The 57,542-nt window shown below is 53.8% G+C and carries 53 protein-coding genes and 1 tRNA gene (2 of these 54 cut by a window edge); 20 read left to right on the plus strand and 34 right to left on the minus strand.

Features of this window, described 5'->3' with window-relative positions; all coding sequences use genetic code 11:
• The 4 genes from BM040_RS09640 to BM040_RS09655 all read right to left on the minus strand — a co-directional run.
• Positions 1-186, minus strand: partial view of a hypothetical protein gene (locus BM040_RS09640; RefSeq protein WP_092100569.1) — the 5' end (the start) only. The gene continues 1,383 nt to the left of window position 1, outside the view; the window shows 186 of its 1,569 coding nt (coding positions 1-186); its start codon is at positions 184-186; its stop codon lies beyond the left edge, outside the window.
• A gap of 701 nt (positions 187-887) precedes the next feature.
• Positions 888-1,976 carry an amidohydrolase family protein gene (locus BM040_RS09645; protein WP_175491030.1) on the minus strand — a complete coding sequence of 363 codons (1,089 nt, stop codon included), beginning with the start codon at positions 1,974-1,976 and terminating at the stop codon, positions 888-890.
• A 69-nt stretch (positions 1,977-2,045) separates the two neighbouring features.
• A complete protein-coding gene (locus BM040_RS09650; RefSeq protein ID WP_092100570.1) occupies positions 2,046-2,612 on the minus strand; it encodes a GNAT family N-acetyltransferase in 567 nt (188 codons plus the stop codon).
• 3 nt (positions 2,613-2,615) lie between these two features.
• Positions 2,616-3,155 carry a 3-hydroxyanthranilate 3,4-dioxygenase gene (locus BM040_RS09655; RefSeq protein WP_092100571.1) on the minus strand — a complete coding sequence of 180 codons (540 nt, stop codon included), beginning with the start codon at positions 3,153-3,155 and terminating at the stop codon, positions 2,616-2,618.
• 112 nt (positions 3,156-3,267) lie between these two features.
• Between BM040_RS09655 and BM040_RS09660 the strand changes: the two genes are divergently transcribed.
• The 5 genes from BM040_RS09660 (at position 3,268) to BM040_RS09680 (ending at position 8,509) form a co-directional block, all read left to right on the plus strand.
• Positions 3,268-4,056 carry an SDR family oxidoreductase gene (locus tag BM040_RS09660; RefSeq protein ID WP_092100573.1) on the plus strand — a complete coding sequence of 263 codons (789 nt, stop codon included), beginning with the start codon at positions 3,268-3,270 and terminating at the stop codon, positions 4,054-4,056.
• Between the two features lie 127 nt (positions 4,057-4,183).
• Positions 4,184-5,596, plus strand: a complete 1,413-nt coding sequence (locus BM040_RS09665; protein WP_245756173.1) for an aldehyde dehydrogenase — start codon at positions 4,184-4,186, stop codon at positions 5,594-5,596.
• 2 nt (positions 5,597-5,598) lie between these two features.
• Complete coding sequence (locus tag BM040_RS09670) at positions 5,599-6,141, plus strand: YcxB family protein (RefSeq protein ID WP_092100577.1); 543 nt, start codon at positions 5,599-5,601, stop codon at positions 6,139-6,141.
• Positions 6,142-6,321: 180 nt separating this feature from the next.
• Positions 6,322-7,593, plus strand: coding sequence for a chloride channel protein (locus BM040_RS09675; RefSeq protein WP_092100579.1), 1,272 nt, complete (start codon positions 6,322-6,324; stop codon positions 7,591-7,593).
• A gap of 106 nt (positions 7,594-7,699) precedes the next feature.
• Positions 7,700-8,509: a RelA/SpoT domain-containing protein gene (locus tag BM040_RS09680; RefSeq protein ID WP_175491031.1), complete on the plus strand. Its 810-nt coding sequence runs from the start codon at positions 7,700-7,702 to the stop codon at positions 8,507-8,509.
• Positions 8,510-8,513: 4 nt separating this feature from the next.
• Here the strand turns inward: BM040_RS09680 and BM040_RS09685 are convergent, their stop codons facing one another.
• The 4 genes from BM040_RS09685 to BM040_RS09700 all read right to left on the minus strand — a co-directional run bounded on the left by BM040_RS09685 (position 8,514) and on the right by BM040_RS09700 (position 15,316).
• Positions 8,514-9,308 (minus strand): YybH family protein, encoded by a 795-nt coding sequence (locus tag BM040_RS09685; RefSeq protein ID WP_092100583.1) that lies wholly within the window; start codon positions 9,306-9,308, stop codon positions 8,514-8,516.
• Between the two features lie 174 nt (positions 9,309-9,482).
• Entirely contained in the window at positions 9,483-11,717 is a 2,235-nt protein-coding gene (locus tag BM040_RS09690; RefSeq protein WP_092100585.1) for a S9 family peptidase, read from the minus strand.
• A gap of 756 nt (positions 11,718-12,473) precedes the next feature.
• A complete protein-coding gene (locus tag BM040_RS09695) occupies positions 12,474-14,015 on the minus strand; it encodes an OmpP1/FadL family transporter (RefSeq protein ID WP_092100587.1) in 1,542 nt (513 codons plus the stop codon).
• A 26-nt stretch (positions 14,016-14,041) separates the two neighbouring features.
• Positions 14,042-15,316, minus strand: a complete 1,275-nt coding sequence (locus tag BM040_RS09700; RefSeq protein ID WP_092100589.1) for a hypothetical protein — start codon at positions 15,314-15,316, stop codon at positions 14,042-14,044.
• A 194-nt stretch (positions 15,317-15,510) separates the two neighbouring features.
• On the opposite strand from BM040_RS09700, the gene proS reads away from it, so the two are divergent.
• The 3 genes from proS (at position 15,511) to floA (ending at position 18,654) form a co-directional block, all read left to right on the plus strand.
• A complete protein-coding gene (gene proS / locus BM040_RS09705; protein WP_092100592.1) occupies positions 15,511-16,989 on the plus strand; it encodes a proline--tRNA ligase in 1,479 nt (492 codons plus the stop codon).
• Positions 16,990-17,164: 175 nt separating this feature from the next.
• Entirely contained in the window at positions 17,165-17,638 is a 474-nt protein-coding gene (locus BM040_RS09710) for an NfeD family protein (RefSeq protein WP_092101451.1), read from the plus strand.
• A 14-nt stretch (positions 17,639-17,652) separates the two neighbouring features.
• Complete coding sequence (floA, locus tag BM040_RS09715; RefSeq protein WP_092100608.1) at positions 17,653-18,654, plus strand: flotillin-like protein FloA; 1,002 nt, start codon at positions 17,653-17,655, stop codon at positions 18,652-18,654.
• Between the two features lie 92 nt (positions 18,655-18,746).
• Here floA and BM040_RS09720 read toward each other — a convergent pair whose 3' ends face one another.
• From BM040_RS09720 to BM040_RS09730, 3 genes are all read right to left on the minus strand, one after another.
• Entirely contained in the window at positions 18,747-19,181 is a 435-nt protein-coding gene (locus tag BM040_RS09720; protein WP_092100609.1) for a lipocalin family protein, read from the minus strand.
• 253 nt (positions 19,182-19,434) lie between these two features.
• Complete coding sequence (locus BM040_RS09725; RefSeq protein ID WP_092100611.1) at positions 19,435-19,836, minus strand: hypothetical protein; 402 nt, start codon at positions 19,834-19,836, stop codon at positions 19,435-19,437.
• Positions 19,837-19,931: 95 nt separating this feature from the next.
• Positions 19,932-20,774 (minus strand): hypothetical protein, encoded by an 843-nt coding sequence (locus BM040_RS09730; protein WP_092100613.1) that lies wholly within the window; start codon positions 20,772-20,774, stop codon positions 19,932-19,934.
• Positions 20,775-20,891: 117 nt separating this feature from the next.
• On the opposite strand from BM040_RS09730, the gene BM040_RS09735 reads away from it, so the two are divergent.
• Positions 20,892-21,878 (plus strand): isopenicillin N synthase family dioxygenase, encoded by a 987-nt coding sequence (locus BM040_RS09735; protein WP_092100615.1) that lies wholly within the window; start codon positions 20,892-20,894, stop codon positions 21,876-21,878.
• Between the two features lie 81 nt (positions 21,879-21,959).
• Complete coding sequence (chrA, locus tag BM040_RS09740; protein ID WP_092100617.1) at positions 21,960-23,129, plus strand: chromate efflux transporter; 1,170 nt, start codon at positions 21,960-21,962, stop codon at positions 23,127-23,129.
• 58 nt (positions 23,130-23,187) lie between these two features.
• Here chrA and rfbA read toward each other — a convergent pair whose 3' ends face one another.
• The 6 genes from rfbA to prmC form a co-directional block, all read right to left on the minus strand.
• Positions 23,188-24,057 carry a glucose-1-phosphate thymidylyltransferase RfbA gene (rfbA, locus tag BM040_RS09745; RefSeq protein ID WP_092100619.1) on the minus strand — a complete coding sequence of 290 codons (870 nt, stop codon included), beginning with the start codon at positions 24,055-24,057 and terminating at the stop codon, positions 23,188-23,190.
• 24 nt (positions 24,058-24,081) lie between these two features.
• Positions 24,082-25,104, minus strand: a complete 1,023-nt coding sequence (locus BM040_RS09750; RefSeq protein ID WP_092100621.1) for an SDR family oxidoreductase — start codon at positions 25,102-25,104, stop codon at positions 24,082-24,084.
• Between the two features lie 20 nt (positions 25,105-25,124).
• Positions 25,125-26,174, minus strand: coding sequence for a dTDP-glucose 4,6-dehydratase (rfbB, locus tag BM040_RS09755; RefSeq protein ID WP_092100624.1), 1,050 nt, complete (start codon positions 26,172-26,174; stop codon positions 25,125-25,127).
• A 2-nt stretch (positions 26,175-26,176) separates the two neighbouring features.
• Positions 26,177-27,211, minus strand: coding sequence for a UDP-glucose 4-epimerase GalE (gene galE, locus BM040_RS09760; protein WP_092100626.1), 1,035 nt, complete (start codon positions 27,209-27,211; stop codon positions 26,177-26,179).
• A gap of 3 nt (positions 27,212-27,214) precedes the next feature.
• Positions 27,215-28,504 carry a nucleotide sugar dehydrogenase gene (locus BM040_RS09765; RefSeq protein ID WP_092100628.1) on the minus strand — a complete coding sequence of 430 codons (1,290 nt, stop codon included), beginning with the start codon at positions 28,502-28,504 and terminating at the stop codon, positions 27,215-27,217.
• Positions 28,505-28,703: 199 nt separating this feature from the next.
• Positions 28,704-29,558 carry a peptide chain release factor N(5)-glutamine methyltransferase gene (gene prmC, locus BM040_RS09770; protein ID WP_092100630.1) on the minus strand — a complete coding sequence of 285 codons (855 nt, stop codon included), beginning with the start codon at positions 29,556-29,558 and terminating at the stop codon, positions 28,704-28,706.
• Positions 29,559-29,795: 237 nt separating this feature from the next.
• Between prmC and ribD the strand changes: the two genes are divergently transcribed.
• Both ribD and BM040_RS09780 read left to right on the plus strand, forming a co-directional pair.
• Complete coding sequence (gene ribD / locus BM040_RS09775; RefSeq protein WP_092100632.1) at positions 29,796-30,827, plus strand: bifunctional diaminohydroxyphosphoribosylaminopyrimidine deaminase/5-amino-6-(5-phosphoribosylamino)uracil reductase RibD; 1,032 nt, start codon at positions 29,796-29,798, stop codon at positions 30,825-30,827.
• Positions 30,828-30,884: 57 nt separating this feature from the next.
• The gene (locus BM040_RS09780) at positions 30,885-31,367 is read left to right on the plus strand and encodes a GAF domain-containing protein (protein ID WP_092100634.1); all 483 of its coding nucleotides are present in this window, start codon (positions 30,885-30,887) and stop codon (positions 31,365-31,367) included.
• Between the two features lie 214 nt (positions 31,368-31,581).
• On the opposite strand, the gene BM040_RS09785 is transcribed toward BM040_RS09780, so the two are convergent.
• The 4 genes from BM040_RS09785 to BM040_RS09800 all read right to left on the minus strand — a co-directional run bounded on the left by BM040_RS09785 (position 31,582) and on the right by BM040_RS09800 (position 35,610).
• Complete coding sequence (locus BM040_RS09785; protein WP_092100636.1) at positions 31,582-32,265, minus strand: phosphatidylserine decarboxylase family protein; 684 nt, start codon at positions 32,263-32,265, stop codon at positions 31,582-31,584.
• Between the two features lie 119 nt (positions 32,266-32,384).
• Positions 32,385-33,662, minus strand: coding sequence for a Glu/Leu/Phe/Val family dehydrogenase (locus tag BM040_RS09790; protein ID WP_092101453.1), 1,278 nt, complete (start codon positions 33,660-33,662; stop codon positions 32,385-32,387).
• A 105-nt stretch (positions 33,663-33,767) separates the two neighbouring features.
• Positions 33,768-34,595, minus strand: coding sequence for a phosphatidate cytidylyltransferase (locus BM040_RS09795; protein ID WP_092100638.1), 828 nt, complete (start codon positions 34,593-34,595; stop codon positions 33,768-33,770).
• Positions 34,596-34,644: 49 nt separating this feature from the next.
• Positions 34,645-35,610 carry a CPBP family intramembrane glutamic endopeptidase gene (locus BM040_RS09800; protein WP_092100640.1) on the minus strand — a complete coding sequence of 322 codons (966 nt, stop codon included), beginning with the start codon at positions 35,608-35,610 and terminating at the stop codon, positions 34,645-34,647.
• A 53-nt stretch (positions 35,611-35,663) separates the two neighbouring features.
• On the opposite strand from BM040_RS09800, the gene dusB reads away from it, so the two are divergent.
• Positions 35,664-36,653 carry a tRNA dihydrouridine synthase DusB gene (gene dusB / locus BM040_RS09805; protein ID WP_092100642.1) on the plus strand — a complete coding sequence of 330 codons (990 nt, stop codon included), beginning with the start codon at positions 35,664-35,666 and terminating at the stop codon, positions 36,651-36,653.
• Positions 36,654-37,046: 393 nt separating this feature from the next.
• Here the strand turns inward: dusB and BM040_RS21705 are convergent, their stop codons facing one another.
• Positions 37,047-37,202, minus strand: coding sequence for a hypothetical protein (locus tag BM040_RS21705; protein WP_175491032.1), 156 nt, complete (start codon positions 37,200-37,202; stop codon positions 37,047-37,049).
• A 110-nt stretch (positions 37,203-37,312) separates the two neighbouring features.
• Here BM040_RS21705 and BM040_RS09810 point away from each other — a divergent pair, with 110 nt between their 5' ends.
• Together BM040_RS09810 and BM040_RS09815 are read left to right on the plus strand one after the other, a co-directional pair.
• The gene (locus BM040_RS09810; protein WP_245756174.1) at positions 37,313-38,161 is read left to right on the plus strand and encodes a DMT family transporter; all 849 of its coding nucleotides are present in this window, start codon (positions 37,313-37,315) and stop codon (positions 38,159-38,161) included.
• Between the two features lie 160 nt (positions 38,162-38,321).
• Entirely contained in the window at positions 38,322-40,298 is a 1,977-nt protein-coding gene (locus BM040_RS09815; protein ID WP_245756175.1) for a Na+/H+ antiporter NhaC family protein, read from the plus strand.
• 86 nt (positions 40,299-40,384) lie between these two features.
• Here the strand turns inward: BM040_RS09815 and BM040_RS09820 are convergent, their stop codons facing one another.
• Together BM040_RS09820 and BM040_RS09825 are read right to left on the minus strand one after the other, a co-directional pair.
• Positions 40,385-41,320 carry a GNAT family N-acetyltransferase gene (locus BM040_RS09820; protein WP_092100646.1) on the minus strand — a complete coding sequence of 312 codons (936 nt, stop codon included), beginning with the start codon at positions 41,318-41,320 and terminating at the stop codon, positions 40,385-40,387.
• A 67-nt stretch (positions 41,321-41,387) separates the two neighbouring features.
• Complete coding sequence (locus BM040_RS09825) at positions 41,388-42,569, minus strand: sensor histidine kinase (RefSeq protein WP_092100648.1); 1,182 nt, start codon at positions 42,567-42,569, stop codon at positions 41,388-41,390.
• A 115-nt stretch (positions 42,570-42,684) separates the two neighbouring features.
• On the opposite strand from BM040_RS09825, the gene hemA reads away from it, so the two are divergent.
• The gene (gene hemA, locus BM040_RS09830) at positions 42,685-43,968 is read left to right on the plus strand and encodes a glutamyl-tRNA reductase (protein ID WP_092100650.1); all 1,284 of its coding nucleotides are present in this window, start codon (positions 42,685-42,687) and stop codon (positions 43,966-43,968) included.
• 132 nt (positions 43,969-44,100) lie between these two features.
• Here hemA and BM040_RS09835 read toward each other — a convergent pair whose 3' ends face one another.
• A complete protein-coding gene (locus BM040_RS09835) occupies positions 44,101-44,409 on the minus strand; it encodes an ArsR/SmtB family transcription factor (RefSeq protein WP_025608763.1) in 309 nt (102 codons plus the stop codon).
• A 121-nt stretch (positions 44,410-44,530) separates the two neighbouring features.
• Here BM040_RS09835 and BM040_RS09840 point away from each other — a divergent pair, with 121 nt between their 5' ends.
• The 3 genes from BM040_RS09840 to BM040_RS09850 are packed head-to-tail and all read left to right on the plus strand — an operon-like array spanning position 44,531 to position 48,082.
• On the plus strand, positions 44,531-45,604 hold the full coding sequence (locus BM040_RS09840; protein WP_092100652.1) for an anhydro-N-acetylmuramic acid kinase: 1,074 nt from the start codon (positions 44,531-44,533) through the stop codon (positions 45,602-45,604).
• A gap of 59 nt (positions 45,605-45,663) precedes the next feature.
• Positions 45,664-46,896: a Glu/Leu/Phe/Val dehydrogenase dimerization domain-containing protein gene (locus BM040_RS09845; protein WP_092100654.1), complete on the plus strand. Its 1,233-nt coding sequence runs from the start codon at positions 45,664-45,666 to the stop codon at positions 46,894-46,896.
• A 19-nt stretch (positions 46,897-46,915) separates the two neighbouring features.
• The gene (locus tag BM040_RS09850; protein WP_092100656.1) at positions 46,916-48,082 is read left to right on the plus strand and encodes a mechanosensitive ion channel family protein; all 1,167 of its coding nucleotides are present in this window, start codon (positions 46,916-46,918) and stop codon (positions 48,080-48,082) included.
• A 339-nt stretch (positions 48,083-48,421) separates the two neighbouring features.
• Here the strand turns inward: BM040_RS09850 and BM040_RS09855 are convergent, their stop codons facing one another.
• Complete coding sequence (locus tag BM040_RS09855; RefSeq protein WP_245756177.1) at positions 48,422-50,905, minus strand: AsmA-like C-terminal region-containing protein; 2,484 nt, start codon at positions 50,903-50,905, stop codon at positions 48,422-48,424.
• A 212-nt stretch (positions 50,906-51,117) separates the two neighbouring features.
• Between BM040_RS09855 and BM040_RS09860 the strand changes: the two genes are divergently transcribed.
• Positions 51,118-51,192 (plus strand) — tRNA-Val (locus tag BM040_RS09860).
• 177 nt (positions 51,193-51,369) lie between these two features.
• On the opposite strand, the gene coaE is transcribed toward BM040_RS09860, so the two are convergent.
• From coaE to BM040_RS09900, 8 genes are all read right to left on the minus strand, one after another.
• On the minus strand, positions 51,370-51,966 hold the full coding sequence (gene coaE, locus BM040_RS09865) for a dephospho-CoA kinase (protein ID WP_092100660.1): 597 nt from the start codon (positions 51,964-51,966) through the stop codon (positions 51,370-51,372).
• Complete coding sequence (locus BM040_RS09870) at positions 51,966-52,901, minus strand: hypothetical protein (RefSeq protein ID WP_092100662.1); 936 nt, start codon at positions 52,899-52,901, stop codon at positions 51,966-51,968. Before BM040_RS09870 ends, coaE begins: the two co-directional genes overlap by 1 nt.
• Positions 52,902-52,942: 41 nt before the next feature.
• Positions 52,943-53,251: a preprotein translocase subunit YajC gene (yajC, locus tag BM040_RS09875; RefSeq protein WP_092100664.1), complete on the minus strand. Its 309-nt coding sequence runs from the start codon at positions 53,249-53,251 to the stop codon at positions 52,943-52,945.
• A 33-nt stretch (positions 53,252-53,284) separates the two neighbouring features.
• Positions 53,285-53,836 (minus strand): DUF1573 domain-containing protein, encoded by a 552-nt coding sequence (locus BM040_RS09880; RefSeq protein WP_092100665.1) that lies wholly within the window; start codon positions 53,834-53,836, stop codon positions 53,285-53,287.
• Between the two features lie 20 nt (positions 53,837-53,856).
• Positions 53,857-54,855 carry an isocitrate/isopropylmalate dehydrogenase family protein gene (locus BM040_RS09885; protein WP_092100666.1) on the minus strand — a complete coding sequence of 333 codons (999 nt, stop codon included), beginning with the start codon at positions 54,853-54,855 and terminating at the stop codon, positions 53,857-53,859.
• Position 54,856: 1 nt separating this feature from the next.
• Positions 54,857-55,162: a YtxH domain-containing protein gene (locus BM040_RS09890; protein ID WP_092100669.1), complete on the minus strand. Its 306-nt coding sequence runs from the start codon at positions 55,160-55,162 to the stop codon at positions 54,857-54,859.
• An 86-nt stretch (positions 55,163-55,248) separates the two neighbouring features.
• Positions 55,249-56,421 (minus strand): transcription antitermination factor NusB, encoded by a 1,173-nt coding sequence (gene nusB / locus BM040_RS09895; RefSeq protein ID WP_092100671.1) that lies wholly within the window; start codon positions 56,419-56,421, stop codon positions 55,249-55,251.
• 187 nt (positions 56,422-56,608) lie between these two features.
• Positions 56,609-57,542: the 3' portion of a Glu/Leu/Phe/Val family dehydrogenase gene (locus BM040_RS09900; protein WP_092100673.1), read on the minus strand. Its footprint extends 167 nt past the window's final position; only the last 934 of its 1,101 coding nucleotides appear in the window; its start codon lies off the right edge, out of view; it ends in the stop codon at positions 56,609-56,611.

Consider the following 57,542-nt stretch of genomic DNA (forward strand, 5'->3'; position numbering starts at 1 on the left):
GATCATGGCAAAGTTCAGGTTGCCGCCTTGGTAGAAGTATACTACCACATTGCCCTCATCGTCTGCCACAGAAACCAAGTCCTCGGCACGGTTCATGGGCAGTTCTATATGGGCAAACTCTTTCTGGGCATGCGTCGCCGTGGCAAACGCACCGATAAAGAGTAAGCTAAACAGTAATTTACGCATAGTAAAAGGTTGAATTTTATACTTTTAGAACGAGCAAATATTTAGCCAAAGTATAAAATAAAACAGGCAAAGCCATAGGTTTTGCAGGATAAACCCAGGCTTCTTCTAAAAGGCGAAAGGAAGTTTGTTTTTGCTGCTTCTGGCTTTAAAAGCCTGTACTTTATACTTTAGTTATACTTTGGTTTATACCTCCATAGCCATTGCTTCCTTCCACTTGAACCAAGCAGTCTTTGCTAGCCACTGTTCATCCTCCAGCCCTACAAACCTATAGTTTCATCTCCGGCTTTGGCTCTCTCAAGCCCGAGAGGCCTCGCCTTCGGGCATCGCGCGGTGTGTCTGAAGCTGCTCCTCGCTCCGCTGCGGGCTGCCCTGGCGGGCACCGCAACATCCACAAGGCGCTCAACCCAAAGGCTGGGATAGGCTCGATAGCCACTGCCCCTGCTGTCATCTCGACCTTCGGGAGAGATCTCTATAGAATTCCCGATAGATCTCTCGCGCAGCTCGAGATGACAGATTGAGTAGCAAGTATAAATTCCCCTCCTCAGAGGGGCTGGGGTGGGTTACTCTTTGTAGGGACAGGTCGCGACCTGTCCGTGCGAGAACTGATGCTATAAAACTTGTACTTCAGCTAAAGTAACTACAGAGCTCCCCTCCTTGGCTAAGGAGGGGTTAGGGGTGGTTGGACCCGGGACTGAAAAGGCCTATACTTTCTCCCCCTTCGGCAGGCTCAGGCCGGAGCTGCGCTTCACAAACTGTTCCCGCTTCAGGTTCAGCCACTCCAGAGCCGTGCCGCTGAGCATGCGCTCTTTGGTAGCCAGGTCATAGGGCATGGACTCGATAAGTTTGCCGGGCTCTAACTCGCCCAGCGGGAAGGGGTAATCGGTGCCCAGGGCTATTTTATCAGCACCCACCAGGTTTACCAGGTATTCCAAAGCCTGTGGGTCGTGCACCAGCGAGTCGAAATAAAACTTGCCCAGGTACTCTCGCGGGTTTACGTTGTTATCGATGGCGCAGAGATCCGGGCGCACTTCGAAGCCGTGGGCGATGCGCCCGATGGTGGCCGGGAAAGTGCCGCCGCCGTGCGCAAAGGCAACGCGCAGCCTGGGCAGGCGCTCCAACACGCCCCCGAAAATCATCGAACAGATAGCCACCGTAGTTTCGGCTGGCATGCCCACCAGCCAGGGCATCCAGTACTTGCCGGTGCGGTCTTTGCCCAGCATATCCCAGGGGTGCACAAAAACGGCAGCACCCAACTCCTGAGCTGCCTCAAAAACGGGGAACAGTTTGGCCTCATCCAGGTTGCAGCCGTTCACATTCGTGCCAATCTGGATACCAGCCATACCCAACTCCTTCATGCACCGTTCCAGCTCCTTTATCGCCAGATCCGTGTCCTGCATGGGGATGGTGCCCAAGCCTACAAAGCGGTCGGGGTAATCAGTTACTATGCCGGCGATATGGTCGTTGAGGAGTTGCGAGAGATCGTAGGTGTGCTCGGGCTTGGCCCAGTAGTTAAACATCACCGGCACCGTGCTCAGCACCTGCACCCCTACCCTGTGCTGGCTGCACTCGTGCATGCGTACCTTCGGGTCCCAGCAGTTATCCTGTATCTCGCGGAAGAACTTGTCGTCCATCATCATGCGGGCGCAGCAGGGTTTGTGGTGCTCCAGCCGGATAAAGCCCCCATACCCGTACCGTTCCCGCAGGTTTGGCCACGTGGCAGGCAGGATATGCGTGTGGATGTCAATCTTCAGCAAATTATCCGCAGTAAGTATAGGCGTGTTTTCTTGCATGGTAAAATTGAGCGAAAAGGCAGCAATCCGTTGTACGAGAGGATGAGGCAATCCAACAAGATAAGCAATTTATACTTGCCGCGCCTCTGTTTTTGCCGGTGACGACAGGTCTGTTTCCAGCAGGCTGTAGTAGAGCAGGTCGATGAAGCGGTGGTGCTTCAACTCGCATTCCCGCAGCTTTCCCTCGTAAGCAAAGCCCAGTTTCTGCAGCACCCGTTCCGACGGCGCATTGCCTCCCTCCACTATCGCCTCGATGCGGTGCAGGCCGAGTTGTTCAAAGCCATACTTCAGTATAGCCCCTGCCGCCTCCGGAATATAGCCGTTGCCCCAATGCTCCGGCAGTAGCCAGAAACCCAGCTCCCCCTTCCGATGCTCCTGCGAGACACTGCTTAGGCCGCAGGCGCCCATTAGTTCCGAGTCGCCATTTCTGGAGAAGGCCCACCAGGCACCGCTGCCCTCCTGCAACAAGTTCTGGTAAAACTGCATCTGCTCCTGCACCGCTTCCGGAGTATCGTAATGCACCGCATAATATGCCGTTACCCGTTTATCCGACAGCCCCCGAAGTATAAAGGCTGCATCAGTAGGCTCTATCAGGCGCAGCTGAAGCCGGGTGGTGTAGAGCGACGGCGGGCGCATGCCTTACTTGGCAGCCTCAGCTGGTTTGGCCGGCGGCTCCATCACCGTGCCGCAGTTCTTGCAGGTGCGGTGTTCCAGGCTGTCCCAAAAGCGGCTCATGATAACCGGTAGCTGCCCCACAATGTCGGTCACGTCGGCATACTCCTCGTAGAGCTTTTCGCCGCAGTTTTCGCAGAACCACAAAAAGCCGTCCTTCTCGCCTGGCTTGCGGTAGCGCTCCATCACCAGGCCCACCGTGTTGGCCGGGCGCTGTGGCGAGTGCGGCACGCGTGGCGGCAGCAGGAATATCTCGCCTTCCTTTATCGGGATATCCACCGGTTTGCCGTCCTCAATAATCTTGAGCACGATATCGCCCTCGAGCTGGTAGAAAAACTCTTCGCCCTCGTCGTAATGGTAGTCCTTGCGGGCGTTGGGCCCGCCCACCACCATCACAATAAAATCGTCGTTGCCCTTAAACACCTGCTGGTTACCCACGGGCGGCTTTAAGAGGTGGCGGTGTTCCTCTATCCACTGCTTAAAATTGAAAGGTCTTGCTATAGCCATAGTTTTAATCTTGGAGTTGGTTGTTTGAAAGTACGCAATTTACGACAAACATGGTAACCTGCCGGGGAAGTATAGCCAAGCTTCTTTTTACATTTTTCCGTACATTTATCCTATGGATTTAAACCTGACGAACAAACGTGCCTTGGTATGCGGCAGCACACAGGGCATTGGCAAAGCAATAGCCATCGAACTGGCACAACTGGGAGCAAGCGTGACGCTGGTAGCCCGCAACGAGGAGAAACTGCAGGCAGTGCTGCAGGAACTGGATACGCAGCAGGACCAACTGCACGACTACATCACCGCCGACTTCACCGACCCCTACGACCTGAACATCCGCGTACAGGCTTACCTGAACGACCAGCCAGAGGTGCACATCCTGGTAAATAACACCGGCGGCCCGGCAGGCGGACCGATAACAGAGGCCGTCTCGGATGAGTTTACGGCTGCTTTTAACCAGCACCTGATTGCCAACCACCTGCTGGCCAAGGCTGTGATACCCGGCATGAAGCGGGCAAAGTATGGCCGCATCATCAACGTGATCAGCACCTCGGTAAAGCAGCCGCTGCATGGTTTGGGTGTGTCGAACACTATCCGCGGAGCAGTGGCGAGCTGGGCCAAGACTATGGCTAACGAACTGGGGCAATTCGGTATTACGGTAAACAACGTGCTGCCCGGTTCCACCAAAACAGCCCGAATTGAGGCTATTATGGAGAGCAAGGCTCAAAAAACAGGTAAAAGCAAGGAAGAGATACAGCAAGAGATGGAGGCGGAGATTCCGGCCCGCCGTTTTGCCGAGCCTGAAGAAGTGGCCGCTGCCGCCGCGTTTCTGGCTACACCTGCCGCCGCTTACATCAACGGCATTAGCGTGCCGGTGGATGGTGGCCGGACGGGGTGTCTGTAATTGTTGATTGTTACTTGCTGATTGCTTTTCAAGCTATACTTTCAACGAGGCCTACATTCCCCATTCCTGATTAGTCATTATTAATTACCCACCAGTGCAGCAGCTTCAGAACTACATAAACGGCCAGTTGGTAGCACCTCTTGCGGGGCAGTACATCGACAACTACAACCCGGCGACAGGCAAAGTATACTCGCTTATTCCGGACTCGGATGAGCAGGACGTGGAGCAGGCGGTGCAGGCTGCGCTGGCGGCTTTCCCGGCTTGGTCCAAAACGCCGGCTGAGAAGCGCGGGCAACTCCTGATGCGCATTGCCGATCTAATCGACCAAAACCTGGACCGCCTGGCCGAGGCGGAATCGGTAGACAACGGCAAACCGCTGAAACTGGCCAAATCGGTGGATATCCCGCGGGCCAGCAGCAACATGCGCTTTTACGGTACGGCCATTCAGCATTTTGCTTCGGAGGCGCATTACATGGAAGGCACCGACGCCATCAACTACACCGTGCGCCATCCGCATGGCGTAGCCGGCTGCATCTCGCCCTGGAACCTGCCTTTATACTTGTTTACCTGGAAAATCGCGCCTGCCCTGGCTGCGGGTAACTGTGTCGTAGCCAAGCCATCTGAAGTTACGCCCATGACGGCCTACCTGCTTTCCGAAATCTGCATGGAAGCGGGCTTGCCGGCCGGGGTGCTGAACATCGTGCACGGCTACGGGCATAAAGTCGGATCGGCTATCACGGCCCACCCGAAAGTACCGGTTATCTCCTTTACAGGCGGCACCAAAACCGGCCGCACCATTGCCGCCACGGCAGCACCCATGTTCAAGAAGCTGTCGCTGGAGCTGGGTGGCAAGAACCCCAACATCATCTTCGCCGACTGTGACTTTAACAACGCGCTCCATACTTCCATCCACTCCTCCTTTGCCAACCAGGGGCAAATCTGCCTCTGCGGCTCCCGCATTTTTATCGAGCGGCCGCTGTACGAGCGGTTCCGGGATGCTTTTGTGGAGAAAGTAAAAGCCATGACTGTGGGCGACCCCATGGAAGAAGGTACCAAACTGGGCGCGGTGGTATCGGAGCAGCACATGCAGAAGGTGCTTTCTTACATCGAACTGGCCCATCAGGAAGGCGGAGTTATACTTACCGGCGGGCACCAGGTGCAGGTAACGGGCCGCTGCGCCGGTGGCTGGTTCATCGCACCCACCATCATCGAGGGGCTCCCCTACAACTGCCGCACCAACACCGAAGAAATCTTTGGCCCTGTGGTCACACTCACGCCTTTCGACAGCGAAGAAGAAGTTATCCAGTATGCCAACTGTACCGACTACGGCCTCTCCGCCACCATCTGGACGCAAAACCTGCAACGAGCACACCGCGTGGCGCACCAGGTGCATTCGGGCATCATCTGGATTAACACTTGGCTCCTGCGCGACCTGCGCACCCCGTTTGGCGGCATGAAAAACTCTGGCGTGGGCCGTGAGGGCGGCTTTGAGGCCCTGCGCTTCTTCACTGAGCCGCAGAATATTTGCGTGAAACTATAAGCATGGAGCCTGTACCCATCCATACTACATTCGAGGAAACCTACCGGCAGCTCCTGTTCATAGATGATTTGATTGTTTCCGCGACAAGGAGAAGAAACCTGAAAAGAGCCGTTATATTTTTGGTGTTAACGCTGGTCTCTGTCCTGCTCTTCTTTTTTACCGAGCATAGTTTTGGCGCGTTGGGATTTATTACGCTCCCACTCTGGTGGTCTGGTTTTGGGCTGTATCTGCTTTACCTAAGGTGGAAGACGTACAAAAGAAGAACGGGCGCCCTCCGACAGCTAGCCGAAAACAGTCTGCAAGAAAACTCATCCGGTTTAAAACTCAGCTTTACAGCGGAAAATATCAGTGTAACACGCGAAGAAGAGACGACCACCGTGAAGTGGAGTGATTTTAAAGCCTATTTAGAAGAAGAACAGACCATCTACTTATTCCAGGATCATCCATACTTGGCCTGGTCGTTTTCGGCAAAAGAAATAGGCGCTCCCGCGCTGATCGAGCTTAAAGAAATAGCCAGGCAAAAGTTGCCCTTTCTCAAGCTGTAGCAATCCACTTAGCACCCATAATGGTGGCATCCCCTCATGCTGCATGTTGCGCTGGCGCTTAAGCTGGCGGTATGGCCATTAGCTCAAGAAGGTTTGATCAACTGGCCCCACTTCTTCATCGTCTCATACTTATCCCGCACCTCCTTTACCCCCTCCTGCATTTATCCGTACTTTTGCAGAATGGACTTTAAGAGACGACGCCTGGCTGTTACGCTTCGTAACCAGCTAAACTATCCTTTGCAGTTTAACCCCTTTGTTTTCAGCAGGATTTTCCTGTTGTGGGTAGCCATTGGCATTATAGGAGGTGTCATAGCCGGGGTGTACTGGACGGTGCTGGAAAGTCTGCTTCATTTCCTGGCTCCTGTTCAGGGGCTTTGGGTGATACCCTTGATGGCTACGGCCGGCCTGCTGGCAGGCATCATTATCCATAAGCTTGGCGACCCTGGCGAGATGGACCTGATTGTAAACAACATCCGGCTCAAGGGCGGCCACCTGGAGCCAAAGAACAACCCGTCCATGATTCTGTCGTCGTGGTTGTGCATTGCCAGTGGCGGCAGCGCCGGGCCTGAGGCGCCGCTGGTGCAGGTGGTGGGCTCTACCGGCACCTGGATAGCGAAAAAGCTGAAGATACGTGGGGAGGATCTGCGCTCCTTAACCATAGCCGGTATGGCCGCAGCGTTTACAGCATTGTTTGGCGCTCCGCTGGGCGGTACGCTGTTTGCCCTCGAGATTTTGCACCACAAGCACGTAGTAGAATATTATCAGGCGCTTATCCCGGCCTTTGTAGCCAGTTGCTCCAGCTACGTTGTTTTTATACTTATCACACACATCGGAATCGGCCCCACCTGGAATTTCCCGGTTTACGCCACCCCCGAGCTGAACGACTTTTTCTACGCCATGCTCTATGCCTTGGCGGGTACAGCGGCAGGCTGGCTGTTCATCTTTATTGTGCGCCAGTGCCGCAGCCTGTTCCAAAGGTTTGGGGTGCCGATTTATACTAAGATGATGGTTGGGGGTTTGCTGATAGGTACTATTGCCTACTTTGTGCCACTCTCCCGCTACTTCAGCCACGACGAGCTGAACATACTTCTGGCAGAAGAATTCTCACTGGAGTTCCTGCTTATACTCCTAGTGGCCAAGATCTTTGCCATTGCCTTTACAGTTACCTCCGGCTGGCGGGGTGGCTTTATCATTCCGCTGTTCTTTGTGGGTGCCACGGTAGGTCTGATTATCAATAGTCTGTTTCCGGGGCAGAACCTGCCGCTTATACTTGTCAGTTGCATGGCAGCTATCAACGCCTGTGTGACGCGCACGCCCATCAGCACCATTATCCTACTTTCCACCTTAACCGGTTTTCACCAGTTCATCCCGATTATGTTCGCCAGCCTGACGGGCTTCTTCCTGGCACCTAAAACGCCTTTGATAAATGCGCAGCTAGGCCTGCAGGAGTAACGTATACTTTGGCGCAGGCCTGCAACATTTCCTGACAAATCGGCTATACTTGGTAAGGAGATGCTCAGTAGCCATGCGCCCAGCCAGCCATAAACCTAAGGCCACCGTGCCTTTTATACTTCACCTGCTGCAGGTAAGCGAGGAGGATCTGTACGCACAAGGCATACAGGCAAAGGAACTGGCACGTATCTACAACGACTACACCAGCCGCCAGCAAGAGCTGGAAGACGTAGGCCTGCTTGTAGCCAACGCTTTAAAAACACACGCCGCCGTGCATACTGTGCGCTACCGGGTAAAAGAGCCGCTGCACCTGCTCAAAAAAATCATCCGGAAGCGGAAAGAATACCCCGACCGCCACCTGACTGCGGACAACTACCTGATGTATATCAACGACCTGGTGGGGGTGCGCCTGCTGCACCTGTACAAAAGCACCTGCCACGAGATCGGAAATTTCATCATGCAAAACTGGGAGCTAAAGCGAAGCCCCTTCGCCTACGTAACCGACAAAAACGCGGAAGAGGCCAGGCAGTTTAATGCCCAAAAGTATAAGGTCATAGCGAACGACCGGGGCTACAGGGCACAGCACTACATCCTGCACGTAAAGCCCAGCCGGCAGCCATACTATGTGGAGGTGCAGGTAAAGACGCTGTTTGAGGAAGGCTGGAGCGAGATAGACCATTGCATCCGTTACCCCGACCGGCAGTCGAACGAATTACTGAACAGGCTGCTTTTCATCCTGAACCGGCTAACCTCTGATGCCGACGCAGTAGCCACGCAAATTCAGGCCTTTGCCACTATGCTGCAAGAGCAAAAAGGCAGCGTGGCAGAGCTGCAGGCCCGCATCGATAAGCTTCCTGTGGATGCGCAGGAGAAACAGCACCTGTATGCCTGTCTGGCCCGGCACCTGAAACAATAGGTTTCTACATTCTTTCGGGTACCAGGTTGTGGGCCACCAGCCGCCACTCCCCCTCCAGCATTTTCCATACTTTGAGGTAGTAGCCCTTTTCGGCTCCTTTGCTGGTGGATTGGCTATAGCTGCCGTAGGTATAGGCCATGTCGGCGGCTGGCGAGAGGTCGTGACCGAGGTTGGTGTAGCGCACATTCGTGGCCGGCTCGATGATGATATCCTTATACTTTACCGGATACTGGCCGTGCCGGTAGATGAGTGTCTCTTCGAAGTATGGCTGCACCGGCTCCACATCCTGAACCAGCAGAGCCTCGGTTGTACCTATGGCAGGCTTATTTTCTACCGCAAGGGCTGGTCTGTATACCTCCTCTTTCAGCAGATTCGGCGCGAAGGAATTGCCCATGTCTATCGCCACTTTCCATTGCCCGTCCGGCTGCTTCTTCCACACCGACAGGTAAAAGCCCGCGCCAGCAACTGCGGTATCTTCAGGGGCAGCTTTAAACGCATAGGGCCCTGTAGTATAGCCCCAATCCAGCGAGCTGGAAATGTCGGCGTAGGCAGGATACCAGGTAAGTAGCGCCTTGCTTTCAGGTGCTTCGGCATGCAGCTTCTTACCGTTTGTGGGAGCCGGGGCAAACACCAATCCATCCTCGGTCAGATGTTCCACAAAGGCCTGGTGAAAACCCTTTTTAACAGACGTGGCAGCAAAGGCGCGCTCGGCGTTGGCCAAATCTTCCAAGGCTTCGTCGCGTGTATTGCTGACTTGTAGCGCGCATAGCAGCAGGGCCAGCAGGAGTGTTAATTTCATAGTTTGGGAGGTTGAAGTGGCAGTAATTAGGCTAAATATAGGTGGTAACGTTTCTCCGGTTTATATCTGTTACTCAATATTCAGGTACTTATACTTAATTTTACTGGCATCCCTAAAGTATAAAAGGCCCACCGTTTCCGGCAGGCCTTTTATACTTAGGTTTATACTTTCTGCTTACTGGTTTGCCACCTCTGTCGGGTTGATCAGCGTGCGCTCCAGGAAGTTAGTCATCATCTTAAAGCGGTGCAGAGAGGTGATGCCACCACCCACGCCGTGGTTACGGTTCGGGTAGTAGAAGCTCTCGAACTGCTTGTTGGCGCTAATCAGGGCATCCTGCATGGCCACCGCGTTCTGGAAGTGCACGTTGTCGTCGCCGGTGCCGTGGATGAGCAGCAGCTCGCCCTGCATCTTATCGGCAAAGAACAGAGGAGAGTTCTCGTCGTAACCCGCTGGGTTTTCCTGTGGTGTTTTCAGGAAGCGCTCGGTGTAGATGGTGTCGTAGTATCTCCAGCTCGTAACAGGTGCTACCGAAATACCAGCCGCGAACACGCCGTTGCCTTTGGTCAGGCCCAGCAGCGTCATGTAGCCGCCGTAGCTGTGGCCCCAGATACCGATGCGGTTTTTGTCCACGTAAGCCTGGTTGCCCAGCCATTTGGCCGCCTCAATCTGGTCCTCAATCTCATACTTGCCCAGGTTGGCGTAGGTCACTTTCTTGAACTCCGCGCCACGGGCACCGGTGCCGCGGTTATCCACGCTCACCACAATCATTCCTTTGTCGGCCAGCACCTGGTACCACAGGTAATTGGTGCCGCCCCAGCTGTTGGTCACGGTCTGCGAGCCCGGGCCACCATACACAAACATCAGCACCGGGTATTTCTTGTTCGGGTCAAAGTCGGTTGGCTTAATCATCCAGCCATTCAGCTGCGTTCCGTCAGAAGTCTTCATCTGGAAAAACTCCTGCTTAGCAATGTCGTACTGCGCCAGCGTGTTCTTCAACTGTGAATTGTCTTCCAGCACCTTAATCAACTTGCCATCTTTGGCCGTGTGCAGGCTAACAGTGGGCACCTCGTTGGCAGCAGAGAAATAATCCAGGAAGTATTTAAAGTCGTTGCTCATGTTCACGCGGTGCGTACCGGCTTGCTGCGTCAGGCGCTGCTTCTTTTTGCCTTTGCTGCTGATGCTGTACAGGTGGCGCTCCAGCGGCGACACCTCGGTAGACATGTAGTACAGGCGGTCGTTTTTCTCGTCGTAGCCCACGTAGCTGCTTACCTCCCAGTTGCCGCTCGTAATCTGGCGCACCAGCTTGCCGCTCATGTTGTAGAGGTAAAGGTGGTTGTAGCCCTTCACTTCCGAGGAGTGGATGAAGTGCTTGCCATCTTTCAGGTAAGTTAAGTCGTCGGTTACGTCGATGTAGGCTTTGTCCGTCTCTTTCAGCACCACATCGGCCTTGCCTGTGGAGGCGTTGGCGTGCAGGATCTCCAGCGTGTTCTGCAGGCGGTTCATGCGCTGGATAGAGAGCAGGTTCGGGTTGTTCGTCCATTTCATGCGCGGGAGGTAGATATCGGTCTCGTTGCCGGTATCCATCTTCACGGTTTTGCCGCTGGCCACATCGTACACCGATACAGTTACGATAGAGTTAGCCTCGCCGGCTTTCGGGTACTTGAACTTATAGTCCTGCGGGTACAGCTCGCCCCACATCTGCATGTTAAACTCCGGTACGTTGGTCTCGTCAAAAGTATAAAAAGCAATCTTCTTACCGTCCGGCGACCAGTGGAAGCCTTGTGCAAACGAGAATTCCTCCTCGTACACCCAATCCGCATAGCCATTGATGATCGAGTTATACTTGCCGTTGGTGGTAATTTGCGTCTCCTGCATGTTGCTCAGGTCCGTCACAAACATGTTGTTGTCGCGGGCAAAGGCAACGCGCTTGGCGTCTGGGGAGAAGGTGGCGTACATTTGCTTGCCGCCGTTACTCAGCTTGGTCAGCTTTTGGGAGGCGATGTCGTAGATGTAGAACTCGGCCTTGGAGGAGCGGCGGTAGATCTGCTCGGTTTCGGTGGAAAACAGCACCTTCTGCTCATCGGAAGAGAACGTGTAGCCATCGTACTGAATTGGCTGGCTGCTGCCCTCCGGCACCAGGTTCTCGCCCTCGATGATGGTGTTTACCGGCTGGCCTGTAGTGACGTCATACTTTACGATGTCCTGTACTTTGTTCTTCTCGTCAGAGACCTGCGAGCTGTAGTAGCGGCCGTCGTTCATCCAATTTACCCCCCACACCGATTTGGCCCGGAACGTTCCTTTCTGGTAGATGTCCTCTAGGGTGATGTCTTTTTTCTGCTGCGCCTGCGCCACAAAGGCGAAGCAAAGCAGTACAGCAGCCAAAAGATTGGTTCTTAACTTACTATGCATGCGAATTGGTTAGTTTAAGTTTAGCTCCCCTAATTTAGGGGATTAATGTGGTTTAGCCATGGTTTGGCGTTAAAACTGTGTTGGGCAAAGTGAATTGGGTAGTATGGGCCATACTTTATACTTGCTGCTATTTCCTATTGCTGGCGCGGGTTTGCAACCTGTGCCTACCTATGGTGTTGGGTTTGTAACCCAACTGGCTTGAAAAGCCATACTTATACTTCGGCTATACTTCGGCTATACTTTCATAGCCGCCGCTTCCCGCAACTGGATACAAGCTATCCTTGCTAGCTTCGGCTCATCCTCTAGTTCCCACAAGCCTAAAGTTTCATTTCCTGCTTTGGTGCCCTCCCAGGCCGGGAGGCCTCGTTTTCCTGCTCGGCGCTGTGTTCCCTCCTGCCCTCGTACCTCGAGCTGCCCTTAACGGGCACCGGATCTCACAAGGCGCCTCCCAGAAAAACTGGGAACAGAATCAATAGCAGCTCCTAATGCAACAGGAACTAAAGTCCCCCTTTGAAGGGGGCTGGGGGATGACAATCGCTTGCTGAGGCAATAAGGGGGAATGAATATGATAGCCGCCGCCCCTACTGTCATCTCGACCTCTGGGAGAGATCTGGTTAGAATTCCGATAGATCTCTCGCGCTGCTCGAGATGACAACAGAAACAAGTATAAATCCCCTCCCCTATTAAACTACACAAAAACAGCAGCGGCAGCACTTTACCGGTACTGCCGCTGCCTTAACTTTATACGTTTATACTTTAGAAGTTCACACCCATTGTCACCACCACAGAGTTCTGCTTCTTGTTAATGTTCATCAGGGGCTCGTTTGTGGTTTTCAGCGAGTATGGCGAGTAAGACGTGCCGCTCACAAAGGGGGCGTAGTCAATGTCCTGCTGCGTGTGCACGTAGGCGGCATCCAGGAAAAAGTTTTTCAGCCTGATGCCGGCACCGGCGGTATAGTGGTGCGCTGCGCCATACTTGTAGTTAATAAAGCCGGCATCGTAGCTGGAGCCATTGTCCGGATCGGCGTTGAAGGCGTAGCCGGCCCGCAGCCTGAACACCTCAAAGCGTCCCTCCGCCCCTATTCTGTAATTGATGGCCGATTCGTTGTTGCTGGCAATACCATCGTTGATGTCGTCGAAGAAGCCGCCTGAGGAGAAGTCATCGTCCTCCCTATACTTGGCTTTGCTGTAGTTCACAAACTCCACATCCGCCGTAATAAAGCCATACTTGCCGAGGAAGTACGCAATGCCACCGTTTGCCCTGAAAGGTGTTACCAGCCGGTAAGAGAACTGGCCAGGCACTTCCGCGGCTGTCTCCACGCCATCGTTAAACGTGGTGGTGATGCGGCGCTGGTAGTCATCGTCAAACGTATAAGCGGTTGGTGTTTGTATGCTCAGGCCCAGACGAAGTGCATCTGTCGGACGGGCAATCAAACCTAATTTCAGGTTTACGCCAGCCCCGGAAGTAGAGAACTCATCCACGTAGTCGAAACTGGTGAACGGCGTGCCGGAGCTGCCTTCGGCCTCTGAGTAAATGCTCTCCTGCGAGAAATCCACCGTCACGATGCCGAGGGAGGCACCAATGTAAAGCTTGTCCTTGTAGCTGGTACCCACGCCAATATCGATTTGGCTCTGGGAGCCCTTGCGGATGATTTCCTCGCGCTGGGTTATACTTCCGATGCGCTCTACCTCAAATATTTCGTCGTCTTCCGTTACATCAAAAAGAAAGCCGCCATAGGCCAGGCCCTCCAAGGTGCTGATGCCGGCATCATACTCCTGGTCGAGGCTGGCGCGGGTGCGGCCATTCTCAAAGGCCAGGTCAGCAAAGTACTCCACCAGGGTTGGGTCGAACTCCCCGGACTGGGTGCGGTAGGAAGTATAGCGCTCGTTGAAGTTGTTGAGCCTCGTGAAGCCTACCCCGAAGGTAACGCCGCGCCAGTCGCTGCCCTCGTTATCGCCTTTTCTGTTAGAGATAACCACGCCCAGTTGCGGGAACACGAAATTGCTGTTGCTGCCGGTGCTGCGCTCGCCAAGTATAGAGGTGTTGGTGTTCACCGACTGTACCCCCGGCGTTACAGTAAACTCGGAGCGGCGGAACATGCCTAAGCCTGCCGGGTTGCCTGAAAGGCTGGAGATATCAGCGCCCAATGCGGTTTGTGCCCCGCCCATGCCTTGTATACGCGCGGTACCGAAAACGCCCATCTGGGAGTAGCGCAGTGCGTCAAGCTCCGTTTGGGCAAAGGCAGTACCACCCCAGCCCAGCATAAGCGCCAGGCTGGCCAATAGTGTCTTCTTCATGATGATATGGTTTCTTTACGATGCGTCTAGTTATTTCCGCGGGTTGGGCGTCCGCCACCTCCTGATGAGGACGAGCTACCGCTGCTTCGGTTCATACTTGGACTTGAGCTAGGACTAGAACTCGGACGGCTCTCGAACGTGCTGCGGCTTGGCTGGCTTTCGTAGGTGCGCGCTGGGCGGCTTTCCTGCGTGCGGCTCGGGCTGCTTTCTATCCTGCGGGTAGGCTGGCTACGTTCAATTGTACGGCTTGGCTGACGCTCTGTGGTGCGCGGACGCACTTCGCGGCGCTGCTGCGGCTGCTCTGAACTACGGCTCGGCACGTACTCGCGGGTAGTGCGTGTGCTGCGGCTGTTGCTCGGCGCGGGCTGTACGACATTTTGTTCCTGCGAACGCACGGTGCTTCTGCTGCTGCGGCTTGGCCTTGTCGGCAGTTCCTGCTTGCCTCCGGTAGCCGGGGCCACCGTGCTGCGGCTGCTGCGCGACTGGCGTCCTACGCTCTGCTGGCCTGTGCTCTCGGTGCGAATAACGCCGTCCCTGGACTGTCTGCCGGTGGTAGTGCCCATAGTTTGGGTGTTGCGGCTGTCGCGCGGGCCATACTGCACCCTGCTGGCCTTGCCAACCACTACTGGCCTATCAGAATACCAGCCATACCCGTACGGGTTGCCATGGGCGTAGTAGCCGTTGTAGAAGCCTCTGTAATAGCCGTTATAGTAGCCGTGTCCGTAGCTGTTAGGCCACCAGTTGCTGTAGCCATAGTATGGGTGGCCGTAGAACCGGTTGCCCCATCCGCCGCCCCAGCCATAACTAAAGCTGATGCTCACGCCTGTTCTGAAACGGGCATTGCTCCAGAATGGGTCGTAGTAGAAAGGATCGTAGTAGAACGGGTCATAGAATGGGTCGTAGAACGCGTAGCTCGTGCGGCGCGGCACGTAAGACGATCCCCAGTAGGGGTCTATATACGAGTAGTTAGGGCGGTACCAGTTGTCGCGCTCGTCGTAGCTGCGGCCATCGTAGTACTCATCTCCATTATAGTTTTGGGTAATGTTGCTCTCAGAGTACTCCGGGTTCAGCACCTCGCCTTCGGCAAGCGCTTGCTCCTGCTGCTGGCTACTGCTGTTGTCGTATTGCTGGTAGGCCTGCGCCGGCTGCTGCTGCGCCTGCGGCTGTGCGTACACGGTCTGGTCTGAAGAGCTGTAATACATGTCATCGTACTCCGACGACTGTAATGCAACAGGGCTGCTACAGCCTACAGCCAGCAGGGCAAGCACAGGGGCTACGGTAAGTAAAGTATATTTTTTCATGGCCTTCTGCTGATGTTCTGTGGGTAATAACTCCTTCTATACCAAAGATAAGCACAAATGGCCAAATCCTTGCCTATAGTATAATATTATTAACGTAATTTTGAGGCGGAACGATGTCCGGTTTTATATATTGTAATTAGCAAAATCTGTTCCAAGAAATTCATAATCAGATAATCAAGTTAAATAAAAGTAAAATGAGCAAAGGGTTACCTAAAAGAAGCGACGACTACTCCTTGTGGTATAACGAGCTGGTGAAGAAGGCTGGCCTGGCCGAGAACTCCGCAGTGCGCGGCTGTATGGTGATTAAACCGTACGGGTACGCCATCTGGGAGAAGATGCAGCGCCAGCTGGACGACATGTTTAAGGCCACCGGCCATGAAAACGCCTACTTCCCGCTGTTTGTGCCCAAGAGCCTGTTCGAGGCCGAGGAGCAGAACGCCGAGGGCTTTGCCAAAGAGTGCGCCGTGGTAACCCACTACCGCCTGCAAAACGACCCGGACAAGCCCGGCAAACTTCGGGTAGACCCTAATGCTAAACTCGAAGAGGAGCTGATTGTTCGACCTACTTCTGAGGCTGTAATCTGGAATACCTACAAAGGTTGGATTCAGAGCTACCGTGACCTGCCTATCCTGGTAAACCAGTGGGCCAACGTGGTGCGCTGGGAGATGCGCACGCGCCTGTTCCTGCGCACGGCGGAGTTCCTGTGGCAGGAAGGCCACACGGCCCATGCCACCGCCGGGGAGGCCGTTGCCGAAGCCGAGCAGATGCTGGAAGTATACGCCACTTTTGCCGAGCAGTACATTGCCCTGCCGGTGGTGCGCGGCGTGAAGACGCCAAGCGAGCGCTTTGCCGGTGCGCTGGACACTTATTGCATCGAAGGACTGATGCAGGATGGCAAGGCGCTGCAGGCGGGCACCTCGCACTTCCTGGGCCAGAACTTTGCCAAAGCATTTGATGTGAAGTTCGCTACCAAGGATGGTGGCCTGGAGCACGTATGGGGTACTTCCTGGGGCGTGAGCACGCGCCTGATGGGTGCACTCGTAATGGCCCACTCCGACGACGAAGGTCTGGTGCTGCCTCCAAAGCTGGCCCCTATCCAGGTGGTCATCGTGCCGATCTACAAAGGCGAGGAGCAACTAGCCCAAATCACCGAGAAGGTGAACCAACTGAAGCGTGAGCTGCTGGCCAAGGGCATCAGCGTGAAGTATGATGATCGTGACACCGAGCGCCCTGGCTTTAAGTTTGCTGAGTGGGAGCTGAAGGGTGTGCCGGTGCGCATCGCCATCGGTGCCCGCGACCTGGAGAACGGCACCGCCGAGTTGGCCCGCCGCGACACCAAGGAGAAAAGCTCGCAGGCTTTTGACAGCCTGGCCACGTACATCCCGGCCCTGCTCGACGAGATTCAGGAGAACATTTACAACAAGGCCCTGGCTTACCGCGAGGCACATACCACTAAGGTGGATACTTATGAGGAGTTTAAGGAAGTGTTGGAAACGAAGGGCGGCTTTGTGCTTGCCCACTGGGACGGCACCGCTGAAACAGAGGAGCGCATCAAGGAGGAAACAAAGGCCACCATCCGCTGTATCGGTCTGGACACGCCGGAAGAGGATGGCGTGGACATCCTGACCGGCAAACCGAGCAAGCGCCGCGTATACTTCGCCAAAGCATACTAGTTGTTGCCCCTTACCGGTTATTCGTAACCTGCGGCAGCGGCCATACTTTCAGGGCGCCACTTCTTTAACCAGGAGTGGCGCTTCTGTTTTTGGGCCATACTTATACTTTGTTGCGGCATTTATACTTACAAATCATGAAGAAATTGCTATATTGTACATGATAACCCGTCGCCCTATGCTACTGGATTGGATAACAGTGATTTCGCTGATCGGTATTGGCCTGCTGCTGGTTGTGGTGGAGCTAATATTTGTGCCGGGCACTACGGTGGTGGGCATACTTGGCTTTATACTTACGGCCATCGGGATTTGGATAGGGTATGCGGCGCTGGGCACCAACACCGGGCATGTCATACTTGCCACCACAGTATTGGTAGCAGGGATCGCTTTCTTCTACAGTTTCCGCTCCGACAGCTGGACACGCTTTGCCCTGAAAGAACAGAACCGCAGCCGGGTAAACGAAGACGAACAGCATACGCTCACCGTGGGGCAGGAAGGAACGACGGTTTCGGCGCTGCGCCCGCAGGGTACCGCCCTGTTTACCGAGCGACACTACCAAGTGCAGACCCGTAGTGAGTTTTTGGCCCCCAACACCCCCATACGCATCGTAAAGCTGGATCAAAATAAAATCATCGTAGAAGCAATCTCCTAATTTTAAAGACACAGATGGAAAACTTAACCCCCATATTTCTGATAGCAGGCGGTATTATCCTGCTCATCATCTTTTTATACTTTGTACCAATCAGCCTCTGGATAACGGCCTTGTTCTCAGGGGTGCGGGTCGGCCTGCTGGAGCTGGTGTTTATGCGCATCCGGAAAGTGCCGCCAAGCCTTATCGTTAACTCCATGATCAACGCGACCAAGGCAGGCATAGACGTAACCACCACCGAGCTGGAAACACACTACCTGGCGGGCGGCAACGTGCCCAACGTAATCAAGGCGCTTATCTCGGCCGACAAGGCCAACATCCCGCTTTCCTTTAAGCAAGCCACTGCCATAGACCTGGCCGGCCGTAACGTGTTTGAGGCAGTAACCACATCGGTGAACCCGAAGGTAATCAACACGCCCAACGTAGCCGCCGTGGCCCAGGATGGCATCCAGCTAATTGCCAAGGCCCGTGTAACGGTGCGCGCCAACATCATGCAGCTGGTGGGTGGCGCCGGCGAGGAAACCATACTTGCGCGTGTAGGCGAGGGTATCGTAACCTCTATCGGTTCATCCGGCTCGCATAAAGTAGTACTCGAAAACCCGGACATCATCTCGAAGCTGGTGCTGCAAAAAGGCCTGGATGCCGGCACTGCCTACGAAATCCTTTCCATTGACATTGCCGACGTGGATGTGGGCGAGAACATTGGTGCCAAGCTGCAGATTGACCAGGCTAACGCCGACCTGAAAGTGGCCGAGGCCAAGGCCGAAGAGCGTCGGGCCATGGCCGTAGCCGTGGAGCAGGAAATGAAAGCCAAAGCGCAGGAGGCCCGCGCCAATGTAATCCAAGCTGAGGTGGAGGTGCCTCAGGCCATCGCAGCGGCTTTCCGCAGCGGCAACCTGGGTATCATGGACTACTACAAAATGCAAAACATACAGGCCGACACGGATATGCGCAGTAACATCGCCAACCCGAACCAGGGTGGCGGAGGAAGCGGAAACCCTCTCCGGTCTAAGGAATAAAACCTGGTTTATACCTAACAGCAAGGGCCGCCCCAAAGTATGGAGCGGCCCTTTTTTATACTTTAAATTTGCTATTACCTATCGGAAGAAGTTTACATCTTCTTAAACTCCTGCGTTACAACTGTTCTGCTTCCTGACTGAGACGAAGGTCCGCCACCGTCATACTCCAGCACTATCACCAGCTTGGTGTCCGAAATAGAGGCAATCTGGCTTTGCCCTGCCTCATGATCAGCGAAGGAGATATACTGCTTTCCCTCCTTTTTATACAGTCTGTAGGTGCCTGTCCGCTCGTCCTGGCTGGTGGTGAGGCGGTACTCGGTCTCGGTGAATTCGTAGCTTATGTTGAGCTCCAGCTCCGCTTCATGCACTTTCTCACCCTTGGCGTCGTAAACAACATTTTTAAAGGTTACCAGTTCCCAGCGGCCTTTTATCAACTCACTTACAGCAGGCTCTGTGTCTTCATCTTTTTTGCAGGCCGTCAGCAAAAGCAGCAGCACTATGGGCAAAAGTAAAAGCTTCTTCATCATGAGTTTAATGGAATTAGGTTTATTCAAGTAGTTGTGAATGATTAGCGAACAAGAGTTTGTTGTTTTCATAGGCTATGATTTAGTTGATTTTGAGATAAGCTACCGTAGGTAGCAGGCTAGCGCTATACTATTGCACTACAGCATATTATTAAATATATAGAATAAAATATACAAAGCCAATTTATACTTTTCCTATACCGAAGAAATTCCCGCTACTTTTCGGCTGAAGCGGGATGTTTATACTTTTTAGATTTTACTCTTCTCCCTGCAGCTTTCTGATTTCCCTTACCAGCCTGTCGCGCCGCACGGAGACAAAAGTATAGCCCAGACCGTCACGGGTCATTACTTGAAGCTTAAAGGGAAAAACCAGCAGCCACTTTTTCTCCTCCAGCCGTGCCACATCGTCTAAAGGTATAAAGGTGCTATCTCGCCCATGGATGTGAAGTGTACCAAAATGCGGTGTAGGGATGAAAACTAATTTATCGGCTATAACGACTAACCTTCCTTTGGCCGGCCATATAGGAGGTTTGTTCCGATACAGCTCCACCTGCTTTTGCACTGTCAGCACCTCTTTGCCGGAGGAAGTATAGGCTGGCTGCCTTGTAGCACACCCAGCCACGCCCAACATCAACAGGAACACCCACTTTGCACTCATAACATCACCTCATTGGTACAACACTTTATAAACAAACAGCCCGCTCCTGTATGGCAGAAGCGGGCTGTTTATACCTTATACTTATACTTTGAAAGTTATTCTGATTTAAGTGTAAAGGTTCTCTCTACGGTGTTGAACGGGCCTGGAAGCACATTGCCGTTGTTGTCAATCAGCTCCAGCTTTATCTTGTTCTCACCCATAGGCAGCCCCTCCATAATGTAAGGCATCCAGCGGTCCAGTACAAACTCGGTCCCGTTGATGGTGGCGCGCACCTTGTTGCCGGTAGTGGAGAGGTCGGTGTTCACCAGATAGAAGTCCAGCATCACTTTCTCGGTTTCCTGCGGGCCTACGTACTCACCTTTCGGGCGGCTGTAGAACATGTGCGGCGCGCTCTCGTCGAACTCCAGTGTTTGGGTTGGCTTGCCCACGGTAATCTTGCGCAGGTCGTAGGCACCCTTGTGCTTCAGGCTCTCGTGATAGGAGCGCGACAGGAACGACAGAATTACGTGCTCGCCCTCACTGATTTCCTTGGTGAACTCTGTTTCGTAATGCGCTGTGTAAGGCTCGTTGTCCACGATGTTGTGGATATGCTGCCCCTGGTGCGAGTTGGCCATGTGCTCCGAGTTGGAGTGCGGCGTCATGCGCGTCAGTTCAAAGTTTGAGAGCGAGTAAGAGAACTGAACAGGCCCTGGCTCTACCACACCCCCGGCTACTGGTGTGTTCAGGCGAAGCTGGGACTCCGGATATTTCTGAGAGTTATCAAAGGCATACACACGCAGCCCGCCTTTACTCATAACAGCGCCCGAAGGTGTTGGCCCTGCTGTGGCGCTGGGGGTAGTAGGTGTCTGGTTTTCGGCTTCCTGTGTCTGGCGTGCGGTATCGCAGGCCGAGAAAGTGAGCATCAGGGCCGACGCCAGCAGTAGGTACGTTTTTTTCATGTATCTAATGGATGTTGTTGGTTTCTTGTGTAGCTAATTTAGCGATTATTCTTTGTATATTGCGAACTACGTAAAGATTACACTAAAGTATACGAAAAAATTTATATTCCAGTGAGTATGAGCGAGATTTTGTTTGATGAGATCCCGTCCCTGGACCTGGCGGATTTCACATCGGGAGATGCAGAGAGGAAGGCTCAATTTGTTAAAAAGCTGGGCGAAGCCTACCAGAACATCGGCTTTATTGCCTTGCGCAACCACGGCCTCAGCGATGAGCTGACCGATAAGTTATACAAGGCAACCAAGGAGTTCTTTGCATTGCCCGACGAGGTAAAGCAGAAGTATGAGAACCCCGAACTTGCTGGTCAGCGCGGCTATGTGGGCAAAGGAAAAGAAAAGGCCAAAGGATTTAACACCGGCGACCTGAAGGAGTTCTACCACGTAGGCCAGGAGCTGAGCGATATTCCGGACAGTGATCCGATTAAGAAAGAATACCCGGAGAATATCTTCCCGGAGGAGGTGCCGGGCTTCAAGGAAACCACTTTAGAAGCTTACAGAAAGCTTGAGGCTGCCGGCAAGCAGGTGCTCCGCGCCATTGCCATTCACCTGGGCCTGGAGGAGGATTACTTCGATGAGAAGGTAAAGTATGGCAACAGCATCCTGCGCCCTATCCACTACTTCCCAATTGAGGATCCGGATAGTGTGCCAGCCGATGCCGTTCGTGCCGCCGAGCATGGCGACATTAACCTTATCACGCTGCTGATGGGTGCCAGCGCCGACGGCCTGCAGGTGCTTCGCCGCGACGGCCAGTGGATCCCGATTACGGCGCTGCCGGAGCAGGTGGTGGTAAACGTGGGCGACATGCTCGCGCGTCTCACTAACAACAAGCTCAAGTCTACCATCCACCGTGTGGTTAACCCACCGCGCGAGCTCATGCACACCTCCCGCTACTCTATCCCATTCTTCATGCACCCCCGCTCCGAAATGGACCTGACCTGCCTGGAGAGCTGCATCGATGAGCGAAATCCAAAGGCCTACCCGGACGCCACGGCGGGCGAGTACCTGAACGAACGCTTGGTGGAGCTGGGTCTGCTGAAGAAAGCCTAGTCTTTAAGCCTGATATGAATTAATTTGACATAAAAAGAGAGGTAGCGAAAAGCTGTCTCTCTTTTTATATTTTTACGCCATATGAGCCTGCGTTACTACATCTTCCTGAAAGACGTGTTACTTCTGGCCCTCACCGCATTTGGTGGGCCGCAGGCGCATATTGCCATGATGTTTAAGCTGTTGGTGGAGAAACGCCGCTACCTCACAGAGCAGGAACTCATCGAGCTGAACGCCCTTTGCTCCATACTTCCCGGTCCCACCTCCACGCAAACCCTTACGGCCATCGGCTTCAAGATAGGCGGCCCGAACCTGGCGTACCTCACGCTGCTGGTCTGGATTTTACCTGCCGCCACTTTCATGGCCTTGGCCGCCGTTGTCATTTCATACCTCCAGGGGCAGGGCGTGTCGCTTGGCTTCCTGAAGTACATACAGCCCATGGCGGTTGGCTTTGTGGCCTATGCCGCCTATAAGATTTGCGAGAAGGTCATCCACACCAAAACGGCTGTTGCCCTCATGGTGGTTTCGGCCATACTTGCTTACTTCTTCCACTCGCCCTGGGTGCTCTCGGCCATGCTGATTGCCGGTGGCGCCGTTACCGCGCTCCGCTTTAAGCAACACCCCCAGGAGAAAGACAAGCACCTGCACATAGAATGGGCCAATTTTATACTTTATGTGGCTGTTCTGGTTGTGGCGGCTCTGCTGGGCGCTTATACTTCGTCGTTGCCGGTGCGCTTGTTCGAAAATTTCTACCGTAACGGCAGCCTCGTGTTTGGAGGCGGTCAGGTGCTTATTCCGCTGCTATACACGGAATTCGTGGACTTTAAGGGCTACCTGACTGGCGAGGAGTTCCTCTCGGGTTACGCCATTGCGCAGGCACTGCCGGGGCCAACTTTCTCCTTTACCTCCTTCGTGGGCAACCTGGCCATGCGCGAGTATGGTATAGCCGGGCAGCTCCTGGGTTCTTTTGTGGCTACTGTCGGTATCTTCTTACCAGGTACGTTCCTTATTTTCTTTGTGATTCGGTTCTGGGACGAGCTCAAAAAATATAGAGTGATCCGTGCTTCCCTGGAAGGCATTAGCGCCGTAAGCTCCGGCATGGTGGTCGCCGCTGCCATCCTGCTCTACCACCCCATCGAGAGCTCCCCCCTCAACTTTAGTATTGTAGTGGGTACTTTCTGCTTGCTAATGTTCACCAAAGTACCTGCACCTGTACTTATACTTACAGGGTTGCTGTTGGGGTTTGTGTTGTAAAATGAAAAACTACTCCCTTCAACAAAAAAGGCCACCCTTTCGGATGACCTTCTGTACGTTACATTTTTTCCCTGAGCATTCGGAGCAGGTACTCGCCGTAGCCGCTCTTTCTCAGGGGCTCGGCTACTTCACGCAGCTGCTCATCGGAGATAAAGCCCATGCGCCAGGCCACCTCCTCGATGCAGCCAATCTTGAGCCCCTGCCGCTCCTCTATCACCTGCACGAAGGTGGCCGCCTGCATCAGCGACTGGATGGTGCCCGTGTCGAGCCAGGCGGTGCCCCGGTTGAGGATGCCCACCTTGAGTTTGCCCCTGCGCAGGTACTCGCGGTTGATGTCAGTCACCTCGTACTCGCCCCGCGCGCTCGGCGCCAGGTTCTTGGCTATCTCCACCACCTCGTTGTCATAAAAGTACAGCCCCGGTACGGCATAGCTGCTCTTTGGCTCCCTAGGCTTCTCCTCGATGGAGACGGCGTTCATCTCCCTGTCGAACTCCACCACCCCGTAGCGCTCCGGGTCGTGCACGTGGTAGGCGTATACCACCCCGCCGTCCGGGTCTGCGTTCTCCCTTAACATTGAGCCCATGCCCGCCCCATAGAAGATGTTGTCGCCCAGCACCAGGGCTACCTTGTCCTCTCCGATGAACTCCTCCCCTATCACGAAGGCCTGCGCCAGCCCGTTGGGCACCTCCTGCACGGCGTAGCTGAACTTGCAGCCTATCTGCGAGCCGTCGCCCAACAGGCGCTCAAACAGGGGCAAGTCGTGCGGCGTGGAGATGATGAGCACCTCCCTTATGCCCGCCAGCATCAAAGTGGAGAGAGGGTAATAGATCATGGGCTTGTCGTAAACGGGCATGAGCTGCTTGCTCACAGCCAACGTCAACGGGTGCAGCCGCGTGCCCGAGCCTCCAGCCAAAATGATTCCTTTCATGTGTGTCTGTTTTCGGCTCTACTTTTATAGGGTAGCAGCCTTGGTGTCTCTGTAAATAAACTCTTGGTTGTCTTTAAACCACTCAAACGTGCGCTGCAGGCCCTCCTGGATGCGCACCTGCGGGTCATACTTCAAGAGGCGCTGCGCTTTCGAAATATCGGCCAGGCTGTCTCGGATGTCTCCGGCGCGGTCAGGGCCGTGTACCGGCTCCACGTCAGCTCCGGCTGTTTCCCTAAGGATGTGGAACATCTGCAGCAGCGAAGTTCTGTCACCCACGGCGATGTTGTACACTTGATTCACCGCCTCTGGGCTCTCTACCAACGCAGCCTTGACGTTAGCTTGCACGCAATTCTCCACGAAGGTAAAGTCGCGGGTCTGCCCCCCATCGCCATTGAATTTCGGAGATCGTTTGTGGATCAGCGCGTCGATGAAGAGCGGGATGACGGCCGCGTAGGCGCCGTTCGGGTCCTGCCTGGGCCCGAAGATGTTGAAGTAGCGCAGCCCGATGATTTCCATGCCGTAGGTCTTGCCGAACACGTCGGCGTACAGCTCATTGGCGTACTTGGTCACGGCATAGGGCGAGAGCGGCTTGCCAATACGATCCTCCACCTTGGGCAGTTCCTTGCTGTCGCCGTAGGTAGACGAGGAGGCCGCGTACACGAAGCGCTTGACCTGCTGCTCCTTGGCCGCGGTGAGCATGTTCACAAAGCCGCCCACGTTCACGTCGTTGCTCGTGATGGGGTCGTTGATGCTTCGGGGCACTGAGCCCAGCGCCGCCTGGTGCAGCACCACGTCCATCCCCTGGCAGGCGTCCATGCAGGTCTGCACGTCGCGGATATCGCCCTCCACCAGTTCAAAGGCCGGGTTGCCCAGAAACTGCTCGATATTCTTGCGGTAGCCGTTGGAGAAGTTGTCCAGCACGCGCACCTTGCCTGCCTTATACTTCAAAAGGTACTCCACCAGGTTAGAGCCGATAAAGCCGGCCCCGCCTGTTACTAAAAACGACAGCCCATCGAGGGGCTGGTCGTGAAATGGGGAATCGTACATAATATTGTTAAAGTCTATACTTACCGATGCGTGTACTGCTGCTCGTAGTAGCTCTGGTAGTTGCCTGAGGTCACGTTCTCCAGCCACTCGGGGTTCTCCAGGTACCAGTCAACCGTCTTGCTCAAACCCTGCTCAAAGGTTACGGACGGCTTCCAGCCCAGCTCATCCATCAGCTTGGAGGAGTCGATAGCATAACGCAGGTCGTGGCCGGCGCGATCCTTCACAAACGTGATCAGCTTTCTGGAGTGACCTTTCTCGCGGCCCAGTTTCTCATCCATCTGGTCGCAGAGCAGCTCGATCAGGTCGATGTTCTTCCACTCGTTCACGCCGCCGATGTTGTAGGTGTCGCCCACCTTGCCCTCGTGGAAGATTAGGTCGATGGCGCGGGCGTGGTCCAGCACGTAGAGCCAGTCGCGCACGTTCTCGCCCTTGCCGTACACCGGCACCGGCCGCTCGTTCTTGATGTTGTAGATAGCCAGCGGGATAAGCTTCTCGGGGAAGTGGTTTGGCCCGTAGTTGTTCGAGCAGTTGGAGATCTTGACAGGCAGCCCGTAAGTATGGTACCAGGCACGCACGAAATGGTCGGAGCTGGCTTTAGAAGCAGAGTATGGCGAGCGCGGATCGTAGGCCGTTTCCTCTGTGAAGAGTCCGTCCTCTCCCAGCGAGCCATACACCTCATCGGTGGAGATGTGGTAGAACAGGTGCTTGCTTAGATCATCGGCCCAGTGCTTACGGGCTGCGTTCAGCAGGTTCACCGTGCCGATCACGTTCGTCTGCACAAAGGCCAGGGGGTCGGAGATCGAGCGGTCCACATGCGACTCGGCGGCCAGGTGAATTACGGCATCAAACTTATAGGCGGAGAAGATCTCCTCCAGATAGTCCGCATCTACTATGTCACCCTTCAGGAAAGTATAATTCTCCTTGTCCTCGATGTCTGAAAGGTTGGCCAGATTACCGGCGTAAGTCAGCTTGTCGAGGTTGTAAATCTGGTAGTTCGGGTACTTGGTCACAAACAGGCGTACCACGTGCGAGCCAATAAAGCCCGCGCCGCCCGTAATTAATATTTTCATGCTTATACTTCTGTTTTCTGAAGGGTTAATTGCCAGTCCCAGGCGCTTTTCATGGCTTCTTCCAAGGTACTGGTAGTTTTAAAGCCTAGTTCTTTGGTTGATTTGGTTACGTCGGCGTAGATCTTCGGCACATCGCCGGCACGGCGTGGACCAACTTTATAGTTCAGCTTCTGGCCGGATGCTCTTTCAAATGCGCTGATTGCTTCTATCACACTATAGCCTGTTCCGGTGCCCACGTTGAAGAATTCTATACTTTGCGCTTTACCCTGCAGCAGGCGCTCCACCGCCACAACGTGTGCTTTGGCCAGGTCTACTACATGGATAAAGTCGCGGATGCAGGTACCGTCCGGGGTATCGTAATCATCGCCAAACACAGTCAACTCTTCGCGAATGCCAGCGGCAGTTTGGGTGATAAATGGCACCAGGTTGTTTGGCACGCCCAGTGGCAGCTCTCCTATCCTGGCGGAAGGATGTGCACCGATCGGGTTAAAGTAACGCAAAGCAGTGGCTTTGATGCTGCTATTGCCGCTGTTGGCCAGGTCCGTGAGGATCTCCTCGCATACTTTTTTGGTATTGCCATACGGGGAATTAGCCTTCTGTACCGGGGTTTCCTCCGTTACGGGCAGTTGCTCCGGAATACCGTACACGGTGCAGGAAGAAGAGAACACCAGGTTGTCTACCTTATACTCCTCCATCACCTGCAACAGCGCCACCAGCGAGCCCACGTTGTTGTGGTAGTACTTCAGCGGCTCTGCTACCGACTCACCCACGGCCTTATAGGCGGCAAAATGAATTACGCCCTGGATGTTCTGCTCCTGCTTAAACACCTGGCGCAGGGCCTCAGCGTCCGTGCAGTCGATGCGGTGGCAAGGGATGTCACGGCCAAGTATGGCAGCAATACCCGCTAGCGCACTTTCTTCGGAGTTCGAAAAGTTATCGATGATCACCGGCTCATAGCCTGCCTCCACCAACTCTACCACCGTGTGGGAGCCAATATAGCCGGCCCCGCCGGTTACCAAAATCTTTGCGTTTGCCAAAATTTATAAGCTTGTATATTCTATATCCTTGATTTTGTTACGGAAGATGCCTTTCAGATCCACCAGGATCGGGCTACCGTTCATAATCGACTTAAAGTAGTTCTCATCCAGCTCCATATAAGCTTTGTGCGGCACGGCCACCACCACGGCATCATAATCCTTACCAGCCTCTTCTACCAAGCCAAAGCCATACTCGTGCTGCAGTTCCTCGGAGCTAGCGTATGGGTCTACTACTTCCACGTTCACGTTGAAGCTTTGCAGTTCACGGATCACGTCCACCACCTTCGAATTACGGATATCCTCCACGTTCTCTTTAAATGTAGCCCCCATCACCAGCACTTTCGTCTGCGAAATGTTCTTGCCACGCATGATCATCATCTTCACCAGTTTGTTAGCGATATGCGCGCCCATGGTGTCGTTGGTCGTGCGGCCGCTTAGGATTACCTTGGCGTCGTAACCCAACGCTTTGGCTTTGTAGGTCAGGTAATATGGGTCCACGCCGATGCAGTGGCCGCCCACCAGGCCCGGAGAAAAGCGCAGGAAGTTCCACTTCGTACCGGCAGCTTCCAGCACCTCGTAGGTATTGATGTTCATCCTGTCGAAGATGATGGAAAGCTCGTTCATCAGGGCGATGTTGAGGTCGCGCTGCGTGTTCTCGATTACTTTGGCCGCCTCGGCTACTTTAATGGAAGAGGCACGGTGTACGCCGGCATCCACCACCAGTTCGTATACTTTGGCAATCTCCTCGGCAGACTCGGCGTCGCAGCCGGATACCACCTTCACGATTTTAGCCAGCGTGTGCTCTTTGTCACCTGGATTAATGCGCTCCGGCGAGTAACCTACCTTAAAGTCAGCGCCGAACTTGAGGCCCGACTCGCGCTCCAGCACCGGCACGCAATCCTCTTCCGTGCAGCCAGGGTATACTGTAGACTCAAACACCACGTAATCGCCTTTCTTCAGCACTTTGCCTACCGTGGTAGAGGCTGCCAGCAAAGGCTTCAAGTCAGGCTGCGCATGCTGATCGATCGGCGTTGGCACGGCCACGATAAAGAAGCGCGCTTCGCGCAGTACGTCCAGGCTATCAGTAAACACAATGTCCGCTCCCTCAAACTCACTGCTCTCCAACTCACCGCTCGGGTCTATGTGGTTGCGCATCATCTCCACACGTTTGGAGTTGATGTCGAACCCAATCACTTTAACTTTTTTAGCGAAGGCAAGCGCAATTGGCAATCCCACATAGCCTAACCCAATGACAGCAAGTTTGGCTTCTTTGTCTAGTATTTCCTGGTACACGTTGTATATCGTTTGTTATGTTAGAATTTTTACGCAAACTACCTGGGGCTCATTTATCTATGCTAGAACGGGCTAAACCCACTTAGCATTGCCCCAAAATAATCCATTAAAATGGATAACGTCCGCTGGGGCCTAAAATTACCACAAAAGTACAATTATAAATAATACTTCGGATATTTTGGAGTGTTTTTCAGAAGTGTTACTTAATACCCCGCACGATACGGTCTTTCCCGAACAGGTCTTCTACGATTGTCGCTTCGGTAAAACCAAGTTGCAACAATAGCTCCCTCACCTGATGCCCATAGCGCTCATTTATTTCAAAGTATAGCGTTCCTCCCTCTTTCAGCAGCTGTTGCGCCACCTCGCCAATTCTTTTGTAATACTTCAGCGGGTCCTGGTCTGGCACAAACAGCGCCAGGTGCGGCTCATACTGCAGCACGTTCTCCCGCATCTGCCCTTTCTCCTCTTCCAGCACATAGGGCGGGTTGCTCGTGATAACGTCCAGCGAGGCAGGATGTATACGCGGCACCGGCTCAAAAATATCCGCCTGAAGCCAGGTTATGGGCAGGTTATACTTTGCTGCATTCGCATTCGCCACCTTCAGCGCGCCCTCCGACACCTCCAACCCGTATACTTTGGCATTTTTCAAATTAGCCGCCAGGGCCAGCGGGATGCAACCGCTCCCAGCACAGATATCCAGCACGTACAGTCCTGTCTGCCCTTTGTGCTCCCGCAGTACCAGATCTACCAGTTCTTCCGTCTCAGCCCGGGGAATCAGCACGCGCTCATCCACCTGCAGCTCCAAGCCATAAAAATGCGCCACCCCCAGTACGTACTGCACCGGCTCCTGCCGCTGCAACCGCTCTACCTTCTGCTTTAGCTGTGCCTCCTGTTCCGGGTTTACCACTTCCTGCTGTGCCAGCGACAGCTGCATGCGGTTTTTCTGCAGCACGTGCTCCAGCACCAGTTGGGCTATACTTCCCGCCTCCGGCTCAGGATACGCCACTTTTATACTTTCCCGGATGTGCTGCTGTAACTGCTGAACGGTTGCCACGTCTATACTTTCTGTTGATTTCGGTATCTTTGCAAAAGTAGAACTTTCTGAGTTAGAAAGTTAGAAGGTTAAAAAGTTAGAAAATTATGGCGCCTTGACCTTTCCCTAACTATAAGAGTTTACCTAACCAAGAGTTATGACTCCTTAGATACAAAAGAATAGCGCCTGATTACTGCTTTCCTTTTTCACTTTTTAGCCTTCTAAATTCCCAACTCTTTAACTCCTAAACTCTCCCCTATGTCTGACGAACGATACATGCGACGCGCCCTGGAGCTGGCACAGTTGGGCGGAGGTTATACTTCACCAAACCCGATGGTGGGTTGCGTGGTGGTACACAATGGAAGAATCATTGGGGAGGGGTGGCACCAGCAGTATGGCGGCCCCCATGCCGAGGTGAATGCCGTTGCTGCCGTGGCGGACAAAAGCCTGCTCCCCGAAAGCCGGGTGTACGTTACGCTGGAGCCCTGCTCGCATTTTGGCAAAACGCCTCCCTGCGCCGACATGCTCGTTTCTCATGGGGTAAAGGATGTGGTGATTTGCAACACAGACCCGAACCCGCTGGTGGCAGGGCGTGGCATAAAAAAATTAACCGATGCTGGTGCCCAGGTAAAAGTAGGCGTACTGGAGCAGGAGGGGCTGGAGCTGAATAAACGTTTCTTCACTTTTCACGCGCAAAAGCGGCCGTTTATACTTTTGAAATGGGCCGAAACAGCAGACGGCTTTATTGCAGCGGCTAACTATAAACAGGAGCAGATCAGCGGGCCGCTGGCCAGGCGATTGGTGCACAAGTGGCGCACAGAAGAACAAGCTATTATGGTGGGCACCCGCACCGCGCTTCATGATAACCCGCAGCTAAACGTGCGGGCGTGGCACGGGCCCTATCCGCTACGCGTAATCATTGACCGGGCTTTGCAGCTGCCCCTGCACCTGCACCTCTTTGATGGTGCCCAGCCGACGGTGGTTTATACTTATAAACAGCAGCAGGATCAGGAGAATTTATACTTTGTGCAGCTTCAGGAGGAGGCGCCACTGCTTCCGCAAATTATGCAGGACCTGCACCAGCGCAACGTGTTATCAGTGATGGTGGAGGGAGGGACTTACCTGCTGGAGAGCTTGCTGCAGGCAAACCTCTGGGATGAGGCGCTTGTGTTTAAGAGCCAGCAAAAAACACTTGGGGAGGGCATAAAAGCCCCTGTCATGGCGCACGGCCGGCTACAGGGCATTCAAACTTTAGGCACTGACCAGTTGTTGCACTACCGGAACAGTTAACAGTTATCATTGACCAATAATCACACATTCACTCATACACTCATTCAAAATTAAAGTATGGCCGAGTCATTAATTATAGACACAAACCTCAGCAAAGAAGAAAAGTATAAAGCGCTGCTTCCGCAGATAGAAGCCTTGACCGCTGGCGAAACAGACCTGATTGCCAACATCTCAAACATGGTGGCCGCGTTGCGCCAGGGCATGGGTTTCTTTTGGGTGGGGGTATATTTTAACAAGGAGGGACAACTGGTGCTGGGGCCTTTCCAGGGGCCAATTGCCTGCACACGCATCCCCTACCATAAAGGGGTTTGCGGTGCCTGCTACACCCAGCAGAAAACCATACTCGTGCCGGATGTAGAAGCCTTCCCGGGCCACATTGCCTGCAGCAGCGACTCTAAATCGGAGATTGTGTTGCCAGCCATAAAAGACGGCGAGGTAAAACTGGTATTGGACGTGGATAGCGATAAGCTCAACGACTTTGACGAAGTGGACCAGCAATACCTGGAGCAGCTGATGAAGCTGGTGGAGAGCTGGTACTAGTTTCGTTATTAGTTGATCGTTATTCGTTATTGGATGGATATTCCTGTCGCAAGTATAATAGCAGTATAGGCAAGGGCATTCATCAACTGAATCCTGACCATCCATTAATTCTGCAAATCCTGATTCAGACAAAAAAAGAAAGCCGCTGCAAGTATAACCTGCAGCGGCCTTTTCATATTTCTCTTTAGCTTAATCGTCCTTTGCCAGGTAAAGCTTACCCAAACAAGGTCGGTGGCGGGGTTTTCAGCTGGGCGATGACGGTTTGCCCTCCCTTGGTTTTTTGTCCCAGTTCCGCTTTGATTTCTGTATCCAGCGGCAGGAAGATATCCACGCGCGAGCCGAACTTGATAAAGCCGAACTCCTCGCCCTGGCTTACCTCATCGCCCTCGTTTACATACCACACAATACGGCGTGCCATGGCTCCGGCAATCTGGCGGAACAACACTTCCGGTCCGGCAGTAGACTCCACCACCACCGTGGTGCGCTCGTTCTGCGTGCTCGACTTTGGGTGCCAGGCCACAAAGTAGTTGCCCGGGTGGTATTTAAAGTACTTCACAATGCCGGAAACGGGGTTGCGCGTAATGTGCACGTTTATCGGCGACATGAAGATGGAAATCTGCTTGCGCTTGTCCTTAAAGTACTCCGGCTCCTCCACTTCCTCAATCACTACCACCTTTCCGTCGGCAGGGGCTATGATTAAGTCCTCGTGCAGCAGCAGCGTACGGTAGGGACTGCGGAAAAACTGCAGGATCAACAGGAAGAGAACGGCAGACACGCCAGAGAACACCCTGTTGAAGGTGCCATTCTCAGCATTGAAATTGTAGAGCAAAAGGTTCAGCACTACAAGCGCCAGTAAAGTAAAAAATAGTATTTTCCTTCCTTCCTTATGGATTTTCATTCGATGCTATTGTTTGCCGCAGGTACTATATAAACTCATAATAGCCCATCCAGTTACGTGGATGGGCTATTACCTGCTTCAAAATTATATAATATCCGGAATATTCCTCTAAAAATCTTTTAGAAGCCCCCGCGATACTTGTACGTCATGGCCACTTTATCGATGGCTACAATGTAGGCTGCGATACGCATTGGCACGTTATACTTCTGAGAAGCAGCGTAAACACGCTCGAAAGCCTCGTTCATAATACGCTCGGCGCGCTCGTTCACGCGGTCCAGCGTCCACTTAAAGCCCATGCGGTTTTGCACCCACTCAAAATATGACACGGTAACACCGCCTGAGTTCGCCAGGATGTCCGGCACGACCATGATACCCTTCTCGTTGATGATGTTATCGGCTTTGTAAGAAGTAGGGCCGTTGGCACCCTCTACAATCAGGCGGGCCTGTATCTTGTCCACGTTGTGGATGGTGATCACGTCCTCCACGGCGGCAGGTATCAGCACATCCACCTTAGCTGTCAGCAGGTCGCCCGGGTCATCCATCAGCTCTGCTCCCTTGTAACCTTCCAAGCGGCCGTTGTGCGCGTTTTTATACTCTATAGCCTCATCAATATCAATCCCGTTGTCGTTCCAGTAGGCTCCGCTAATGTCGCTAACGCCTAAAATCTTCACGCCCCGGTCATTCATCAGCTTTGCCGCCCAGGCGCCTACGTTGCCGAAGCCCTGTATCGCAGCCGTAGACTTGGCGGGATCCATGCCCAGTTTGTTCATGGCGGCCATGGCCGACACCATCACGCCGCGGCCCGTTGCCTCTACGCGGCCCAGCGAGCCACCCAGCACCAATGGCTTACCTGTTACCACCGCATGCTCTGTAGAGCCTTTAGTCTTGGAGTACTCGTCCATCAGCCAAGCCATTTCGCGAGGCCCCGTGCCCATATCCGGGGCAGGAATGTCGCGGTCCGGGCCAAAAATATCCTGCAAAGCCGACGTATAGGCTCTGGTCAGTCGCTCAATTTCACCGGCCGACATGGAGAAGGGGTCGCAGATGATACCGCCTTTGGCACCACCGTACGGGATGTCCACCACGGCGCATTTCCAGGTCATCCAGGCGGCCAGGGCCTTCACCTCATCCAGGAATACATCCGGCGCGTAGCGGATACCGCCTTTGGACGGCCCCAGGATAGTGGAGTGAATCACGCGGTAGCCCTCGAACACACGCACTTTGCCGTCGTCCATGGTAACGGGCACGTTCACGATTACCTGACGTGTTGGAGACTTGAGTACGTTGTATACTTCCTCATCCAACCCCAGCACCTCCGCCGCTATGTTAAAGCGCGACATCATCGACTCGAAAGGATTTTCCTTATCCTTAATCGGAGCTGGCTCTTTGTATAACATCATCTACTCTAAATTTTTATTAGTGAGTAATTAATCAGTGAATTAAAATACGGGGCAAAGTTGAGAATTAAACTTGCAACCTCCTAAGAGCGGGCAACAAATTTTTTAGAAGATTTCGAGGAAGGCGACCACGAACGGGATGACCATCAGCAGACTATCGAAGCGGTCCAGGATGCCGCCATGGCCGGGCAGCAGCGTGCCAGAATCCTTTACTCCCAGGCTGCGCTTCAGCATCGACTCCGAGAGATCACCCAGCACTCCCACAATGCCCACAATGATGGATACGCCCAGCCACTGGTATTGTTCTAAATCGAGGAACACATGTGAGAGGCCATACCCCACCAGCATCGTCACCAGCGTGCCGCCAACCCAGCCTTCCCAGGTCTTTCCGGGGGATATGCGCTCGAAGAGCTTGTTTTTGCCGAAGTTCTTCCCGAAAATATAGGCCCCGGTGTCGGAAGCCCAGATCAGCAGCATCAGGCCAAGTATGGGTTGCCAGCTATACTCCTCCCCGTAGTAGCCCAGCAGGTTCAGCAAGCCAAAGGGCACGGCTATGTAAACAACGCCCGTTATCGTAAAGGCTATGTTAGTGAAAGGCTGGGGTTTCTTGCGGTACATTTCGTAGATAAATACCAGAAACAGCAGCGGCAGCGAGAGGAAAAGCAACTCGCCTGGGGCAACGTCTTTCTGCACCAGGAACATGGAGGTAAAGAACACGCCGCCCAGCAGCAGCCCCAGCGGCTTGTTAGCCCGCATGCCCTGCACGCCCACCAACGTATAGAACTCGGCGATGCCCAGCAGCGTGAGCCCCAGAAAGAGCAGAAAATAGGTCCACTCGCTAAACCAGATGCCGCCGATAAACACCGCGGCGCCCAGTACCCCTACAATAAGTCGTTGATTTAGATTGCTTAGAGTTGATAGCTTATTGTTCATGCCATGACTTACGCCTGCCCGGGGCCTGTGCGTGTTGTAAGGGTTTAGTTTATAGTTGTTGCTCTGTGCCTGCGGCCTGGGCTATACTTTGCGGGCGCAATGGCTGCCGGACAAATGCCTGGCGCAGGAAGTATAGCAGGCCCACACTTACCAGCAACGATAACGCGATACTGTACCACGGCATTGCCTCGGTGCTCTCGATATTGGTATCGATGGCGCGGGTTTGCTGCAGGTACAGTAAAAATACGGTAAAGCCGTTGTTTGCAAAGTGCGCCACAATCGGCACAATGATGCGACCGGACCAAAAGTATAAATATCCGAACAGCGCTCCAAGTATGGCCCGTGGCAAAAAGCCGAAGAACTGCACGTGTATGGCCGCGAAGATGATGCCCGTCACCCAGATAGCCACATGGATGTTGCCGGACCAGCGGTGGATCTGTTGCTGCGCGATACCCCGGAATACCAGTTCTTCGCCCACGGCAGGTATGGCCGCAAACACCACCAGGCCAATGAGCAGTTCTGGCACCGAATTAAACTGCGTGATAAGCTTGGTGAGTTCGGCCAGTTGCTCCTCCTGCTGCCGCGCCCACTCCTCAAAGGCACGCATAAAGTCCGGGAAGTTCATGTGGGCGTTCCACTGGATGATGACCGAGTTGGCCGGCATAATGGCAATTATCAGGATGCCGCTGAGCAGCACCAGCAGCCACGGCGAAGGCATTTTCCAGTTCAGGTAATCTCCCAGCCTGTAGTTGAGCGAGAGCAGCAGAAAGGCGGGCGCCACGATAAAGGCAAAGAACTGCAGCACGCCCTGCAAGAGCAACATCACCTGCGGCCCCTGCGGGTGGTCGGCAGGGTTGGTGGCCACCGTTGCCAGCTCAATGAGGCCTATCCCGAAGATCCAGTTGGCCAACAGCCCTATCACAAACATCGCCACAAAGTAGCCGCCTGCCATGTATACTATCAGCAGCAACAGTACCCAACTTGGGTGCAGATCTTTCGAGATGAAACCTTTCATAGGGAGATTTAGGTTTAATTGGCGTAAATTTACGCGAATAATTAATTTTTGCTTTGGTAAAGATTGCTAACATAGAGCTAGGGGAGTTTCCGTTGCTGCTGGCACCGATGGAGGACGTGAGTGATCCGCCCTTCCGCAAAGTATGCAAGGCCAACGGTGCCGACCTCATGTACACGGAGTTTATCTCCTCTGAGGGTTTGATACGTGATGCCGCCAAAAGTGTACAAAAACTTGACATTTTCGACTACGAGCGCCCCATCGGGATCCAGATTTTCGGGTCAGAGATTGAGTCGATGCGCGAGGCGGCCATTGTCTCCTCGCAGGCCGGCCCGGACCTGATCGACATCAACTATGGCTGCCCTGTGAAGAACGTGGCCTGCAAGGGCGCCGGTGCCGCGTTGCTGCGCGACATCCCGAAGATGGTGAAAATGACCGAGGAGATCGTAAAGGCCACGCATTTGCCGGTAACGGTTAAAACACGCCTGGGCTGGGACGAGGACACCAAAAACATTGTAGAGACAGCTGAGCGCCTGCAGGACATCGGCATTAAAGCCCTGAGCATACACGGCCGCACGCGCGTGCAGATGTACAAAGGCGAGGCCGACTGGAGCCTGATTGCCGAGGTGAAGAACAACCCGCGCATGCACATCCCCATCTTCGGCAACGGCGATATTGACTCGCCGCAGAAGGCGCTGGAGTACCGCAACAAGTATGGCGTGGACGGCATCATGGTGGGCAGGGCAAGTATAGGCTACCCGTGGATCTTTAACGAGATAAAGCACTACATGAAAACCGGTGAGATGTTGCCGGGCCCGACGCTGGAGGAGCGCGTGGAAGTATGCCGCCAGCACTTTACACACTCGCTGGAGTGGAAGGGCGACAAGCTGGGCATTTTTGAGATGCGCCGCCACTATACTAACTATTTCCGCGGCCTGCCGAACTTCAAGCCCCTGCGCATGAAACTGGTGCAATCCGAAGACATACAGGAAATCTACGACACGCTCGATGAGATTGCCCATAGCATGAGCTATGAAGAAGTTTAGGAGTTAGAGAGTTTTGGAGTTAGAGAGTTTTGGAGTTAGAAAGTTAGAAGGTTAGAAAGTGGGTATTGCTTTCTGAGTTTATACTTTCTGCCGCAAGTTTAGCGCTAGCGTAAATGTGGCTTTGTATGGCAGCAGTTTGAAACTGCTCTGCTTTGAAGAAGCAAGGCTACGAAAGCTTAGGCTATACTTTATACTTTGGAGAAGTGGCATTTATACTTCGACCCTATAATCTGCTGAAGTATAAATTGCTGGTGATAATACCAACAACGGCGGAAAGAGGATTATCCTACACTGACGAATAGCATAAATAAAATCCCCTGTCCTACTGGCAGGGGATTTTATTTTTCACCTTCCGAAGATCCGCAAGAATCAGGTTGCGCTTAAGAAACCGCTTCAGGAAATTGCCGCCATGAAATACTTCGAACAGTAGATGGCTATACTTACGACACCGCTTATACTTGAAGTATACTTCGGCAGCTTGTCTGGTTCAGGGGCAGCGCCGAAATAATTCTCAGGAGTTAAGGCATCCACTAAAATCTGACGCGCCAACTCTTTACTTTTGCAGCCACTTTCTAACTTGTTAACCTTCTAACTTTCTGACGATAAAAACCTCCACTACTCCCGTTGCACAAGAAACTGCTACCCCGGCACTGGCCTGGGTGCTGGTGATTATACTTGCCCTTATCTGGGGCACCTCGTTTATACTTATCAAAAAGGGCTTGGTGGTGTACGCTCCAAACGAAGTAGGAGCCCTGCGGATGGTGATTGCCTGCGCGGCGCTGCTGCCATTCGCTATCCGGAACGTTCGTAAGGTAGAGCCCCACCGCTGGAAGTTTCTGCTGGGCAGCGGGATGCTGGGCAACTTCTTGCCAGCTTTTCTTTTTGCCATCGCCGAAACACGCGTAGCCAGCGGGTTGGCGGGGGTGCTCAACTCGCTTACCGCACTCTTTACCCTGCTGGTAGGGGCAGCCTTGTTTGGCCAGTCCATCACCTGGATGCGCATGCTCGGCATCGTTATCGGCATTGCCGGCACTGCTATACTTATCTTTACCGGCAACGGCAACGCGGAGCTCGACAACATGTACTACGGCCTGTACATTGTGCTGGCCACTGTCTTCTACGGCATCAGCGCCAACCTTATCAAGTTTCGCCTGCAGGGCATGAAGGCCATCGCCGTCTCCAGCCTGGCGCTGCTCACGGTGGGACCGTTGGCGCTGGTATACCTGCTCACCACCGACTTTCTCTACAAGCTGCAGCATGTGCCGGGGGCCTGGGAGGCGCTGATGTACATCGCCATACTTGCCGTGTTCAGCACTGCCATCGCGCTTATACTTTTCAACAAGCTTATCCAGATATCCACCACCCTCTTTGCCAGCTCCACCACCTACCTCATACCTATTGTGGCACTGATGTGGGGCGTGCTCGACGGCGAAACCATCCATTTGTGGCACTACCTGGGCATGGTGGTGATCTTGCTGGGGGTGTTCATCGTAAACCGGGCCAAGTAAACGCACGTTTCTTCAAAAGTATAAGCTCCCATACTTTATACTTGCCGCGGCTATACTTTAGCAGCAAGTATAAAGTATGGCCACGGCAGTGCGAATCAACATTATGAGTTTCCTGATTCTTTTCTAACTTAGGGGATTCTCTAACCCGCAACCATTCAGAATGAAGCTTTATAAGCCCCTCCTGAGTCTCTTGTTATTTCTCATGCTGTCGGTGCCAACCCTGGCGCAAGACCTGGTTTCCAGGGAGCAGATAGAAGAACTGCAGCTGCAGGCCATCAACGACACCGCCTTCACCCTCCGCACCGTTACCGAAACCGGCAACCTGATGACGTACAACGGCCCGCTTACGCTCCGCGTGAACGGCGAGCTGCAGGAGGCGGAGTTTGTTGACGGTGAAACTACGTTCTCGATACCGGAGCGGCGCGAGCTTATCCAGGTAAGCGCTACCCTGGACACGCATACGCTGGCCCGGCTCTACCGCCTGGATGTAGAGGAGATGCGGGGCGTGAGGGAGTTTCCGATGTGGCTGTCTATACTTCCGCCGCTTATTGCTATCGTGCTGGCGCTTCTCTTCAGGCAGGTACTGCTGGCCCTCTTTGCGGGCATTTGGGTGGGCGGCTTTGTGATCTACGGTTTATCTTTTGATTCTATTTTGGTAGGCCTGCTAGCCGTGGCAGACACGTTCCTGCTCAAAGCCCTCGTGGATAGCGACCATGCCTCAGTTATTATTTTCTCTATGCTCATTGGGGGGATGGTGGCCATCATCTCCAAAAACGGCGGCATGGCCGGTGTGGTGCATTTGCTCTCGCGTTACGCCCGCTCCGCCAGAAGCTCGCAACTGGTAACCTGGGTACTGGGGATAGCCATTTTCTTCGACGACTACGCCAACACCCTTATTGTGGGCAACACCATGCGCCCCGTAACTGACAAGTACCGCATCTCCCGCGAAAAGCTGGCTTATATTGTGGATAGCACCGCTGCCCCTGTGGCGGCCATTGCCTTCGTTACAACGTGGATCGGGGCTGAGTTGGGTTATATAAAGGATGCCGCCACCAAGCTCGGGATTGAGGAAGGGGCCTACTCGTTGTTCTTCCACTCGCTGCAGTATGCCTACTACCCGGTGCTCGCCCTGGTGTTTATGCTGATACTAATCCTGATGAACCGGGATTTTGGCCCGATGCAGCGGGCAGAGCTAAGGGCGCGCACCACCGGAGAGGTGTCGGCAGCACGCCTCGACCGGGCCGGACAGGAGAAACAGCAGCAAGAAATGGCCGAGTTTGAGCCCATAGATGAAACCAGAGTCCGTGCCATCAACGCGCTGCTGCCCGTGCTTACGGTTATTGGTGGCACTATTGCCGCCCTACTCTACACCGGCTACAGCGCCGACGTTTGGACCGACCCAAGCCTGGGCTTTTTCCGCAAACTCTCCGCCACCATCGGCGACTCCAACTCTTACCTGGCCCTTATCTGGGCCTCGCTTGGGGGTGTGGTCGTTGCCATAGCGCTAACGATAAGCCAGCGCATCATGACACTCTCAGAAACCATGGACTCGTTGGTAGTCGGGTTTAAGACCATGCTACCGGCCATCCTTATTCTGGTCCTGGCCTGGTCCTTGGCGGCGGTTACGCAGGAGCTTTATACGGCGGAGTACCTCACCTCGCTGCTCTCAGGCAATGTGTCGCCATACTTCCTACCGGAGATTACCTTCTTCCTGGCCGCTGCCATTGCCTTCTCTACCGGCTCCAGCTGGGGTACCATGGCCATACTTTACCCGCTCATGATGCCAGCCGCCTGGTATGTGTGCCAGCAGCAGGGCTTTACGATGGAGGAGACCATGCCCATCATGTACAACGTGATCTCGGTAGTGCTGGCAGGGGCTGTGTTCGGCGACCACTGCTCCCCTATCTCCGACACCACCATCCTGAGCTCACTGGCTTCGGGCTGCAACCACATAGACCACGTAAAAACACAGCTGCCTTACGCCATTACAGTGGCCTTGGTCGCCAATATTGCCTGCACCAACCTGTCTAGCTTTGGCGTACACTGGCTGCTGGTATACGCTATTGGCATAGCCATACTTTGGGGGATTGTAAAGCTACTTGGTAAGAGAGTGGAGGCAAAGGCAGTAGCCGCGTAGACAGTAAAAGTATAACACAAGTATAAACCAGCAGCGGCTGCCCCAGGTGTGAGGCAGCCGCTGCTGGTTTATACTTTGCCGGGCCGCTAGCGCAGCTTTAGCTCATAAAAATCGTGCACGATGGTGCGGGCGCCGTAACTTTCCTTGTTCCAGACAAGCCCCTCGTTCAAATACTGCCCCTCCTGCTCCGTGGAAACGCCAAAACTGAAATACGGCTTGTGCGCATATACCTCTGTCAGCAGCCAGTCCAGCAGCACATCCAAGGCACCTGCCTGCTTGCCCTGCTCTGAGGAGGCGATGTACTGAGAATGGGCTACAGTGGCGGTCTCGAAAACCAGGGTGCCTGCCAGCAATTCGCCCTCTTTGGTAGCAGTATAAAGCCTGATGTTCTCCGGGAAACGCGAAACGAGCAACTCCACCTCCGCTGCCGTGTGCACTGGCTTCAGGTTATACTTTTGCTGTAGCACCTGCCACTCCAGCTCCATAAAGTCGCCAAACGTTATACTTTGCTCTAGTTGCAAACCCGCTGCTCCCTGCTTTAGCTTGCGCTTCCGCAGCGTGGCGTAAGGCAAAAGGCGCTCAGGCATGGCCACCGAGTTCACATCGCGGCGGTAAAGTGCGGCCCCATGGCGGAACAGGGCGTACAGGTCTTCCTCGGCAGGCTGCTGGTGGTAGATGTGCGGAATGGCCTTGTAAAGTATACTCCCAAAACCCTGCCCCTGAAAGTATAACTTCATAGCCTGCACCACTTCCAGCATCAGCGCCGCCTTCATCCGCTTGTCCGTAACGAGTCCGGCGTAGCTCAGCCCGCCATGGCTCTGCACCTGCTCCCCGGCCTCGTTTGCCGGCAGCAGCGCCACTAACCTACCCTTGTGGTAGAACAGCAGCGAGTGGTCCGTAAACCTCTCGGCGTGGTACTCCATGTAATCGCGCAGCAGCATGAACGTGCCGTTCTTCGACTCCCGTACAAAGGCATCCCAAAGTGGTTTATACGCCGCGTTATACTTTACTACTTCAACCATTTATTTCCTGACCAAGGACTGTATTACCTCACCTTGCCTCTTTAACTTTCTAACTCTCTAACTCCTACTACCTGTTCAGCACAATCCGGAAGGTAGTGCCCTTGCCTACCTCCGACCACTTCACGTACAGGCGGCCTTCGTGGTAATTGTCGATGATGCGCTTGGCCAGTGCTAGGCCCAGGCCCCAGCCACGCTTTTTGGTAGTAAAGCCGGGCAGGAAAACAGAGTCGATTTTACTTTTGGGGATGCCCTTGCCGGTGTCTGTAATATCCACGGCAATGCTGCTCTTGCCCAGCAGCACCAGCTGTATGTTTATACTGCCGCGACCCTCCATGGCGTCCACGGCGTTCTTGCAGATGTTCTCGATCACCCAATCATACAGCGATACGTTTACCTTGGCCGTGATATCCGGCGAGAAGGTGGACTCTATGGAGAACGCCACCTTGCGCGAGATGCGGTTCTGCAGATAATTTATGGCGTTCTGCGTTACCTGCAATATGTTCTCGTCGCGAAGCGAGGGCACAGAACCGATGTTGGAGAAGCGCTCCGTGATGATCTCCAGGCGCCGCACATCCTTGCCCAACTCCTCCAGTATCGGCTCGTTCTCAAACTTGGGGCTTGACTTGATGTACTCATACCAGGCCATCAGCGAAGAGAGCGGCGTGCCCAGCTGGTGCGCCGTTTCCTTGGCCAGCCCCACCCACACCCGGTTCTGCTCGGCGCGGCGCGAGTAGCTGAAGGCAAAGTAGGCCACCAGCGCAAAACACGAGATCACGATCAGCTGCACGTACGGGTAGTAGCGCAGCTGCGAGAGCAACTCAGAGTCCTTGTAAAACACGTAGTTCACAGAGCCCTCCGCCCAGGGCACCACGATGGGCTCGTGCTGCTCCTTCATCTTCTCGATCTCCCGCTGCAGGTACTCGTTTATTTTATCGGGCTTATCGGCAATGTTTTCCGGCAGATTTATGTTCTTGGAGTCGAGGATATTCTCATTTTCATCTGTCAGGATAACGGGCACCGTGGTGTTGGATGAAAGGATCTCCTCCTCGATGAACACGATGTTGTCGTCGCTGGGGGCGTTGATCATGTAGCGCAGGCCCTTGGCATAAAGCTGCACCAGCTCCTGCTCCCGCTCCGACAACTTGCTCACAAGTATGTTGGTATAAGTGATGGTGGCGGCACCTATGATGAGAGCAATGATAACAACAACAAGCTTTATCCTGTTCTTCTGGGAGTAGATGGGAATCATTGAGTATAAACACGAAATTTATTTGAAATTAGTATAAATTGAACATAGAGAGCAAGTAAGTTTTATTTTAATAAATAGAGCCGTACCTTTGCCCTTTAGTAGAACAAACGTTATTATGCTTCAGAACTTTAAAGCAATCAGCCTGTCGTATAAAAAAGCGCCGCTCGATATCAGGGAGCTGATTGCCTTAGATGAATCTTCTTGCAGAATATTCTTGCAGACGCTTAAGGGCTTCCTTCAGGCTACTGACATCCTTGTTCTCTCCACCTGCAACCGCACCGAAGTATACTACAACTCCGACACAGACTATAGCACTGAAATTGTTAAGCTCCTGGGCATTACCAAGGGCATCGACAACATCAGCCGCTACTTCGATTACTTCACCATCCTGAACGAGCACGACGATGCCGTGCAGCACCTTTTCGACGTGTCGATGGGGCTGGAGTCGCAGGTGGTGGGCGATATGCAGATCTCGAACCAGGTGAAGGTGGCCTACCAGTGGAGCGCCGACAACGAAACAGCCGGCCCTTTCCTGCACCGCCTCATGCACACCATCTTCTTCACCAACAAACGCGTGGTGCAGGAGACTTCCTTCAGAGACGGCGCCGCCTCTACCTCCTATGCCGCTATCGAGCTAATTGAGGAGCTAACCGGAGAGGGCGCTGAGCCCAATATCCTGGTGGTGGGCGTTGGGGAGATTGGCGCCGATGTGTGCCGCAACCTTAAAGACCTGGGCTACAAGAATGTAAAGATCACCAACCGTACGCTGGCAAAGGCAAAGGTGTTGGCCGAGGAGTGTGCCCTGGAGGTGCTCCCTTTTGAGGAGATTGTGCAGGGTATGAAGGAGGCCGATGTGATCATTTCCTCGGTGGCCCGCGAAACCCCTTTCTTCACGAAGGAGATGGTAAAGCGCCTGAACGCGCTCACTTATAAGTTCTTTATCGACCTGGCTGTGCCGCGCAGCGTGGAGCCGGAGGTGGAGAGCATACCCGGTGTGCTGGTCTACAACATCGACACGATCCAGAACAAGGCTTCCGAGGCACTGCAGCGCCGCATCAGCTCCATTCCGAAGGTAAAGGAAATAGTTGCCGAGTCTATTGAGCAGTTCAACGACTGGTCTAAGGAAATGATGGTATCGCCTACCATTCATCGCCTGAAAAATGCACTGGAAACGATACGTCAGGAGGAAATAGCCCGCTATGTGAAGAAACTGGGGCCTAAGGAGGCAAAGCTGGTAGACAGCATCACGAAATCCATGATGCAGAAAATTATAAAATTACCGGTATTGCAACTGAAAGCTGCCTGTAAGCGCGGAGAGGCCGAAACGCTTATTGACCTGCTCAACGACCTGTTCAGCCTGGAGAATCAGCCGGCAGAATCAGACCAAAATCCCGGGTAAACGACATATTTTTTTTAGTGAAGAAATAACTAAGGCCTCCGCAAATTCCATCTTAGAAGGGACAAACGGGGGCCTTAACTATTCAATCCTCAGGTAACAAACTGCTACCCAGGGTGCCGTGTGGGCACTGGCTTAGATATCAATGCAGCATTCTTCGAGGCAGTCTATTACATCAATCAGTTTCGGGATGGCCAGGGAGTAGTAAATCTTAGTACCTACTTTAAAAGACGATAAAACGCCTTTATCCTTTAGCGTAATCAGGTGCTGTGATGCAATGGCCTGCGGAAGGTCTAACTGCTTATATATCTCTGTAACAGTCATTTTATCCTCTTTTCCGAGCAAATCCACTATCGCCAGTCTCTTGGGGTGTGCCAGTACTTTAAGCATGGCTGCCGCCTTATCTATCTTCTTCGATTCAACTCTTGACAACAAACTTTTCATAATTAAAATTATACCTAACAGTTTCTACAATTCATTTTTCAATCCCATTCACAATAAGATATATACGAGGCCTGCACTATTTAGCTGAAAATCATATCGATGCTTTTATTATTTTTGGCCAATGGATACTTCTTATCATGTAATCGGTCTAATGTCCGGGACGTCACTCGACGGCCTCGATATTGCTTTTTGTAGATTTACGTACAAATCTCATAATTGGATATATGAGATACTAAATACTACTACATTAACATATTCCAATGAACTAATTGACTCTCTTCGAGGTGCCGAGACCGCCAGCGCCCTGGAGCTGGTGGAGCTGGACCATGCCTTCGGCCGCTTCATGGGGCAACGGGTTCATGAGTTCGTACAACAACACGGAATACAGCCCGATTTTGTTGCTTCTCACGGACATACGATCTTCCACCAGCCCGCCAAGCACATCTCCCTGCAACTGGGCCATGGGGCCTACCTGGCGGCGCATGCCCACCTGCCCGTGGTCTGCGACTTCCGCACCGTCGACATTGCGCTGGGTGGGCAGGGCGCACCGCTCGTACCCATTGGTGATGAGCTGCTTTTTGGCCACTACGATTATTGTATTAACCTGGGAGGCATCGCCAATGTTTCCTACAACCACCAGGGCACCCGCCTGGCCTTCGACACCAGCGCCTGCAACATGCTGCTCAACACGTTGGCAAACAGCCTGGGCCAGCCCTATGACCATAACGGTGCGCTAGCCCGCTCCGGTACTTTAGAGCCAAAATTATTAGAGGCCCTGAACGCGCCCGCTTACTTTGCAGCCTCGGCTCCGAAGTCGCTGGGCAAGGAGTGGGTGCTGGAGCACAGTTTGAAAAGTATAGCTGACAGCCCGGCCTCTGCAGAAGACAAGCTGCACACGGTGTGCCACCACATCGCCCAGCAACTGCACAACGCCCTGCCGCCGCTGCACGAGGGGCAGCACCGTGTACTAATAACAGGGGGCGGTGCGTTTAACGGCTACCTGGTGGAGCAGATACAGCAGCAGCTGGGGCCAAAGTATACCGTGGAGGTGCCGGCGCCGGAGGTGGTATCCTTTAAGGAGGCGCTCATATTTGCCTTTCTGGGCGTGCTGCGCTGGCGCGGGGAGCACAACTGCCTCAGCAGCGTAACGGGGGCTAGCCGCAACAACGTGGGGGGCGCCATTTACCTGGCCTAAGTCCTGCCCGTCTGAATTTCGTACCTTTGCACCCTACACCCGATACACCCTTAACTGGAATGAAAGACTTACTTGCCCAATTTGAGAACAAAAGACCTGAGATAGTTTTTGAGTGGAAAGACCCTGAAACCGAGGCCGAAGGCTGGGTAGTGATAAACTCCCTGCGCGGCGGCGCGGCGGGCGGTGGCACGCGCATGCGCAAAGGCCTCGACAAGCGTGAGGTGGAATCACTGGCCAAGACGATGGAGGTGAAATTCACCGTGTCCGGACCTGCCATTGGAGGCGCCAAGTCGGGCATCAACTTCGACCCTGCCGACCCGCGCAAGCGCGGTGTGCTGGAGCGCTGGTACAAAGCCGTATTTCCGCTACTGAAAAACTACTACGGCACCGGGGGCGACCTGAATGTGGATGAGATACACGAGGTGATCCCGATCACGGAAAGCTATGGCCTGTGGCACCCGCAGGAGGGGGTGGTAAACGGCCACTTCAATGCTACCGAGCCACAGAAAATAAACAAGATAGGCCAGCTGCGCCAGGGCGTGGTAAAGGTGATCGAAGACCCGCACTTCTCCCCTTCCACCGCGCGCAAGTATACAGTTGCCGATATGATCACGGGATACGGTGTGGCCGAGGCCGCACGCCACTACTACAGCATCTGGGGAGGGCAGTTTGAGGGCAAGCGCGCCATTATCCAGGGCTGGGGCAATGTGGGAGCCGCCGCAGGCTATTACCTGGCTTCCAAGGGCGTTAAAATCGTCGGCATCATCGACAGGGCCGGCGGACTTATCAACGAGCAGGGCTATACGTTTGAGGAGGTCACGGACCTGTTTCTTAACCGCCAGGGCAATACGCTGAACCCGGCCACGCCTGGTATACTTTCGTTTGAGGAAGTGAACAGCCGCCTCTGGGACCTTCCGGCCGAGATCTTTATACCTGCCGCTGCCTCCAGGCTGGTGACGCGCGAGCAGGTGGAGCGCATGATCCGCAGCGGCCTGGAAGTTATTTCCTGTGGTGCCAACGTCCCGTTTCAGGACCCGGAGATCTTCTTCGGCCCTACCGGCGAGTTTGCCGACCGCAACTTGTCCGTCATCCCTGACTTTGTGGCTAACTGCGGCATGGCACGCGTGTTTGCCTACCTGATGGGCGACGAGGTGGAGATTACCGATGAGGCCATCTTCAGCGACACTTCCGCTGTGATACGGGCGGCCCTGGAGAAATCGCATGAGCGAAACGGGCAGAAGACCGAGATCGCCAAGACAAGTTTTGAAATTGCCCTGAGCCAGTTGCTCTAAAAAAGAATTACGCTTACCTATGCAAGAGTTGTTAAACAGCGATTGGCTTAGCCACGAGTTCCTCGGTAACACTGTGGCGGATTACATTCTTTCCGCTGCCATACTTTTATTCGGGCTGCTCTTCAACACGCTGTTGTCCCGGATGCTTTCGGGCTTAATTTACAAGCTTGGGAGTCGCTTTTGGCCTGAGTCGGAGCTGCCCGAATTCCGCCGCCTGCTGGTGCAGCCGCTGGAGGTGCTCGTGTTCCTGGTGTTTCTGTACCTGGCCTTCCAGGTGCTCAATTACCCGGTGCAGCCCGAAGACCTGAAGGCCGGGGATCCTTTCCTGAAGACGTTCCTGCTGCGGACCTATCAGGTGTTTGTTATTGTGGCGCTTACGTGGGTGCTGCTGCGCTTTGCCGATTTTGTAGGCCTGGTGTTCCAGCACCGCAACGAAAGGTCCGCCTCCAAGCTAAACGAGCAGTTGGTGCCTTTCTTCAAGGATTTCACCAAGGTGCTGATCGTCATCTTCTCCTTCCTGATCATGCTGGGGTCGGTGTTTGGGGTGAACGTAACTGGCCTGGTGGCTGGTCTGGGCGTGGGTGGTTTGGCCGTGGCCTTTGCCGCCAAGGAAAGTATAGAAAACCTGCTGGCCTCCTTCACCATCTTCCTGGATAAGCCCTTTATGGCCGGTGATTTGGTGCAGGTGGGCGAGATGATCGGCACGGTGGAGAAAGTGGGCTTCCGGAGCACGCGCATCCGCACGCTGGAGAAAAGCTTTGTGACGGTGCCCAACAAGCTGATGATTGACAAGCCGCTGGACAACCTCACGCTGCGCACCTTCCGACGCGCCAAGTTCGATATCCGGCTTACCTATAACACCACCTCCGAGCAACTCCGGGCTATTACGCGCGAGATACAGGAATACGTGGACCAGCACCCGCGCACCAACCAGGATACCCGTGTCCGGTTTCTCACCCTCACCCCTGACTCGAAGGACGTGATGGTGCTATACTTTGTGGACACCATGGACTGGTTCGACTTCATCGACATTAAGGAAGAAATCAACTATAAGATTGTGGAAATTGTGGAAAAGCATGGGGCGGACTTTGCCCTGCCTACCCGGAAACTATACTTGCACCAGCCGGAGGACAAGCCGGAACCCATGCAGGAGAAATCATACGTTGGAGGTGCAGACCTGGAGTAAGCGCCAATAAAAAAGCCGGAGAAACTCCGGCTTTTTTTTCACCCTTATATCTTAATTCGTCTGAATTGCAAGGTTACACTATCATCTTAAACCAATCCGGGGTGCGTAGCGCACTCCCGTTAAACCTAAATCCTTAAGCTCTACAAGCATCGTTAGCCGTAGTTTTGATTTCTTTAACGACCTACTTTAGTCATAGTTACAAACAAAGTATAACTTTTACCTTATAAGGCCTTTATTCTGCAGTAAACAAGCAATATTGATGAGTAAAAGGATAGAATTATTTATGGATACCCTCTTTAAGCAACCTTCAAAGTATACTTCTAGGCCCGTGCCGCTCCGCTAAAAATCAAAATATTCGCCTTCCTGCAGCTCCACTTCCTTCTCCTTCTGTTTTGGCTTTTTGCCGCGCAGTAAGTCCCGCAGCTCCTGCCCCTCCTGCTTCAGGTCCGTTTTGATTTTCTGCCGCACGCGCTCGTCGTCGTAAGCGATTTTAAAGTCGCGCTCACTGCCTCGCAGCGTCAGGAAGAGGTTGCTGTTGCCGGCATCCGGGTCCTCGGCCACGGTGCCAAAGCGAGCATCCTTGTCGGGCCGTTGCTTGGTGAAGAGCGGCAGCTTGATCTTGTAGTCCATCTTCTGGTCGAACGTGTGGGTGCCCGACACCGACACCGTCGGCACAGCTGACAGGTTGGAGCGAATGTCCATCTCCGGAATGTAGATAGTGCCCTGTTGTATCCAGAAAGAGTTGTGCAACTCGGCAAAGCGCATGTTGGCCAGCTCTGTGCGCTTCACGAAGGCCGACATTTTCTGCATGGGCGCAAAGTTTATCAGCTGGCCGTTGCGCACTGTGGCCTGAATTTCAGCCTGCAGCAGCTCGGTTTTGGGGTTCAGCTGGCTGTCGAAGTATACGTCGGACACGATGTTGGCCGTGAGCTGGCCGCGCAGGTGCCGCTCCTCTATAAAGTTCTGCCGGAAGTTCTCGAATACGTAAAACAGGCTGTCTACGCTCATGTTGTTGAGCTTAGCGGCAGTACTCACCTTGATGTGGTTGCGGCTGCGGGCATCCAAGTTACCCCGCACAGCAAAATCACCGCCAATTGCCCGGAAAGAGATGTTCGGGGAAGAAACCACCTGGTTGCGCAGCTTCACCTCGCCGCGAATGTTTTTGCCGTGAAACCGCCTGAACCGTAGCCTGTCGATAGAGGCGCTCAGGTCGAAGGCGATGTTGGGGGCTATGACGAACCTGTAGCTGTCGCCGGTGCGGGCAGCCTCAGGCGTGTTCTGCTCCTCGCTCAGCAGCTGGTCGAAGTTGAGGTATCGGCTGCTGAAGTCGGCCTCCACCAACAGGCGCTGGTTCTCCAAAATCAGCCAGGCCATCACGTTCCGGAACATGCCGTTGACGGTAAAGTCAGACTCGCCCAGCTTGCCCTTAAAGTCGGACACGGCCACATCGTTGCGCTTAAACATGAAGTTACCGTTGAGGTTGCGCAGCGGCAGCGGCATGTCTTTCAGCGTGAGCGATACGTCGTGCAGCGTAATGTCACCGGTGGTGTTGAGGGTGCTGTTACCGGGCTTGGCCTTAAACTCCTTCAGGTTCCCCGAGAAGGCAATGCGTACATCGGCCAGGCCACTGCCACTGCGCACTTCCTCCAGCTTTGCCAGTCCCAGCACATAGCCCACGTCCAGCATGCCCTGTAAATCAAAAGCAATGTAGGGATTGCTGAAGTTGCTATACTTCAGGTTGCCCTTAAAGGGCCTTCCGTTCAGCACGCCCCGCAGCTCCTTTAGCTCCAGCACCGAGGTGGTGGCGTTCTGCTTCTCACCGTTCGTAAAGCTGCCCGTCAGGTAAAGCTTCTCCACGCGCTGCTGCACATCGGGGTGGTAAAAAGAGGCGTCGCGTGCGCCAAAGTTGATGCTTATACTTGGCGTGTGCTTGCCCGAGGCCTTGCCCTGCACGGTGCCGTTAAAGTAGATGTCGCCCTTGCTGCGGTACTGGCTAAATTCCTCCGTCATACTTTGGGGCAGCAACGAGAGCAGCGACTGTATGTTGGTGTTCTTGCCCTCTACCTTTAAATCCAGCTCCGTCACGCCTTCGTAGGCGATTCCTCCGCCCACTTCATAGGCCGCCTCGCCCACCTGCACCACCGACGGCTGCAGGGCGATTGTCTTGGCCTGCCGGTTTATACTCAGAGCCGAGTTCAAGTTGACTTTCTTACCTTTAAAGTACTCGCCGGAGTTGAGGTGGATGGTATGGATGGTTGCCTGCCCGTCGGCTTCAATGTCGATGGTTTCAGGGGAGATGGCCAGGGCCGCGGCCAGTTGATGCGCGCTCACCTCGTAGCGCTGCTGCAGCTGCTCGTCTACATAGTGCAGGGCCACTTCGCGCAGGTTTATACTTTCCAGGTCGAAGGAGAAACCGCTGTCATCAGAGGCGGTGGTGTCGGTGGTGATAATCTCGTAGTTCACCCGGCCGTCCGGCAGCACCCTGACGTATACTTCGCCCTGCTCCATATAGAACTCCTTCACGCTGTACTCGCCGCGCAGCACGTCCCAGAGGCTAAAGGTAAAGTATAGCTTGTCGGCCCGCGCCAGCGACTCCTCGCTTTCGGGCAGCCCCTCGTGCACGTTTACCTCGTCCAGGGTAACAGCTACCTGCGGAAATTTATCGAAGAGGGAGAGCGAAATTTGCCGGACATCCACCTTTGTCTTGATGTGCTTGTTGGCCTCGGCTACAAAAAGCGAGATTATTTTATCCTGATAAGTATAAACCAGCGCCAACGCCAGACCCAGGGCCGCCACTAAAATGGCCACTCCATAAAATAGCACTTTTCTTACCGCTCCTTTTCTCACCTGGCGAAACTTCAGATTTATAGCGTCTTATATTACCCTAAAGGTACAGCAGTATTAACACGTGAACAAGAGCGCCCCGGCTCCGAAAAAATATTTAAGATTTTTTTCTCAAATGTTTTGCAGTCTAAAAAATAACCTCCATATTTGCATCATCAAACGGGGACAAAAGGTCAACGAAAACAAAAAACGGGGTGTTAGCTCAGCTGGTTCAGAGCACCTGCCTTACAAGCAGGGGGTCACTGGTTCGAATCCAGTACGCCCCACAAAAGGACAACTGCAAAGTTGTCCTTTTTTTATATCCATACTTTTCTGCTCCCGCCCCTACTGCTTATACTTTAGCATCGGTTATACTTTACCAACGGCGCAGCTCCGGGCATAGTATACCGCCCCTGCTGCCACACTCGCAACAGACAAGTCACTTCCTCTAAAATATTGGTGATTTATACTTCGGCTTTGGAGAACTGCTCGTGCAGCGCCAGCACCTGCGGGATGATAAGCTGCTGGTCGTCGTTGTAGATGATGTGCTGGGCACGGCGCATTTTCTCCTCCTCGCTCAGCTGACGGGCAATGATGGCTTTGATGTCTGCTTCTGTGCGGTGCGTGTCGCGTTTGAGCAGGCGTTTGATGCGCAGCTCCAGCGGGGCGTACACGGCAATCACCTCATCCACCTGCCGCCACGACTCCGACTCGAACATCAGCGCGGCTTCCTTTAAAATGTAAGGTTTATCGGCATGCCCAGCTGCCCACTCGTTAAAATCATTGCCCACGTGCGGGTGTACCAAGCTGTTGAGCAGCTCCAAGCGCTCCGGGTGATTGAACACCCTGCCAGCCAGGTAGGCGCGGTCTAACGCTCCTGCGTCTGTATACGTGGCCGGCCCAAAGGCATCCTCTAGCTCCTGCCGCAGCGCTGTGTTGTGGTGCATCACCCACTTGGCGCGGGTATCGGCGTCGTAAATAGGCACGCCCAGCACCTGGAACATGCGGCTCACTATGGTTTTGCCTACGCCTATGCCACCGGTTATACCTATTTTCAGCATTACTTTACGTCAACTTGTACCTTGCTTGGCCATATCTGCACGTTGCGCAGGCCACGCGGCTGCTGCACCAGTTCCGGCACCAGCGTGGAGTCTATCGGGTTAAACTTGTTATAGTTTAGCACCACCTTAAACGCAGACCGGTTCAGGAGCGACATGGAATCCTGCAGCAGCTGGTAGCGCAGCACCACAATGGGCGGCCGCAAGGTGAGCGACACTCCCTCCGGCACATTTACCAGTTCCGGTAGCGCCTGGCGCTCTTCGGCCACCAGGTTTTTCACGTTTATACTTACCTGCGCCTCCTCTACATCGGCCTCTACCAGGGGCTTGTAGTTGTGGTTAATTGGCACAGGGAGCTTGGTTGGCTCTGTGAGTACCTGTTGGGGCACACGCAGCAGGAAAGGGTCTGGCAGGCTGTCTATCAGCGAGGCGGGGCCGGTAAAGGTCACGCTGTCGGGGCTGATGCGGATAGGGCCGAATACCGTATGTTGGTTATTGGTCAGCTGCTGCTTCGGGTCCACCTGCAGGGCAATACGCTTCTGCGCTATCGGGTCGAAGTGGAAGTATACCGTATCGGTCACCACAAAATTAAGCTGCAGGCCATCCAGGGCATTAACCAAGGCCGGCCGCAGGGCAGAGCCCAACAGAAAGTTATTGCGCGGCAGGTCGCGGATGTAGATTTCGGCGGGCTGCACTTCCAGGCGAAGGCTCTTGCGCAAAAGCTTCCAGCCTTTACCGGTTACGTTAATGAGAACCTCCTGGGGAAGAGGTTTGACAGGGATAAGTTCGCTTTCGTTGTACACAAACCGGATGGGATAGGTGGTTTGTGTGCTGTAGCTTTTGTTTAAGGCATTAAGGAGCCAAAAAGTAGAGGCCGCCACGAAGCAAAGCAATACCACTCGCCAGTATTGCTTTGTTCGCGGCTGGAATGGCCTCATAAACCATATAGCTATATTTTTTACTCCCTCTAAAGGCAAGGTTAGGCTGTTTTTTGCACTCTCATGGTAGCTTCCATGGACACGGCAGTTTTATCAAAAGTCAGGCGAACGCCTTTGTCCACCTCTAACGTAATCGTCTCGTCGTCTATTGCAACCAGTTTACCGTGCAGGCCACCGATGGTTATTACAGTCATGCCCTTTGTCAGCTCCTCACGGAACTTCTTCTGATCGCGCATTTTCTTCTGCTGCGGACGGATCATGAAAAAGTAAAATACGAGGATAATGGCTCCGAACATCAGCAGCTGTGGTAACATGCCGCCGTCCGGAGTCTGAAGAAGTATCGAATTCATTGGTAGTATTCTCTAAGCGTTTATAAGTATGGATTAGTTGCGACGAACCGGGCCGTCCGGACCTGCCACAGGCATTCTGTTTTTAGGCTCCACGCTACCCTTCATGGCTACGCGAACAATGTTTGGCTCTGTGTTAGCGCGGATGGTAACCGTTGGCTGCTGCTGGCCGGGTTTGCCGTTGCTGTTGAACTTAACAGCCACAAAGCCTTTCTCGCCTGGCGCCACAGGAGTGCGCGTCCAGTCAGGGGCAGTACAGCCGCAGGTAGCCGTGGCGCTCTCGATTACAAGCGGGGTGCTGCCGGTGTTCGTGAACTCGAACTTATGCTCTACCGTTTCCCCTTCCTTTATCGTGCCGAATTCATACTCTGTCTGCTCAAACGTCATTACCGCGGCATTGCCGGCAGGGGCTGTCTCTCCCTGCGCAGTGGTAGCCACTACGTTCGGATTCTCGATTGGCTGAACAGGCGCAGTCGCCTCAGTAGCCGTAGCGCTCTCAGCCGCTGTATCGTTGCCTGTGTTGTTATTGCAGCCGGAGGCAAGTATAACTACCGCCATTCCTGCTGCCAGAAACAGATTCTTTTTCATGTTGGGTATACTTTAAGTGGTTAAAGTTTTGCGATGATGTGCTGCGCGAACTCCATGGTGGAGGCTTTGCCGCCCAGGTCGCCGGTGCACTCTGCCTTGTTAGCCAGCGTGGCTTCCAGCGCCGCCTCAATGCGGTTTGCCTCATCCTTCAGGTCGATGTGGTGCAGCATCATGATGGCCGAACGGAGCAGCGCAGTCGGGTTAGCGATGCCTTTGCCTGCAATATCCGGGGCAGAGCCGTGAACGGCCTCAAAAATGGCCATGTCGTCGCCAATGTTGGCACCGGCCACTACGCCCAGACCGCCTACCAGGCCAGCGCAAATATCCGAAATGATATCGCCAAACAAGTTGGTGGTCACAATCACGTCAAACTGTTCCGGCTTAATTACCAGCTGCATGCACATGTTGTCGATGATCTTATCATCGGCCTGGATGTGCGGATACTCCTTAGCGACGGCATGAAACTCGTTCAGGAACATGGCGCCGGCGCTCTTTAAGATGTTAGCTTTGTGCGCGGCCGTTACTTTTTTGCAGCCATGCTTGTCGGCGTAGGCAAAAGCCGCACGGATGATCTTCTGGCAACCTACGCGCGTGATGCGGGCCACGGAATCAGAGATCTGCAGACGCTCGTCAAACATCTCCAGGCCAGAGTACAGGCCCTCGGTATTTTCGCGGAACAGCACCGAATTCACGTTGTCGAAGCGCGTCTCGATGCCTTTGGTGGTTTTGGCTGGCCTTACGTTGGAGTACAGGTCAAACTTCTGGCGCAGCTGCACATTTACACTTTTAAAGCCTTTGCCAACCGGTGTGGTAATAGGGCCTTTCAGCGCCACCTTATTCTTCTCCAAAGAGGCAATCAGCGTAGCCGGAATCAACTCCCCTATCGAATCGAAAGTGGTTTGGCCGGCGTTTTCCTCTTCCCACTGCACGGGCACGTTGGCAGCGCTGAATATAGCTTTTACAGCTTCTGTGATCTCAGGTCCTATCCCGTCGCCGGGTATCAGGGTTACTTGTCTCATCTTACAGTTCTTTCCTGCTATTTATTTCATTTATAAGCGAGTCCACATCACCGAGCAGCTTCTCGGCCTTCTCCTTGGCGTCCTGTATCACGCGCTGGCCCTCCGACTTGGCTGTAGTAGGCAGGCCGTCGCCCTTGGCGATGAGCTGCTCCAGCAGGTCTAACAGGGTTTCGCGGTACTTCTCCAGGCGGTAGCTAAGCCAGTATCTTGTTTCTCGGCCTTTCTCGGGCGCAAAGAGTATGCCAGCGGCAGCTCCCACGGCGGCGCCGGAAACAAACGCAAGCAATGCAGTTGTCTTCTTGCTCATAGTTTTCTATGCTATTTATCTCGGGTACAAACTTTTTCTCATACTACGGAGAAACGGCCCTTAAAGCCGCGTTTACTTGCTCCGGCTTATTTGTTGTCTATCAAGCCACGGCCAGACTTGCGGATCTCCCCTTTCGCCGTCAGTTCCTGTGCCATTTTGTCCAGCACGCCGTTAATGAATTGCTTGCTCTTAGGGGTGCTGTACAGCTTCGAGATCTCGATATACTCGTTGATGGTAACTTTGACCGGTATGCTGCGGAAGATGTACATCTCGCTGAGCGCCATCTTGAGGATGATCTTATCGAGCAGGGCCACGCGCTCCACGTCCCAGTTCTTCACGCTGGCGGCAATCATGGCCTCATACCTGGCGTCCTGCTCTACCGTCCGGAAGTATAAATCTTCGAAGAAGGCCCTGTCATCCTCCCAGTTGGCCGAAAGATCGAGCAATTGCTTGTCTTCGTCAGCCTCCTCGGCAAAGATTTTAACAGTTTTATTCACCAGGCTTTTTACAATCGATTTGTTCTCCACCCAGTTCAAATCCTGCTCCTCAAACAAAGATTGTAAGTTTTTTTCTTTAAAGATAATGTTTTTAAAAATATGTTTCACCACTTCGGCGTCCTCTTCCAGGGTGTGCTCGGGCTGTGCCACATAGCCCAGGAAGGTCTCGTCCTTCTTCAGGATGTTGCGGTAAGCGGCCCGGATTTCACTGATGTCGGAGCCCCAGCTGATGTTGCGGCGAATGATACTTTCCTGATATGACTTGCTCTGCAGCAGGCGCTGCACTACTTTGTTACGCAAAAAGGCCGTGGTATCGGGGCCTTCGGGGGCGGTAAAGCGGTTGGCTTTTTTCTCTTCCTCTTCCTGAATCAGGCTAACAACCACCTCCAGTATCTGCAGGGTGCCCAGGTAGTGGTCGTAGATACGCTCCACGGCGCTCAGCATCTGATTGCCGTAGTACTTGAAGTCTTTCTTGGTGGCGTTGTTGTAGAACGCAATCGCTCTGTTCACCGCATCCACAACATCCTTTCCGGCACCTTCTGTGTCAAACTCCTGCTTCTCGTACCATTCCTTAAACAGCAGGGTGGCCATTTGTTTCTTGCCTTCGAGCAGCCTTTTGTCCTGCACCTCCATCGAGTTAAGGTCTGGCGCAAAATCATCGTTGATCTGATCTAGGGCCAGCAGATAATCTGAACCTACGGCCTGCTGATAGGCATAGATAGCCTGCATCGCCTTAATTCGTAGTGTTCTGCGGTTGAGCATATTCTTATTTTAAAGAGCGTGTGTTTGGTAAAGTATTTTGTTTGGGCCAGGCCCGGTAAATTGTTTTCCTGCTACATAAAAGCGGAGAGGGCAGGCGATAGTTCCGCAGTGTAAGGGTGTAAAGCAAAAGTGCCACAGGTTAATGCAGCACTTTTGACTTCAACAGTATTGCTTAGAGGCTGTTGGCTTAGTACGTAGAGCGCACTTTGCCGATGCTCTCAATTCTCTTCTGGGCCATTTTCATGGCAGCAGCCTGGTTGTGGATGCCTTCTTTCTCTGCCAGCTCGAAGATATCCAACGTATAGCCGTAGATACGCTCTGTCTGGGCATAGGCGCTGTCGCGGTTGTAGCCAATCAGCTCAGAGTATACGTTTATCAGGCCACCGGCATTGATCAGGAAATCCGGCGCGTAAATAATGCCTTTCTGCACCAGGGCCGGGCCGTGCACCTGCTCATCGCGCAGCTGGTTGTTGGCCGAGCCGGCGATTACCTGGCACTTGAGGCGGTTCAGGGTATCGTCGTTGATGGTACCACCCAGGGCGCAAGGAGAGTAAATGTCCACGTCCAGGTCGTAGATCTCGTCCATGCCTACCACTTTGGCGCCATACTTATCGGAGATCTCGCGCAGGCGGTCTTCGTAGATGTCGGTGATGAAAATCTGGGCATTCTCCTTGGCAAGCAACTCTACCAGGTAACCACCCACGTGGCCTACACCCTGTACAGAGATTTTCTTGCCTTCCAGTGAGTCAGAGCCGAATGCTTTCTTAGCGGCGGCCTTCATACCCATGTAAGTACCGTAGGCTGTTACCGGAGATGGGTCTCCGCTACCACCCATAGACTCAGGCAGACCAGCTACGTGCTCGGTCTCCATGCGGATGTACTCCATGTCCTTGGTGGTTGTGCCCACGTCCTCAGCCGTGATATAAGCACCGTTCAGGTTCTTGATGAAGCGGCCGTAGCGGCGCAGGAACGCCTCGCTCTTGTCTTTTTTGGCATCGCCGATGATAACTGCTTTGCCCCCGCCCAGGTTCAGGCCGGAGATGGCTGCCTTGTAGGTCATGCCTCTAGACAGGCGCAGCACGTCATCCAGGGCCTCTGCCTCAGATGCGTAAGCCCACATA

This window comes from Pontibacter chinhatensis, assembly GCF_900113285.1.
Classification (GTDB): Bacteria; Bacteroidota; Bacteroidia; order Cytophagales; family Hymenobacteraceae; genus Pontibacter; species Pontibacter chinhatensis.

Bases quoted from the DNA above. Each gene is read 5' to 3' on its own strand.
- BM040_RS09870 (WP_092100662.1), bottom strand. From the start codon at position 52,901: ATGAGGCCATTCCAGCCGCGAACAAAGCAATACTGGCGAGTGGTATTG.
- BM040_RS09800 (WP_092100640.1), bottom strand. From the start codon at position 35,610: ATGAAAGGTTTCATCTCGAAAGATCTGCACCCAAGTTGGGTACTGTTG.
- hemA (WP_092100650.1), top strand. From the start codon at position 42,685: ATGCTTCAGAACTTTAAAGCAATCAGCCTGTCGTATAAAAAAGCGCCG.
- BM040_RS09695 (WP_092100587.1), bottom strand. From the start codon at position 14,015: ATGAAGAAGACACTATTGGCCAGCCTGGCGCTTATGCTGGGCTGGGGT.
- BM040_RS09655 (WP_092100571.1), bottom strand. From the start codon at position 3,155: ATGGCTATAGCAAGACCTTTCAATTTTAAGCAGTGGATAGAGGAACAC.
- BM040_RS09670 (WP_092100577.1), top strand. From the start codon at position 5,599: ATGGAGCCTGTACCCATCCATACTACATTCGAGGAAACCTACCGGCAG.
- BM040_RS09885 (WP_092100666.1), bottom strand. From the start codon at position 54,855: ATGAGACAAGTAACCCTGATACCCGGCGACGGGATAGGACCTGAGATC.
- BM040_RS09750 (WP_092100621.1), bottom strand. From the start codon at position 25,104: ATGTACGATTCCCCATTTCACGACCAGCCCCTCGATGGGCTGTCGTTT.
- BM040_RS09795 (WP_092100638.1), bottom strand. From the start codon at position 34,595: ATGAACAATAAGCTATCAACTCTAAGCAATCTAAATCAACGACTTATT.
- BM040_RS09675 (WP_092100579.1), top strand. From the start codon at position 6,322: ATGGACTTTAAGAGACGACGCCTGGCTGTTACGCTTCGTAACCAGCTA.
- floA (WP_092100608.1), top strand. From the start codon at position 17,653: ATGGAAAACTTAACCCCCATATTTCTGATAGCAGGCGGTATTATCCTG.
- BM040_RS09890 (WP_092100669.1), bottom strand. From the start codon at position 55,162: ATGAGCAAGAAGACAACTGCATTGCTTGCGTTTGTTTCCGGCGCCGCC.
- BM040_RS09815 (WP_245756175.1), top strand. From the start codon at position 38,322: ATGAAGCTTTATAAGCCCCTCCTGAGTCTCTTGTTATTTCTCATGCTG.
- BM040_RS09700 (WP_092100589.1), bottom strand. From the start codon at position 15,316: ATGAAAAAATATACTTTACTTACCGTAGCCCCTGTGCTTGCCCTGCTG.
- BM040_RS09725 (WP_092100611.1), bottom strand. From the start codon at position 19,836: ATGAGTGCAAAGTGGGTGTTCCTGTTGATGTTGGGCGTGGCTGGGTGT.
- BM040_RS09835 (WP_025608763.1), bottom strand. From the start codon at position 44,409: ATGAAAAGTTTGTTGTCAAGAGTTGAATCGAAGAAGATAGATAAGGCG.
- BM040_RS09690 (WP_092100585.1), bottom strand. From the start codon at position 11,717: ATGCATAGTAAGTTAAGAACCAATCTTTTGGCTGCTGTACTGCTTTGC.
- coaE (WP_092100660.1), bottom strand. From the start codon at position 51,966: ATGCTGAAAATAGGTATAACCGGTGGCATAGGCGTAGGCAAAACCATA.
- chrA (WP_092100617.1), top strand. From the start codon at position 21,960: ATGAGCCTGCGTTACTACATCTTCCTGAAAGACGTGTTACTTCTGGCC.
- ribD (WP_092100632.1), top strand. From the start codon at position 29,796: ATGTCTGACGAACGATACATGCGACGCGCCCTGGAGCTGGCACAGTTG.
- BM040_RS09840 (WP_092100652.1), top strand. From the start codon at position 44,531: ATGGATACTTCTTATCATGTAATCGGTCTAATGTCCGGGACGTCACTC.
- BM040_RS09735 (WP_092100615.1), top strand. From the start codon at position 20,892: ATGAGCGAGATTTTGTTTGATGAGATCCCGTCCCTGGACCTGGCGGAT.
- BM040_RS09730 (WP_092100613.1), bottom strand. From the start codon at position 20,774: ATGAAAAAAACGTACCTACTGCTGGCGTCGGCCCTGATGCTCACTTTC.
- BM040_RS09820 (WP_092100646.1), bottom strand. From the start codon at position 41,320: ATGGTTGAAGTAGTAAAGTATAACGCGGCGTATAAACCACTTTGGGAT.
- rfbA (WP_092100619.1), bottom strand. From the start codon at position 24,057: ATGAAAGGAATCATTTTGGCTGGAGGCTCGGGCACGCGGCTGCACCCG.
- BM040_RS09710 (WP_092101451.1), top strand. From the start codon at position 17,165: ATGCTACTGGATTGGATAACAGTGATTTCGCTGATCGGTATTGGCCTG.
- BM040_RS09825 (WP_092100648.1), bottom strand. From the start codon at position 42,569: ATGATTCCCATCTACTCCCAGAAGAACAGGATAAAGCTTGTTGTTGTT.
- BM040_RS09880 (WP_092100665.1), bottom strand. From the start codon at position 53,836: ATGAAAAAGAATCTGTTTCTGGCAGCAGGAATGGCGGTAGTTATACTT.
- BM040_RS09660 (WP_092100573.1), top strand. From the start codon at position 3,268: ATGGATTTAAACCTGACGAACAAACGTGCCTTGGTATGCGGCAGCACA.
- yajC (WP_092100664.1), bottom strand. From the start codon at position 53,251: ATGAATTCGATACTTCTTCAGACTCCGGACGGCGGCATGTTACCACAG.
- BM040_RS09780 (WP_092100634.1), top strand. From the start codon at position 30,885: ATGGCCGAGTCATTAATTATAGACACAAACCTCAGCAAAGAAGAAAAG.
- BM040_RS09720 (WP_092100609.1), bottom strand. From the start codon at position 19,181: ATGATGAAGAAGCTTTTACTTTTGCCCATAGTGCTGCTGCTTTTGCTG.
- BM040_RS09845 (WP_092100654.1), top strand. From the start codon at position 45,664: ATGAAAGACTTACTTGCCCAATTTGAGAACAAAAGACCTGAGATAGTT.
- nusB (WP_092100671.1), bottom strand. From the start codon at position 56,421: ATGCTCAACCGCAGAACACTACGAATTAAGGCGATGCAGGCTATCTAT.
- BM040_RS09645 (WP_175491030.1), bottom strand. From the start codon at position 1,976: ATGCAAGAAAACACGCCTATACTTACTGCGGATAATTTGCTGAAGATT.
- BM040_RS09685 (WP_092100583.1), bottom strand. From the start codon at position 9,308: ATGAAATTAACACTCCTGCTGGCCCTGCTGCTATGCGCGCTACAAGTC.
- BM040_RS09785 (WP_092100636.1), bottom strand. From the start codon at position 32,265: ATGAAAATCCATAAGGAAGGAAGGAAAATACTATTTTTTACTTTACTG.
- rfbB (WP_092100624.1), bottom strand. From the start codon at position 26,174: ATGAAAATATTAATTACGGGCGGCGCGGGCTTTATTGGCTCGCACGTG.
- BM040_RS09850 (WP_092100656.1), top strand. From the start codon at position 46,916: ATGCAAGAGTTGTTAAACAGCGATTGGCTTAGCCACGAGTTCCTCGGT.
- BM040_RS09650 (WP_092100570.1), bottom strand. From the start codon at position 2,612: ATGCGCCCGCCGTCGCTCTACACCACCCGGCTTCAGCTGCGCCTGATA.
- BM040_RS09790 (WP_092101453.1), bottom strand. From the start codon at position 33,662: ATGTTATACAAAGAGCCAGCTCCGATTAAGGATAAGGAAAATCCTTTC.
- proS (WP_092100592.1), top strand. From the start codon at position 15,511: ATGAGCAAAGGGTTACCTAAAAGAAGCGACGACTACTCCTTGTGGTAT.